Genomic DNA, 53,959 nt, shown 5'->3' on the forward strand with positions numbered 1-53,959 from the left:
GAACAGCATCTCGTGGACATGCCAGCTCAGCCCGACAGGTCCGCCGCTGAGAAAAGCGTAAAGCCAGAGCGGTGCGGCGATAGCCGACCACAAGGCCGAAAACAGATAGAAGGGGCGCAGACCAATGCTGAAGATGGCGGGCCCGCGATGGGCGCGGATGGCAGCGGCGGTGTTCATAGGGACTCCGGGACGACGATGCGACCTGTGAATAGAGGACCCGGGCGTAGACCTGATTGACGGACCGGATGCTGCGACCTGCACTTCGTCAAGTCGATGGATCAGTCTTTTCAGCACAGGCAATGAGCGTCTTCTGAGACTCGGCCGAACGCTCGAGAAGCTCGCGCCAGACCGGAATTGCGATCGCTTCGTCCAGCCCGCAACGCCGTGCTGCCGACTGGACGCGGGTAAGGATGGCGGCGATCCGGACAGGATCCCGGGCACTGTCCGGCCCCGTCTTGAGTGTGGCGATGACCGCGACCTGGCGCTGGCGGGCTGCGACCAACCGCACCAGGGCGGAATCGATCCGGTCTATTCTGGCCCGCCGGGCCTCCAGTTCGGTCGTGTTCATGCCGCGACACCCCCACGCCCCCAGCGAGCGCCGGCCATGCCGTGTAGATAGCCGCTGACCAGGGGTCCGGGCGGGCCAAGAGGCTCGATTTTCAACGCAAGTTCCTCTGCCATGATCCGCCCGGTAGAGAATTCGAGGAACAGGTTGGAGACTGCGATCATGTCCAGACTGTGCGGCGATAGTCGCAGGACCGAGACGCCGGCTTGCTTGAGCGCTTCAAGCTCAACATCAACCAGCTGACATCCGTGCGACAGGGTTTGCAGTCCGTTGATGGCCAGAAAATCCTGACTCTCGATGGTCGCGACATCCATTCCGTCAGGATGGCGATCGCAGACATAGCGGCAGGCGTCCCGGTGCAGGCCCTCCATCCGAGCCTGGGCGCAGCGGCTCGACAGGGCCAGCGGCAGGCGACCGAAGGCGAAGAGCTCGAGTTCGAGCCCGGGACAGGCTTGCGCGATTCCGGCGATCGAGGTCAGGGGGAGTTCGATGTTGGCGCACAGACGCACACAGCCCATCCGCACCAGCTCCGCCGCCGCAGGGGCGCTGTAGACGTTCAGCAGCGGGCCGGCGACAAACGGGGCTGGTGCCCGGCTCCAGACCGCTGACATGTCCCCGGCCTCGATCAGATGGTCGGGGTCTGCGGAGAGCTCAGCCGCCAGCCGGCGCTCCCTCGGCGAGGAGGGGATAGCAAGGGTCGACCAGATCACGGTCTTGCCCGCCGCCTCCAGCCGATCTGCTGCGCGCGCCAGGACGTCCTGCAGCAGGGGCTGACGCTTTCCACACACCACCTCGCCGAGATAGACCGTCCCCACCGGTGCCTCGTCGGCGATCCGGGCATAGAAGGCTTCGACCTGTTCCGCCGGCCAGTTGAACAGCAGGGGTCCGATCGCCAGTTCCATCGAACCGCTCATCGCCAGCGTTTCCGATAGGCACCGGTGGTCTCCCGTGCGCCTTCAGCGAGGTCACCCAGCCGGGACTCATAGGGGGCCGGGGATTCCCCGCGCCCGATGGCGTCGATCGCCGCCCGAAAGGCGGCGGCGACGCGGGACACATAGGCGCGGCCTCTCTGTCGTCCCTCAATCTTGACGGCTGTGACGCCGGCCCCCGCAAGGCCCGCCAGCAGGCTCATGGCGTTCAGACTGACCGGATCCTCAAACAGATAGCCCGGCTCATCGGAGCCGCCGCCCCGGAATCGGCCCTTGCAGAGGGTCGGATAGCCGCCGACCTGGCCCGCTGGCAGCCGGTCAATGGCGAAGCCGGACAATCGCGTCGTGCGCTCGCCGTGGTCGTCGCTGAAACTCACCGCCTCGGGCGGCGAACACACCCCTGACAGGTTCGGCGATCTTCCCGAGGCATAAGAGGACAGGGCGCAGCGCCCCTCGGCCATCACGCATAGTCCGCCGTAGACGAAGGCTTCGGTCTCGACGGAAATTTCCGGTGTCAAACTCCTGATTTCCTCGACGCTGAGGACACGGGGCAGAACCACCCGTTTCACCCCGTATTCATGAGCGTAAAAGGCGATCGCTTCCGGCGTCCCCGCCGCAGCCTGCACCGACAGATGAAGCCGCGTGTCCGGATGGTTGGCGCGCAAATGAGACAGTACGGCGAGGTCCGCGGCGATCACCGCGTCCACACCGGCCGCAACAGCGGCGTCAGCTGAGGCCCGCCACACATCGGTGGCGTCGGCACGGGCAAAGGTATTCAGCGCCAGCAGGACCCGCGCGCCGCGCTCGTGTGCCCAGTCGGTCGCGACGCGTAGTTCCTCGGGGGAGAAGTTCAGACCCGGGAAATTTCGTGCATTGGTCTCGTCGCGGAAGCCGCAGTAGACGCTGTCCGCGCCAGCCTCGATCGCCGCTCTCAGCATGGCTGGCGAGCCAGCTGGGCACACTAATTCCAGCCCTGAAGCCGCACGTCTGTTCACGGGTAGGCCTCGACTGGGCGCCAGTGTCCGGCGATCGACAAGGCGGTCTGCAGCAGCGGATCCAGCTGGCGTGGCAAGCCCAGGATATCGGCCATCGTCAACTCCGATGCTTCGAGCGCATTGTGCAAAGCCAGGATGGCGACGGTATCGCCGTTGACGTCGATGCGGCGCTGGAAAAAGGCGCCGTCGGCATCTCGCCGACCGTCAAACAGGGACAACAGCGTCAGCAGCGGACCCCTTATGCAAGCCGACGTCTCGCCGGGATCTGCATTGGAGCGGACCACCCGGATGGACCCGGCGGTGCCGTCCGGCCGCATCTCAAAGGCGAAGGGCAAGCCGTCAGGCATAATGCGTATGGTAGCCCGACGGACTTCACCCAACCGATCGAACGCGTCAGGCTGACGACGCGCCACCCCCCGAAGGGAAGCCGTCAGCAGGACCTCCACAGGCCGCCGCGAGCGATACAGGAGTTCAGTCCACCCATGACTCGACGAAGAGCGACGCAGAGGTGCTATCCGCATCGGGAATAGCCGCAGTCGAGGCAGCTGTCGCAGCCTTCCTTGCGAACAAGACCCGGCGTGCCGCATCGCGGACAGGCCGTGGGAGCAGGCGCTGCAGCGGTCGCTGGGCCGGGGTCCTGTACAGGCGCGGCTTCAGGCGCAGAGGCGCCGTCACCGGCCGAGAGGTTCATGTGACGCTCGATCACCGCTCCAATGGCGGCCGGAAGGGACGGCGTATAGCGCCCCTCCATCCAGGCCCCGCCGCCCGGGTCGAAGACCGCCTTGAGTTCTTCTGCCACAAAGGAGACGTCGCCACCCCGCCGGAAAACAGCCGACACCATCCGGGTAAGGGCGACGGTCCAGGCATAGTGAGCCATGTTCTTGGAGTTGACGAAAATCTCCATCGGACGCCGCTCGCCTCCGGGCTCGTCGTTGGAGTCATTGATCGTCACATAGACGGCGTGCGCGTCCAGCGGCCAGCGCACCTTGTAGGTCGCACCCTCCAGCCGCGCAGGCCTCGGCGTCAACACAGGCCCGACCGGAACGGTCTCGTCTGACGGCGACGGCTCGACGCTCAGGACCGAGCCAGTGATGGCATTGGGCCGATAGGTCGTCAGACCCTTGCAGCCCAGACGATAGCCCTGCCGATAGACATCGGAGAAGGCGTCGAAGGTAATATCTTCGGGGCAGTTGATGGTCTTGGAGATGGAGCTGTCGATCTGGGCCTGGGCCGCCGCCTGCATCCGCAGATGATGCTCCGGGGTCAGGGTCTGAGCGGTGACAAAGGCGTCGCCCGGCGCGCTTTCCAGCGGAGCGCCCGCTCCCATGATCCGCTTCCAGAGCGTGAAGGCGTAGTCCTCCACGGCTTCCTCGCGCTTGCTGCCATCCGGCTGCAACACCTTGCGGGTGTAAGTGAAGGCGAACACGGGCTCGATTCCGGACGACACATTCCCCGCCAGGAGAGACGTCGTTCCCGTGGGAGCGATCGAGGTCAGGCAACCGTTGCGCAGGCCGTGCCGGGCAATCAGGTCGCGTGTCTCGGGATCCAGTCCCGCGAGGTTTGGCCGATCCAGCATAGCCGGATCATAGAGGGGGAAGGCGCCCTTCTCGGCTGCCAGCTCGGCCGAGGCGCGATAGGCCTCCCGCCGGATCAACCCCAGCCACTGTTCCGTCAGGGCCACGGCCCGGTCCTCGCCATAGCGGGCGCCGCAGAAGATCAGGGCGTCGGCGAGCCCCGTCACGCCAAGGCCGAGGCGGCGCTTGGCCCGGGCCTCTTCTTCCTGCGCCGGCAGGGGGAAGCGGGAGACGTCAATGACATTGTCCAGCATCCGCACCGCCGTGCGGGTGAGAGCCGCCAGCTCGACTTCATCCATGGCGGCGCCGGGATCGAACGGAGAAGAGACCAGACGGGCCAGATTGATGGACCCCAGCAGGCAGGCGCCGTAGGGGGGCAGCATCTGCTCGCCACAAGGATTGGAGGCCGAGATCACCTCGCAATGGGCAAGGTTGTTCGCCGCGTTGACGCGGTCGATGAAGATCACCCCCGGCTCGGCGGCGTCATAGGTGGCCTGCATCAGGCGGTTCCACAAATCTGCCGCCCGAACGGTGCGCCGCACCTCGCCACCGAACACCAGAGGCCAGTCCGCGTCGGCGTCCAGGGCGGTCATGAAGGCGTCGGTGACCAGCACAGAGAGGTTGAAGTTCCGGAACCGGACCGCATCCCGCTTGGCGTCGATGAAGGCCTCGATGTCCGGATGGTCAATCCGCAGGCAGCCCATCATCGCCCCGCGCCTTTGGCCGGCAGACATGATGGTGCGGCACATGGAATCCCAGACGTCCATGAAGCTGAGCGGGCCAGAGGCTTCCGCCCCCACGCCCTTTACCGGCGCACCGGACGGCCGCACCGTGGAGAAGTCCATGCCGACGCCGCCACCCTGCTGCATGGTCACCGCAGCCTCGCGCAGGTGCAGGAAGATGCCGTCGAGGTCATCGGGCACTGTGCCCATGACGAAGCAGTTGAACAGGGTGACGGCGCGGCCAGTGCCCGCCCCCGCGAGAATCCGTCCGGCGGGCAGGAAGCGGTAGTCTTCAAGCGCGTCCCGAAAACGGGCGCGCCAGCGACCGCGCAACTTTGCAGGTTCGGCTTCAGCGAGCGCGGTCGCGACCCGGTCCCACGTGGCCTCAACGGTCGCATCTCCGGCCCCGTCGTTCGGCCGGAAACGATATTTCTTGCTCCAGATCTCACCCGCCAGCGGACTATCGAACGCCATCTCTGCACCCCTTCAAAATTGGAGTTCAGATTCGCCGATTCCCTGCGGCACTTGGAAGGGCCGCAGGGGTGTCGCGCACCCGGACCGGCATCAATGCGAGGCTTGACTGACGTCAAGCATCGGGCCGCTGCGACGCCTTACGAAGACCCGATCATCACGCTCGCGCATGGGAGCGCGAAAGGAAGAGGACACTCTGGAACATGTCGCTTGAACATCTTTCCGTCGGCGAGATCGCTGTCATCCTGCCGGGAGCCACGACGGTCTTTCGGCGCTACAAGATCGACTTTTGTTGCAGAGGCGACGTCTTGCTCGCCAAGGAAGCGGAGAGCCGAGGCCTCGATCTGTCGGCGCTTGAGGCGGAGCTCCACGCTCTGGAAGCGCCGGGGGTCCACGCGCCCGCCGAGACGGCCGACCTGATCGCCCACATTGTTGAGCGCTATCACAAGGTGCACCGGCGCGAATTCCCCGAGATCATCGCTTTGGCCCGCCGCGTCGAGTCGGTTCACCGCGACAGGGCCGACTGCCCGCACGGGTTGGCCAACCTGCTTTCCGATATGTTCGATGATCTCGAAGACCATCAGCACAAGGAGGAGGCTGTCCTGTTTCCAGCCATGCTCAATGGCATTGGTCCGGCCCTGTGTGGCCCGATCTCCCGGATGATGCAGGACCACGATGACCTGGGGGCTTTGCTGGCTTTCATGGCGGAGCTGACCGACGACTTCGTCGTGCCGGACGGGGCGTGCGCTACCTGGCGTGCTCTGTATGCCGGGTGCAGCAAGCTGGATATGGACCTGCGCGAGCACGTCCACCTGGAGAACAATATCCTTTTCCAGCGCTTCCTCTGAGCGGGTTCAGAAGTCCAGAACGAGGGCGGTGTCCCCGGCGTCGAGAGCTGTAGCGCCGGGGCGCCGCCGGATCAGAACATCCGCAGTCGCCAAGGCCATCTGTGTCGCAGAGTCCTGGACAGACAATGGCGCGACACCGCCTCCGACCAGACGGCCGCGCTCAAAGGTCTCCCGATCTCCGCAGGGTTTCAGCGGCGCAGTCAGGGTCATGTCCCGCCAGCTCAGCAGCGCGCTCGGATCTCTCCCCGCCAGACCGGCGACCAGTGGCGCCATGAACAGACGGGCCGTCACCAGCGCTGAGGTGGGATTGCCAGGCAGACCCAGGACCAGCTTCCCGCCTGCCCGCCCGAACCAGACCGGCTTGCCCGGTTTGATGGCCACCTTGGAGAAGATCATTTCCAGTCCGAGCGGGGTGAACATCGAGCGGGCGTAGTCCTTCTCGCCGACGGACGCACCGCCCGTGACCACCACCAGATCGGCTTCGTCGAGCGCGCGGCGGGCAGCAGCCTCAAGGAGTTCAGGCGTATCGGTCAGGCGGCGGCGATCAACCACCTCACCCCCGCATTGCCGCGCAAGGGCGGCGACGCCGAACGAGACGCTCTCCGGAATGCTGCCGGGCGTCTCCAGAGCCTGCCCCGGTTCGGCCAGTTCATCCCCGGTGCCAAGGATGATTATGCGCGGGCGGCCTACCACCGGCAGCGTGGCGACGTCAGCGGCTGCAGCGGCGACCATGGCACGAAAACCGAGGGCCGTCCCCGCGCGGAGCAAGGTATCACCGGCCCTGAAGTCCGACCCCGATGCGCGGATGTGCTTGCCCGGTCCGGGCGTCACCTCGAACACGGCCATGTCTCCGTCGCGGCCGACAATCTCCTGGACCACGATCCTGTCGGCCCCATGGGGTACGGGTCCGCCGGTAAAGACCCGGGCGCAGGTTCCGCCAGGCAGGACCGGCACGTCGGCTCGCCCGGCGAAGGCAACGGTGGTGATTGGCAGTCGGGCCGGCAGGGTCCCAAGGTCGGCGTCGCGCACGGCGTAGCCGTCCATCGCTGAAACCGCTGCGCGCGGGGCGTCGCCGCGGGCCCGCAGATCGACGGCCAGTACCCGGTCGGCGGCGGCGTCCAGCGCCACCGTCTCGCAGGGGAGCGGGCGGGCCTCGGTCAGGACCAGAGCGACGGCGGAGTCGAAATCGATCACGACGCGGTCCAATCGCCCGATCGTCCGCCCGACTTGGACAACAGCCGGACCTGGCTGATGACCATACCCCGGTCAGCCGCCTTGAGCATGTCATAGAGGGTGAGGCAGGCGACGGAGACGGCGGTCAGGGCCTCCATCTCGACACCGGTCGACCCCGAGACACGCGCCTCCGCAGTAACGATGAAGCCGGGCAGGGCATCGTCGAGATCGATCTTCACCGAGACCTTGTCGAGGCCGAGCGGGTGGCACAACGGAATCAGATCCGCTGTGCGCTTGGCCCCCATGATCCCGGCCAGTTCGGCGGTCGTGACCACTGCACCCTTGGGTGCGTGGTCATCCTGGACCAGCGCAAGTGTGGCAGGCGCACAGATAACCCGGCCTTCAGCCACAGCCCGCCGTGCCGTCGGCGTCTTGTCGCCCACGTCGACCATGTGCACGCGCCCGCCGCTGTCCATATGGGTCAGGGCGCTCACGGGCAGATGCCCCGGAAACGCGGGATCTGGCCCACCAGGGAACAGGGCCGGAAGCGGCTGTCTAGCTCTTCCGCCAGCACCAGGTCCCAGGCGTCGCGGCACGCCCCGGTCGAACCGGGCACGCAGAAGATGAAGGTGTCCTCGGCCTGTCCCGCGAGCGCCCGTGATTGAAGGGTCGCCACGCCGACCGTGCCCAGGCTGGCGAGGTGGAAGACCACGGAAAAACCCTCAAGGTCACGTCGGAACAGCGGCTTCACGGCCTCAGGCGTCACGTCACGCGGTGAGAAGCCGGTACCGCCCGTGGTCAGGACGACGTCGACATCCGGGTCTTGGATCCAGATCTTGAGCTGGCTGCGGATGGCATCCACCTCATCGTGAACGATGGCCTTGCCCTTCAGCACGTGGCCCGCCGTGGTCAGGCGCTCGACCAGGGTGCCGCCCGAGGTGTCAGTCGTTTCATCGCGGGTGTCCGAGATGGTCAGCACCGCGATGTTGAGCGGGTGAAACGGCAGCGTCTCATCAATTCTTCCGGCCATCAGGGGGTCTCGTCCTTCCAGCGCGCCAGGGCGGCGCGATCTTCGTCAACGGGTTCGATCCAGCGTGTGCCGGAAGGGCCGGTCTCGCGTTTCCAGAATGCGGCCTCGGTCTTGAGCCTGTCCATCAGATAGTCCGCCGCCGCGAAGGCTTCGCGACGGTGGGCAGCGGCGGCCGCGACGAACACGATAGTCTCGCCGGGGACGATCTCGCCGCATCGATGGACCACGACCAGATCCGTAACCGGAAAGCGCGCTGCGGCGGCTTCGGCGATATCCTGCATCGACCGCTCGGTCATGCCCGGATACCAGTCGAGCGTAAGGGTTTCGACGATCGAGCCGTCCTTGCCAGTGCCCCGGGCAAGGCCGGTGAACGTGACCACGGCACCGTCGCCCGTGCGGCCGGCGAGAAAGGCCTCAAGCTCCGCAGGGGCGGACAGGGGCGTGCTGATGAGCCTGACGTCGAGGGCCAACTCAGCCCCCCGAAAACAGGGAAAAGAACGCGATCTCCTGACCCGGGCGGGCGAGGGAGTCCTCACTGACCACAACCATGTCGACCGAGGCGCGGACGTCGGGGCGCAGCAGGGCGTCTGCCGCGACCTCGTCGCGCTCGGCCAGCAGGTTGCGGATCTCACGAACCGTAAGGCCCTCGCTCGGCAGGTCGAAGCTCCCTTCAGGGCCCAGACGTTCGCCGACCCGGCCGAAGAACAGGATAGGGGTCATGGTCGTCTCCATTTCAGGCTGCCTTTGCTTCGTCGGGGCCAGCCAGGGCTCGGCGCAACTCCTCAATGAAGCGAGGCAGCAGGTCGTGCCGCACCGAGGAGTCAGACCAATAGGGGTTCATGAAGACGCAGCGGATCACCAGCATCCCGGCATCACCCTCGGATCGGTCATTATAGCCGCCATGGCCGCTGAGCAGATTGGCGATGAGTGCGGCGTTGTCGGCACCAAGTGTCGTCTTGGACACGGCGAAATGCGGAGATCTCTGGAAATGATCAAAGACAGCCTGGGTACGGACGTTGGAATGGCTCAGCGCCTCGCCGGCTCGAGCCAGCGAGAAGCAGGCGATATTGCTGTCGGCGGGCAGGAAACACGCTTCCGGGACAGCTTCCCGTACGGCGGCTTCGAAAGCCTGGCGGGTCTCAACCGTAGTGACCATCAGAGCCCCGAGGCCGTCCGCGCCTAAGCCGAGGGTTTCCGCCGTCAGCCAGGTCGCCGCGGCGCCTGCCGCCGACCGCGACCCTTCCAGAGTGGACGACCACTTTCCGTCGCCCAGTTCCGGCCGGTCCAGATAGGGAGCGTCAAAGGCGGAGACGGCGTAATGTTCGGCGTCCGGCGTCAGGAAGGCTCCGCAGGCATAGGGCACATAGCCCAGCTTGTGCGGGTCGATGGTGATCGAATCCGAACGTCCCATGGCCCGCAGTGCGGCGGCCGTCTCCGGGGCCAGGGTTGCTTCTGACGGGCCGTCCAGCATGGCCCGGAGAAAGCCGCCATAGGCCGCATCGACGTGGCGCCAGATGCGCCAACCCCGCTCCGCCCGCCACAGGTCCAACCGGTCATAGAGGCGATCGAGGGGATCAATGGCCCCTGTCTCGGTGGCCCCGGCCACGGCGACAGCCATAAGGATCGGTCTTCCATCAGCCTGGGCGCGCTCCACCTGACGTTCGAAATTGGCGAGGTCCAGGTGACCGCCCTTGTCCAGGGCCACGCTCCAGATCGCTTCTCCGCCGAGGCCGAACACGTTGGCGGACTTGCTCCAGGAATAGTGCCGGTTTCCGGGAACAAGCATTATCGGTCCTCGGTAATCCCGTCCTGACGCCCGACTGATCCGACGCCAGACATCGCCCGGATTGGACGCCGCCGCGCTACAGGACTTCAGGACATCGTCCGGGACGCCGTAAAGAGTCTGCAGGTGGCGGAACTGGTTCCAGCCCATATGGGCCGCCGCGAAGGGGTCCAGGGGTGCACCGTCGGTTTCGGAAATATGCAGCGCCAGTGCCAGCCAATGATCCAGTCTGTAGCGCGCGCGCCAGACGGCCTCGAAGTTGGCGACCGTCCCACCGGAGGTGAAATGCCCCTGGGCTTGCGCGGGATCATAGCCCAGCATGCCGGCCAGGGCGGCGATGGCCTCGGTCTCGATCACGCTGCCGACGCGACTGGCGTCGCGCGAACTGTTGTTGGGATTGTGCAGCATGGCCGCGAACCAGCCCAGCAGACCCGGCAGGGACAGATCAGCCTTCATGTGGGCGATGTAGCGGGGAGAAAAGGTCGGGGTCTCCGCCGTCAGGGCATCGCAGAGTGTCAGCAGCCGCCGTCCGAGCCGATCGCCCTCGTGCAAAGGAGCACCGGAAACGGGCGCCGCGTCATTGGAAGCGCTATCCTCGAAGCGACCGGAACGCCAGCGGAACCAGTGGTCGAGGGTCGCGTCGATCTCGTTGCGTAGACGGCGCTCACCTTCCGATCGCGCTCCTGGAAAATAGGAACTTACGAGCTCGCGCGACGGATCAGCGGTCATCGGAACGTGGGTTGCCTCTCTGCCCGGGCCGGGCTGGTCCGCTGGATTTACAACCTCCGTTGTCAAAACGAATTGGCATCCATCAAGTGCCCGGACGACCCCCATCAAAGACCCGGGGCGCCCTCAGCGCCGACCACGTCTCGTGGCGGCCTGCACATGCAATCATCCCGGCTCAGGCGATCTCAAGGAAGTCGCCGTCGGGTCCATAGGCCGCGAAGCCGCCAATGCGGCCGTCGCGCACGGCCTGGACCATGGTCTCCAGGGCGAGGTCGATTCGGGCCTTGTCAGGCGGACGTCCGGCTTGTCCGGACAGGCTCGCGGCGAACACGACGCTCCAGGGCGGGCCGGCCTCTTCAGCCTCCGAGACGAGCGCCTTGAAGTCCGGCAGGTCGCGCGGGGCCTTGTCGACGCACATCAGTGGCCCGAGCGCGCCTCCCTTTCCTGATCGAAAGCGTGCCTCCTGCTCCGGCGTGGCCCTGTCGGGCAGTTCGGCACCGGCAAAGACGAATAGCAGGCGCTGCGGTTCCGGCTCGGCGGCGGCGGCGGCGAGGAGTTGCTGGAAGTGCTCATTGGGGTTCATCGGACAGACGTTACGACAATCAGGTCGTTCGTGTCTCGCAGGCTCGAAGCTTTCATGAGTTACCTTTGCGGTCGCGGGGGTCCGTCGCCCGGGCAGCGATGCGGTGACCCCCGGTCGTCACAGAAGGATTGTCGGCCGATCGTCAGGGACGATCCACCACAGCCACGAAGCGATCCAGAGGCCCCGCTGATCCCGGGAACGACATCGGTCAGCGACCCGAGCATGGCTTGCTCTGGTCAACCTGGAGAAGCCCGTAGCACGCTGAGTACGACGGAGGGGACTGGTAGCGACTTGCCTTGAAGGTGGTCAGCGGCTCCTCTCAGGCCTTCCAGCGCCTCGGGCCAGAGCTTCTCTCGCTCCGCTGCCTCGAAGTTCATCTCCAGGGAGCATGCGAGTTCATGGGCGAGAATGATGATGAGGTCGGTGGTCATTGTGGTTCCTCTGAACGAAAGTGAGCGGAGAGCAGGGCCCCTTGCGACACGGCCCGGTTTGCGGTGTCGCCGTCGGCGCCCTATTGGGTGAGCAAGGCGTGTGGCGCGCACGGAATCGCCGTTCGCATCCTTCAGCCAGTAAGCCATCTTGCTGTGGGTCTGGTGTGGGTGCGAATTCGGCGAGTTCCAAAAACTGACTTTTAAACAATGCGCTGTGGATTAGGATTCAGAATGTCGAATGATCGTATGCCCCGCCGCGGCGTCCTGCTGATCGTGGCCAGCCCGTCGGGCGCGGGCAAGACCTCGCTGTGCCGGCGGTTGATGGCCGATCACGGGGGGCTGGAGCTGTCGGTCAGCATGACGACGCGGCCGATCCGTCCGGGCGAACAGGCGGGGCGGGACTATCACTTTGTCGACGAGGCCGAGTTTCAGCGCCTGATCGAGGCCGATGCCTTCCTTGAATGGGCCAATGTGCACGGCAATCTGTACGGCTCACCCCGCGCGCCGGTCGATCGGGCCTTGGCCGAGGGCCGCGACGTGCTGTTCGACATCGACTGGCAGGGCGCGCGCGAAGTGGCCCGCCGCTGTCCCGAGGACGCGGTGCGGGTCTTCATCCTGCCGCCCAGCCTTGAGGAGCTGCGCCGTCGTCTGGTGACCCGCTCGCAGGATGCGGAAGAGGTCATCGACCGCCGCATCCGCAACGCCAAGGGTGAGATCGAGCACGCCACCGAGTTCGACTATGTGTTCGTCAACGACGACTTCGACCGCTCCTATGCGGAGCTGGCCCACATCTATCATGCGGAGCGGTCGCGCCGGTTTCGCAACGTCTGGGTCAGCGGCTATCAGCAGGCTTTGCTGAACGAGAAGGTCTGACGCCTCAGGCCGGCAGGTCCGGATTGGTGTTGATCATCCAGGGAATGCCGAAACGGTCGATGAGGCTGCCGAAGCCCGGCGACCAGAACGACTCCCCGAAGGGCATCACAACCTTGCCCCCCTCGGACAGGGCGTCGAACCAGCGACGGGCCTCGGCGACGTCATGGGTGTGCAGGGTAACGTCGAAGCCGTTCTTCGGCTTGTCGATGCCGGGAGCCCACTGGACATCCATATCGGCGCCCATGATGGCCTGATCCCCGATTTGCAGCCAGCCATGCATCAGCCAGTCTTTCATATGCTCCGGCACTCCCATGTCGGGCGGCCCGTCGCCGTAGGGCATGGCGGCGGTGATCTCTCCGCCGAGAACCCTGGCGTAGAATTCGAAGGCCTCGCGGCATTGGCCGCGGAAGCTGAGGCTGGTCACGATTTTCATGGTGGTGTCCTTCCGTTTTAATCCCTGTGGGCGGCCAGCCAGGCCTCAAGCCGGTCGGTCGTGCTGGTCCAGCCGTGGCGATGGCCGGTCAGGCTCTGTTCGGACTTCAGGCCCGCGTGGGTGAGGTCCATATGGGTTTTGCCGTCGTCGGTGTCGCTGAACACCACGGTGACAAGGGTGTCGGCGGGCGGGCCGTCCTCGTGGCTCTCGTCCCATTTGAAGGTGAAGACGAGGCGTTCGTTCTCGACGATCTCGAGATAGATGCCGCCCTGCCAGAGCTCCTCGCCCGTTTCGACCGAGCGCAGGCATTTGCGCCACTCGCCCCCCACGCGGAAATCCTGGGTGGCGCTGATGGCCGGCCATTCGACCGGGCCCATCCATTGAACGGCCATCTCGGGGCGGGTCCAGGCCATCCAGACCAGCGGGCGGGGCGCGTCGAACACCCGCGTCATATGCAGGGTGGGGCGGGTCGCAAGATCGTCGGTCACGGCCATGTCAGAAGGTCTTCACCAGCTCGGCCAGCTGGTCAGCGCACTGACCCCAGCCGTCGTGGAAGCCCATTTCCTCGTGCTGCTTTTTCGTGGCCTCGTTCCAGTGATGGGCGGTGGCCGTGTATTTTGTGCGACCGTCGGGCAGGGGCTCCAGCTCGATGCGGCTGACCATGAAGGGCTGGCCGGCGGGCTTCCAGTCGGGCGTCAGGCCGTCGGTCGAGACGATGCGCCGGTTGGGGATGACCTCGAGGAAGACGCCAGAGTTCGGGAATTCCTGACCGTCGGGTGAGCGCATGGTGAACTGTGTCAGGCCGCCGGGGCGGGGGTCACAGACCGCGTCGGTGATGGTCCAGGGTTTGGGGGCCAGCCATTGTTTGATCAGTTCAGGCTCGGTCCAGGCGCGGAAGATCTTTTCGGGAGGGGCGTCGATGATGCGCTCCAGCACGAGATCGAAGCTGTGGGCGGCGCCGTCGGTGTCGCACGGGTTGTCAGTTTCGTTGGCCATCGTCTTTGCCTTTCTGCAGATTTCTCAGATAGCTATCGAGACGATCGAACGAGGCGTCCCAGTAGCGGCGATAGTGTTCCAGCCAGTCGGCCACGCCCTTCAGCGCCATGGGTTCCAGCTTGGCCGGGCGCCACTGGGCCTCACGGCTGCGGCTGATGAGACCGGCCTTTTCCAGAACCTTCAGATGTTTCGACACGGCCGGCAGGCTCATGTCGAAGGGCTCAGCCAGTTCGTTGACGCTGGCCTCGCCCTCACACAGCCGCGCCAGAATGGCCCGACGGGTCGGGTCGGCGAGTGCGGCAAACTTGGCGCTGAGAGGGTCGGGGGTCATGGCGGCTTTCGTATGTAACTGGCAGGTTAAGTAGCGGGTGATGGGGCGATAGTCAACCGACGGGTTAAATGAGCTGCGGCGAAGAAAATTCCGCGCGAGACAGGCGACCCGCATTGAGGGATGCTCGGGCTGTCCGTAGTCTGGAGCCCACCATGAAAGCCCTTCTTCTCCTTCTCGCGGCCGTGACGCTCATGTCCGGTCCGGCGCGAGCCCAGGACCGGGATCCCGGCGCGGTCATCGACGCCCTGCACCAGGCCGCGCGCGAGGCGGATGGCGCGACCTATTTCGCCCTGTTCACGCCGGATGCCCGCTTCATCGGCACGGATGCGACCGAGCGCTGGACCGTGGCGGAGTTCGAAGCCTATGCCACGCCCTATTTCAGCCGGGGGCAGGGGTGGGACTATCAGGTCGTCAGCCGCGAGTTGTCGATCCTGCCGCTCGACTGCCGCTGCGTCGCCGTCTTCGATGAGGTGCTGGAGAATGCCAGCTATGGCACTGTGCGGGGCTCGGGCGTGCTGCGGTTGACCGATGACGGCTGGAAGATCGAGCAATATGTCCTCAGCTTTGCCGTGCCCAATGACGTTGCGCGCGATGTTGTCGCCGTGATCCGCGCCGGGGAAGCCGCTCGGCCCTGATGGAGTTCGAGGACGACGCCTTTGTGCTCTCGGCCCGTCCGCATGGCGATACGGGCGTGGTGGCTGACCTGCTGACCGAACATCACGGACGGCGGCTGACCTATGTCGCGGGCGGGGCCTCGCGGCGCATGAAGCCCTTTCTGCAGCCGGGGTCGCGAGTGCGGGCCGCGTTTCGCTCGCGCGACGACAGCCAGCTGGGTTCGGCCCGGCTGGAGCCGCGCGGCGAGGATATCAGCCGGCTGTTCGATTCACCGCTGGCCCTGGCGGGGTTGGCCGCTGCCACCGCTGTGGTGCAGGGCGCGCTGCCCGAGCGAGAGCCGGAGCCCGGCATCTTTGCGGCGATGGAGGCGCTGATGTCGGCCTTCGCCCATGATGCGGTCTGGCCGGCGGTGTTCATTCGCTTCGAACTGGGCCTGCTGGCCAGTCTGGGCTTTGGCCTCAATCTGGATGTGTGCGCGGTGTCGGGGTCGACGGACGATCTGGCCTGGGTCAGCCCGCGCACGGGCCGGGCGGTCAGCCGGACCGAGGGCGCGCCCTATGCTGAGCGGCTGCTGGGCCTGCCGCCCTTTCTGCTGGGCAACCAGGCGGCGGTCGTTGAGGGGGATGTCGGTCTGGGTCTGGCCCTGACCGGCCATTTCCTCGAGGCCTGGGTGTTCCATCCGCGTGACAGGCCGCTGCCGCCCGCGCGGGACTGGATGGTCGAGCGCTTGCAACGATCCGGCTTGTTGTAGGCGCGGTTGCGGGACTAGGGTCGCGCCGAAAGAAATCGGGGAAGTCACACCATGAGTATTCGTCGTCTCGCAGGCATGGGCGCGGCCCTGTCGTTGCTTCTGGCCGGAGGGCTGGCGGCCCCGGTGCTGGCCCAGTCGTCCGAGGATGCGCAGGTCGCGCGCCGGATGGAGGCCCATGTGACCTTCCTGGCCGAATGATGCGCTGGAGGGCCGGGACACCGGCTCGCGCGGCTATGAGCTGGCGGCCCTCTACGTCGAGAGCCATTTCTTCGCGCTGGGCCTGACGCCGGCGGGCAATGCCGAGCGCACCAGCTGGCGCCAGCCGGTCAATTTCGCCGAGATCAGCCTGTCGGCCGGCCAGATGAGCTGGACCGGACCGAACGGCACCGCCCACAACTGGGATCACGGCGACGGCGTCGCCCTGATCCCGTCGCAGGTCGGTGAGGTGGCGCTGGATACCGGCTTCGTCTTCGTCGGCTATGGTCTGGATGTGCCCAGCCACGGTCTGGACGACTACGACGGGCTGGATGTCGAGGGCAAGGTCGTGCTGGCCCTCTATGGCATGCCCGAGGGCCTGCCCAGCGAACTGGCGGCCCACCTGGGGTCGGCCAAGGCAACGACGGCCTTTGAGCACGGCGCGGTCGGCTACATCATGATCCACTCGGCCGATACGCGGAATATCCCGTGGTCGGCGCTGATGGGGTATTTCGGGGAGCCCCAGACCCGCTGGGCGACCGCCGACGGAGTGCCGCAGAGCGATGCGCCGGGCATCAAGGTCGAGGGCTTCCTGTCGCAGCCGACGACGGCCATGCTGTTCGAAGCCGCCGGTCAGAACCTGACGGCCATTCAGGACGCGGCCGCTGCGGGGGCCTCGCCCAAGGGGTTTGAAATCCCGGGCGCGGCCAGCGTCAGCCTGACGGCCGAGGCTCGCTATTTCGAGAGCCCCAATGTGGTGGCCATCCTGCCCGGATCCGATCCGTCGGTCGCCGATGAAGTCGTGGTGGTCATGGGTCATCTCGATCACGTGGGCATTTCGGACGACGAGAGCGCCGAGGACCGCATCTCGAACGGGGCCATGGACAATGCCACAGGCATCGCCACCCTGATCGAGGTGGCCCGCGCGCTGTCGCTGTCGGATGAGCGCCCGCGCCGGTCGGTCATGTTCCTGGCGGTGACGGGTGAGGAACTGGGCCTGCTGGGCTCCAGCCGCTTTGCTGCCGATCCGACCGTGCCGCTGGAAGACATCGTCGGCGTGGTCAATCTGGACATGCCGATCCTGACCTATGACTTCGTCGATGTGGTCGCGTTCGGCGCCGATCACTCGACGCTGGGCGCCATCGTCGCCGAGGCGACGGCCGAGGTCGGGGTGGCGACGGTGCCCGACTACATGCCGGAAGAGAACCTGTTCGTGCGCTCGGACCACTATGAGTTCGTCAAGGCGGGCGTGCCGTCGGTGTTCCTGGCGACCGGACCGGGCGGCGAGGGGCGTGAGGCGACCGCAGCCTTCCTCGCGGACAACTATCACCAGGTCAGCGATGAGGTGGACCTGCCGTTCGACTGGAACGCCGCGGCCCGGTTCGTGCGGGTGAACACCTCGATCGCCCGGACCATCGCCGACGGCGAGGAGCGCCCCATGTGGTATGAAGGCGACGAGTTCGGTGACCTGTTCGACGCCGACGGCCCGCGCGCTACCCGCCCCTGAGCCGGGCGGACACCCGTCCGCACCGATTTGGGCCTAGACTGATCGAAGCGGCGGGCGATTCGTCCGCCGTTTCCCATTCGTATTGATACCATGACCTTGCACACCCCTCCGCCGGACGGCGGCCGTATCGTTGATGAGCCGATGGGAGACGCCCTGTCGCGTCGCTATCTGGCCTATGCGCTGTCGACCATCACCAACCGCGCGTTGCCCGATGTGCGGGACGGCTTCAAGCCCGTGCACCGGCGCATCCTGTACGCGATGCATCAGATGCGGCTGAACCCGCAGGCGGCGGCGCGCAAATGCGCCAAGGTCGTGGGCGACGTCATGGGCGGCTATCACCCGCACGGGGACGCCTCGATCTATGACGCCCTGGTGCGCATGGCCCAGGCCTTTGCCCAGCGCTATCCGCTGGTCGACGGGCAGGGGAATTTCGGCAATATCGACGGCGATAACGCGGCGGCCATGCGCTACACCGAGTGCAAGCTGACGCCGGCGGCAGTGCTGCTGATGGAGGGGATCGACCAGAATGCGGTCGACTTTCGCCCCACCTATGACGATCAGGATCAGGAGCCCGTGGTCCTGCCGGCGGGCTTTCCGAACCTGCTGGCCAATGGCTCGTCGGGCATTGCCGTGGGGATGGCGACCTCCATCCCGCCTCACAATGTCGGCGAGCTGATCGAGACCTGTCTGATCCTGCTGGAGGACCCCGAGGCCTCGACCGAGACCCTGATGCAGCATATGCCGGGGCCGGATTTCCCGACCGGGGGCGTGCTGGTCGAGGGCAAGGCCTCGCTGCTGGAGACCTATGAGACCGGACGTGGGGGCCTCCGCCTGCGCGCCCGCTGGGAAGTCGAGCATCTGGAGCGTGGCACTTGGCGCATCGTGGTCACCGAGATCCCGTATCAGGTGCAGAAGGGCCGGCTGATCGAGACCCTGGCCGATCTCATCGACCAGAAGAAGGCGCCGCTGCTGGGCGATGTGCGCGATGAGTCGGCCGAAGACATCCGGCTGGTGCTGGACCCGCGTGCCCGCACCGTCGAGCCCGAGGTGCTGATGGAAAGCCTGTTCCGGCTGTCTGACCTCGAGGTCCGTGTGCCGGTCAACATCAATGTGCTGGATGCCACGGGCACGCCGGGGGTGATGGGGCTGAAGGCATGTCTGCAGGCGTTCCTGGATCACCGGCGCGAGGTGCTGATCCGTCGCTCGAACTGGCGTGCAGAACGCATTGAAAAGCGACTGCATCTGTTGGAAGGGCTACGGATTGTCTTCCTCAATATCGATGAGGTCATCCGCATTGTCCGCGAGGAGGAACAGCCCAAGGCAGCGCTGATCGCGCGGCTGAACCTGACCGAGGTGCAGGCGGACTTTGTGCTGGATACCCGGCTGCGGCAACTGGCGCGGCTGGAAGAGCTGGCCATCGAGACCGAATACAAGGAATTGGCCGAGGAACTGGCCGGGCTGCGGGCCCTGATGGATTCGCCGTCGCGGCAGTGGAAGCGCATCGGCAAGGATCTGGCCGAAGTGCGCAAGGCGCTGCCGTCGCCGCGCCGGACGATCTTTGGCGAGGCCCCGGAGGGTGGCGCCAGCGCGCCGATCGAAGCCTTCATCCCGCGTGAGGCCATCACGGTCGTCCTGTCCGAGCGGGGCTGGATCCGGGCGGCCAAGGGCAAGGTCGAGGACCCGTCCGAGCTGAAGTTCAAGGAGGGCGACAGCCTCGCCTTCCTGGTGCCGGCCTTTACGACCGACAAGCTGCTGGTGGCGGCGACCGACGGGCGCATTTTCACGATCGGGGCCGACAAGCTGGCGTCGGGACGCGGTCATGGCGAGCCGATCCGTCTGATGATCGATCTGGAGGAAGGCGTCGAGATCGTGGCCCTTTTCGCGTACCAGCCGGGGGCGAAGCTGATGGTGGCGTCAAAGGCCGGCTATGGCTTCATCGCGCCGGAAGATGAGTTGCTGGCCCAGAAGCGCGGCGGCAAACAGGTGCTGAACGGCGAGATGGCGGTCTGCCTGCGCGTCACCGGCGACCACGTCGCGGTAATCGGCGACAACATCAAGACGCTGGTCTTCCCGTTGTCGGAGCTGCCGGAGATGAGCCGCGGCAAGGGCGTGAAGTTCCAGTCCTATCGTCAAGGCGGCATGGCCGATGCCACGGTCTTTGCCGAAGAGACGGGGCCGGACTGGGTTGATGGCGGCGGGCGTCGCCGCAACTGGCCCGACTGGCGTGACTGGATCGGCAAACGCGCCGCCGTGGGGCGTCAGGGACCTCGCGGCCTGCGCAAATTCCGTTGAGGCTGCGGGGACCGGTCCGGAAATAAACTCGATTTCATTTGGGTGCGGGGGCCGGTTCGCGCGATAAGGGAGCTCGCAATCAAAGGAACCGGCCCATGATCACCTGGATCGTCATCGGCGTTATCGTCGTCCTCATCCTGTTCGTCGTTGTCGGCGGCTACAACAAGCTGGTGGCGCTGGATCAGCGCGCGGACCAGTCGTTCGCCGACATCGATGTGCAGCTGAAGCAGCGGCAGGACCTGATCCCCAATCTGGTCGAGACGGTGAAGGGCTATGCCACCCACGAGCGGGCCACGCTGGATGCCGTCACCCAGGCGCGAGCCGCTGCGGCGGGCGCGACCTCGGTCAATGACAAGGTCGAAGCCGAGAACATGCTGACCGCCACGCTCGGCCGACTGTTTGCCGTGTCCGAGGCCTATCCGGACCTGAAGGCCAACACCAATTTCCAGCAGCTGCAGACCGAGCTGTCGGACATCGAGAACAAGCTGGCCGCCGCCCGCCGGTTCTTCAACAATGCGGTGTCCGAGTTCAACGCCGTCCGCCGTCAGTTCCCGACCGTGCTGTTCGCCGGGCTCGTGGGCTTCGGGTCGGACAAGCCGTTTTTTGACGTTGGCGAGGGCGAGCGCGCGGCCATGACCGCCGCCCCGCCGTCGGTGCAGTTCTAGGATCCATGCAGGCCGTCGGGCTCCAGACCCATATCTGGGCGAACAACACCCGCTCGATCGTGTTGCTGGCCATGTTCCCGGTGCTGTTGGTGCTGGTTCTGTATGGCCTGCAGCTGGTGCTGATGGGGTTCGGGATCATACCCGGCAGCGGCGGCACCCTGGGTGACGACATGGCGCTGGCCGGGCGCATGCTGGGCTGGACGGTGCCGGCCGCCGCCGTGATGGCCGCGATCTGGTTCGCCATCGCCTATTTCGGCAGTCAGGCGATGATCGACGCCATGACCGGGGCCAAAAAGGTCGAGCGGCGGGACAATCCGGAACTCTATAATCTGCTCGAGAATCTGGCGATTTCCCGCGGCCTGCAGACCCCGACCCTGCGCATCATCGAGACGGATCAGCTGAATGCCTATGCCTCGGGCCTGCATGAGGGCCGCTATAGCGTGACTGTCACCCGGGGCCTGATCAACACCCTGACCCGTGACGAGGTCGAGGCGGTGCTGGCCCATGAGCTGACCCATGTGATCAACAAGGATGTGCGGACGATGGTGATCGCCTCCATCTTTGCCGGCATTCTGAGCGTCATGGCCGAGCTGGTCTTCCGGGGCCTGTTCTTTGCGCGCGGCGGGCGAGGCAACAAGAATGCCGGACCGCTGATCCTGATCGGAATTGCCATCGCCGCGATCGGCTTTGCCCTCGCCTTCGTCATCCGGATGATGCTGTCGCGCACGCGCGAGTTCGTGGCCGATGCGGGCGCGGTCGAGCTGACCAAGAACCCCGATTCGATGATCTCGGCGCTGCGCAAGATCGAGGGGCGCTCCACGCTGAAGGCGCCCGACGAGGTGCAAGGCATGTTCCTCGACAATCAGCCCGACAAGGCCGGGATCATGGGCCTGTTCGCCACCCATCCGCCGATCTCGAAGCGGATCGAGGCGCTGGTGAAGTTCGGTGGGGGACGCGATTCCGGGCCGTGGTCGCAGCAGACCTACGCCCCCTCAACCTCGGTGCCGAGCGCCGGCTAGGGCAGGTCGCGCCAGCCCTCGCGGGTCAGGGCCTGAAGCGGGCGCAGGCGGGCCTTGTAGTCCATTTTCGCTGAGCCCTGGATCCAGTAGCCCAGATAGACGAACGGCAGAGCCTGTTCGCGCGCCTGCACCAGGTGGTCGAGGATGGCGAACTGGCCGAGGCTGCGGCGCGCCAGCAGCGGATCAAAGAAGCTGTAGACCATCGACAGGCCGTCCGAGAGCATGTCGGTCAGCACGACACCGACCAGATCGCCCGGCCCGGCGCCGATGGCGGGCAGGCGGTATTCGATCAGATGGGTGCGCACGGCCGTGTCCTCAACCATGGCGACATAGTCGTCCCAGCCCATGTCGCTCATGCCGCCGCCAGCATGGCGCGCCAGTAGATATCGGCGCAGCAGATCGAACTGCTCCATGGTTGCCTCGGCCTCGACCTGATCGCGGGTCAGGTCGGCATTGCGCTGCAGGATGCGCTTTTGCGAGCGCGAGGCCGCAAAGCCGCAGACCGGCACCCGCACCGAGACACAGGCGTCGCATCCTTCGCAGGCCGGGCGATAGGCGATGTTCTGGCTGCGGCGGAAACCGGCCTGTGTCAGTTCGTCATTGACCCAGGCACCGTCGCTGAAGGGCAGATTGGCGAACACCTTGCGTTCGATCCGACCCGGCAGATAGGGGCAGGGCGCCATGGCTGTCAGATAGAAGCGCAGCTGGCGCTGGGGCACATGCCGGGTCATGGCCGCGCTCCGCATTCCCGGTCGCGGGGATGGCCTGCAATGTCTGTCAGACGCGCACCATGCATGGCGCGATGGGAGACCAGTCCGGGCCCCGGCGCAAGGCCCTTCGCCATCAAGGCGCGAAGGGCGGGGGCCGCTGTCACAGGCTGGTGTCGCTGGGCAGGACCGGCGCCTCGCGCAGCAGGATGATCGAGATGCGCCGGTTGCCCGCCAGACTGGGGTCGTCGGGATAGAGCGGGTCGGACCCCGCCTTGCCGTTCACCGAATAGATGCGGTCGACATCGACGCCGGCCCCTTCGAGGATCAGGCGGGCGGCGTCGGCGCGGCGGGCCGACAGGCTCCAGTCCGCAGGCGCGCTGGAGCGGTTCGAGCCGGCGACCGAACTGGTGTGACCGGTGATCGAGATGCGGTTGGGCAGGGCCGTGATGATCCGCGCCACGGCCCGCAGCAGGATCTGGGCGCGGGCGTTCGGGCGGGCCGAGTTTTCCTCGAACATCGAGCGGCCTTCCTGATCGACGATCTGGATGCGCAGGCCTTCAGGCGTCTGGTCGATGATCAGTTGTTTCGACAGTTCGGCCAGTTCGGGCATGGACTGCATGGCCTGACGCAGCGATTCCGCAGCGCTGGCAAAGTCGGAGGCCTCGCGGCGGGCAATCTCCTCGCGTAACTGGTCCTCGCTGGCGGCGGCCAGATTGCTGTTCTGGCCGGCCTGATCCGGGGCCTCGGGGGCCTCGGGCGCCATCTGGGTGATCACCGACATCGAGCCCGAGCTCTTGGGCCCGTCGTCGCCCAAAGACGTTCCGCCCAGAATGCCGCCGGAGCCCGAGGTGGTGGCCGAAATGCTGGCCGGAGCGAAATACTCGGCGATGCCCTTCTTCTGTTCAGGGTCGGTGGCGTTGACCAGCCACATCAGCAGGAAGAAGGCCATCATGGCCGTCACGAAGTCGGCGTAGGCGACCTTCCACGCCCCGCCGTGGTGGCCGTGTCCCGCAACCTTCTTGACCTTCTTGATGAGGATCGGACGATCGCTCAGGGACATGGGCGCCTCACTGGATTCGGGGCAGTCTTGGGCGATCAAGGTTAAGGCGACGTTTCCCGTGTCGCCCGGCTTGTATGCGCAAGCCCGGACGCTAAGGTCGCCGCGTGACCGACATTTCCCTTTCTGAACCTGACGGCGTCGACGCCCGTGCCTATCGCCGCGCCATGGGGGCCTTTGCCACCGGCGTCTGTGTCGTGACCGTCGACGGCCCCGAGGGCGCGGTCGGCATGACTGTGAACTCGGTGACCTCGGTGTCGCTGGAGCCGCGGCTGTTGCTGTGGTGTCTGGACGACAGCGCCGAGCGGGCCGGGGCGTTTCTGGATGGACGGCCCTTTTCGGTCCACGTGCTGGAGGCGGATGAAGCCGATTGGGCGGATCGATTCAGCCGGGGTGACTGTCGCCTGTCGGCCGAAGAAATCGATCGGGCCGAGACGGGGGCGCCGGTGCTCAGGGGCGCGCTGGCGCGGTTCGACTGTGTGCTGCACGAGCAAATCCCCATGGGGGATCATCAGATTCTGGTCGGACGGGTGACCCATTTCGAGGCCCGGGAGGGCGCCGGCCTGACCTTCTTCCGGGGCCGCTACGGACGCATCCAGGAGGGCGTGGAATGAAGATCGCATTTTCCGGACTGGGCGTGATGGGCGCGCCCATGGCCGGCCATCTGATCGCGGCGGGGCATATGGTCACGGGCCATAACCGCAGTGCGGCCAAGGCCGAGGCCTGGGCGCAGAAGACCGGCGGGACGGCGGCGGCAACCGCAGCCGAGGCCGCGCGGGGCGTGGACCTGTTCATCCTGTGTGTCGGCAATGATGACGACGTGCGCGAGGTCGTGGGCGCGGCCCTGCCGGAGCTGGCCCCGGGTGCCGTGATCGTGGATCACACCACCACCTCGGCCAAGGTAGCGCGCGAGATGGCGGAGCGGGTGGCCGAGCGGGGCGTCGCCTTCCTCGACGCGCCGGTCTCGGGCGGCCAGGCCGGGGCCGAGGCGGGCAAGCTCAGCATCATGATCGGCGGCGATGCCGATGCGCTGGCCCGAGTCGAGCCGGTGCTGGCCGTTTACGCCAAGGCCATCAAGCACATGGGCCCGGCGGGCAGCGGTCAGCTGACCAAGATGGCGAACCAGATCGCCATCGCCGGTGTGGTCCAGGGGCTGGCCGAGGCGGTGCATTTCGCCCAGAGCGCCGGTCTCGACACCGATGCCGTCTATGAGGCCATTTCGCAGGGCGCGGCCCAGAGCTGGCAGATGGACAACCGCTGGAAGACCGCGGCGGCGGGCCAGTTCGACTTTGGCTTTGCGGTCGACTGGATGCGCAAGGATCTGGGGCTGGTGCTGGAGGAGGCCCGCGCCAACGGCAGCCATCTGGCCGTTACCGCCCTGGTCGACCAGTTCTATTCCGAGGTGCAGGCGATGGGCGGCACCCGCTGGGATACCTCAAGCCTTGCGGCCCGACTGCAGGCGCGCAAGCGCACCTAGACGAGGAATTTCACCTCACCCGAATGCATCTGTTTGACGGCGGCGACGACCTTGAGGGTGCCCGCCTCCAGTGCATCGGCCAGCGAGGCATCGGCCACGCGCAGCTTGTCGGCGACCCGCTGGGCGTTCAGCTCGACAGCGCGGACGGCCATGTCGGTCGCATCTGACCGGCGGGCTTCCAGCACGGCGGGAATGATCGGCACGATCATCTCTTCCAGCGAGGGATCCAGCGGCATGACCCCGTCGACGATGGCCTCGGCCGCCGCCACGGCGCCGCAGCCGGTGTGCCCCATGACCACCACCAACGGGCAGTTCAGGTGTTTGACCGCATAGACGATCGAGGCGAGGCCCCGGCGGTCCACCGTATTGCCTGCGACCCGAATGGAAAACAGTCTTCCAAATCCCTGATTAAACAGGATTGTCGGCGGCGTCCGACTGTCGGCGCATCCGACGATGGTGGCGATCGGGTTCTGGCCACCCTGCAGCGGCTCCAGATCGTCGACCTTGACGTAGCCGAGGTTGTTTTCGCCGCGCAGGAAGGCGTCGTTGCCGGCCTTCAGCTCGGCGAGGGCCTGATCGGGCGTGGGGCCAGCGTGGGCCGGGGCCTCGGGTTCAGGCGTCGGCGCCTCTCTCTCAAGAACCGCCACTCCGGGACGCACGGGTTTTTTGCCCAAGCCAAACAGACCCATGATGTCCCCCCGTTGAACTGATCAGGCTGGTTAACAGCGTTCGGCGTAAATCCGGTGACAGTGCGCGTCTGTCAAGCGGTCAGCGGTTCAGCCATTCAGCGACGCGCGGCGCGAAATAGGTCAGCACCCCGGAACAGCCCGCACGCTTGAACGCGCCGAGGCTTTCGAGGATAGCGCGCTCCTCGTCCAGCCAGCCGGCGTCGATGGCGCCCTGCATCATAGCGTACTCACCGGACACCTGATAGGCGAATACCGGGACGGAGAAGGTGTCGCGAACTCGCTGGATTATATCGAGATACAGGGATCCCGGCTTGACCATGACGGCATCGGCGCCCTCGGCCAGGTCCATGGCCACCTCGCGCAGGGCCTCGTCGGAATTGGCAGGGTCCATCTGATAGGTGCGCTTGTCGCCGATCAGGGCGCGGGCCGAACCGACCGCGTCGCGATAGGGTCCGTAGAAGGCTGAAGCGTATTTGGCGGCATAGGACAAGATCATAACATCCTGATATTCGTTGGCTTCTAGAGCCTCGCGGATGGCCTGCACTCGCCCGTCCATCATGTCGGAGGGGGCGACGACATCGGCCCCGGCATGCGCGTGGATGAAGGCCTGTTCCGCCAGCCGCTCCAGCGAACCGTCATTGACGATCCGGCCGTCCTCGACGATGCCGTCGTGGCCGTGGTCGGTGTAGCAGTCCAGCGCAACATCGGTGATGACGCCGATCTCGGGCACGGCCGACTTGATGGCGCGGATGGTCTCGGGGACCAGGCCGTCGGGATTGGTGGCCTCGGTGCCGACCGCATCCTTCAGCTGGTTGTCGATATTGGGAAACAGGGCAACGGCGGGGATTCCCAGATCGCGGGCCTGGCGCGCGGCCTCGACGGCGGCCGCTGTCGACAGCCGGTCGACGCCGGGCAGGGTGGCCACCGGCACCCGGTCGGCCTTGCCGTCGTGCAGGATCAGCGGCCAGACCAGATCGGCCGGGGTCAGGGTGGTCTCGGCGACCAGACGTCGCACCCAGGGCTGGCTGCGCAGGCGGCGACCGCGGGTCAGGGGGAAGCTGGCGGGAAAGACGAGCTTGGACATGGGGCCTCATAGCCTTTGCCGGGCGGGGGGAGAAGCCATCCGGGCGGCCCGAGGGGGTTCAGTTTGCCGTTCCATGGTCTAGAAGGCCGCAACGACAGATGAGAGGACCCCCATGGATTTCGCCCTGACCGAAGACCAGCGCGCCATTCAGGACGCCGCCCGCGCCTTTGCTGAGGCCGAGCTGGCGCCACACAGCGCCGAATGGGACGAGACCAAACATTTCCCGGTCGACGTCATGCGCCAGGCCGCCGAGATGGGATTCTGCGGGATCTACACCGGCGAGGAGCACGGCGGCATGGCCCTGGGCCGGGTCGAATCGGCGGTGATCTTCGAGGAGCTGTCGCGCGGCGATGTTTCGACCGCCGCCTTCATCTCGATCCACAATATGGCGACCTGGATGATCGACAGCGTCGGCTCGGCCGAACTGCGCGCCCGCTATGTGCCGGCGCTGGTGACCATGGAGAAGATCGCCAGCTACTGCCTGACCGAGCCGGGTTCGGGCTCGGATGCGGCGGCGCTGCGCACCACGGCGGTGCGCGACGGCGACCACTGGGTGCTGAACGGCTCCAAGGCCTTCATCTCGGGCGCGGGCACCAGCGACGTCTATGTGGTGATGGCGCGGACGGGGGTGGACGGACCCAAGGGCATTTCGACCTTCGTCGTCGACAAGGACGCGCCGGGCCTCAGCTTCGGTGGGCAGGAGCGCAAGATGGGCTGGAACAGCCAGCCGACCGCCATCGTCCAGTTCGATGATTGCCGCGTGCCGGCCGAAAACCTGATGGGTCAGGAAGGGCATGGCTTCCGCTATGCCATGATGGGTCTGGACGGCGGGCGGTTGAACATCGCCGCCTGTTCGCTGGGCGGGGCGCGTCTGGCGCTGGAGACGGCGCAGGACTACGTCGCCAGCCGCAAGCAGTTCGGCAAGCCGATCGGCGACTTCCAGAACACCCAGTTCAAGCTGGCGGACATGGCGACCCAACTGGAGGCCGCGCGCCTGATGGTGCTGCGCGGCGCCTGGGCCATCGACACAAACCACCCGGAAAAGACCAAATGGTGCGCCATGGCCAAACGGCTGGCCACCGACGCCTGTTTCCAGATCGCCGACGAGGCGCTGCAGCTGCACGGCGGCTATGGCTATCTGAAGGACTATCCGCTGGAGCGCATCGTCCGCGACCTGCGGGTGCACCGCATCCTTGAGGGCACCAATGAGATCATGCGCGTGATCACCGCGCGGGAGATGATGCGGCAGTGAGCGATATCATGACCGACGAACCTGAAATCCTCGCGCGTATCCAGTCCGGTCTGGGCCGGATAACGTTGAACCGGCCGAAGGCCATCCATGCGCTGAACAAGTGCATGTGCGACGCCATGATCGCGGCGCTGCTGGCATGGAAGGACGATCCGGCGGTCAAGTCCGTGCTGATCGACCATGCGGGCGAGCGCGGCTTCTGTGCCGGGGGCGATATCCGCATGATCGCCGAAAGCGGGGCGGGGGATGCGTCGGAGGCCAAGGCCTTCTTCCATGCGGAATATCGGCTGAACCACCTGCTGTTCGAATATCCCAAGCCGGTGACGGCGCTGGTGGACGGCATCGTCATGGGCGGCGGCGTGGGCATTTCCGAGCCGGCCGAGGTGCGGATCGCGACCGAGCGCACGACCTATGCCATGCCGGAAACGGGCATCGGCCTGTTCCCCGATGTCGGGGGCGGCTGGTTCCTGCCGCGTCTGCCGGGCTTTGTCGGGACCTGGCTGGCCCTGACCGGAGCGCGGCTGAAGGCGGCGGACACGGTGTTTCTGGGCATTCACAGCCACTATCTGCCCGCCGATGCGGTCGAGGCCTTCCGGTCCATTCTGGCCGCCGATCCGGCCCATCCGGCGGACGTCGCCGATGGGCTGGAGGATGATGCGGGCGAGGCCCCGATCGAGGCCCACCTGCCGGCGATCGACCGGCTGTTCGGCTTTGATACGCTGGAAGAGATCTTCGCGGCGCTGGAGGCCGACGGCTCGGAGTGGGCGAGCGCCCAGCTGGCGACGCTGAAGACCAAGTCCCCCCAGTCGATGAAGGTCACCCTGCGCCAGCTGCGCACGGGAGCGACGCTGGACAGCTTTGCCGACAATATGGCCATGGAATACCGGCTGGGTGGCCGGGTGGTGCGCACCCATGACTTTCAGGAAGGCGTGCGCGCCGTGATCGTCGACAAGGACAATGCGCCGAAATGGTCGCCCGCCAGCATCGAGGGCGTGACCGACGAGACGCTGGACGCCCTGTTTGCGCCGCTGTCGGCCGATGAGGAATGGACGCCCTTGCCGCAACTGGCGTAAGCCTGTGCCAGAGTTTTCGAATGGACGGGGAGGATGGCCATGCGCCGTCAACTGGGACTGATCACTGCTGCGGCTGTGGGGCTGATGGCCTCGGGCTGTATCATCGTCGCCAATGACGGCGGGGGGCGGACGGTCATCACCTCGACCTCTCCGAACTCGGCCCGGGCCGATACCCGGGTGGCCATGGCGCTGTCAGACTCGCGGCGTCCCGAAGAGGACCGCGCCCGCGACTCGCTGCGGATGCCGCTGCAGGTCATGGTTTTTTCCGAGATCAGCCCCGGTGACCACGTGGCCGACATCCGGCCGGAGGAGGGCTATTACACCCGCCTGTTCGCCCCGGCCGTGGGTGACGAGGGCCGGGTCTATGCCTTTGTGCCGACGCGTACGGCCGAGCGTGAAAAGCCCTATGCCGACGCCTTGGCCGAGACCTATGGCAATGTCGTGCCGGTCGTCGGCCTGCTGGACGAGATGCGCTTCGACACCCCGCTCGACGTCGTGTTCATGAGCCAAGAATATCACGACTTCCACATTCCGGCCTTTGGCGTGGACGTCGCCCGGATGAACCGCGCCGTCTATGACGCGCTGAAGCCCGGCGGCCTCTATGTGGTGATCGACCACTCGGGCCGCGCCGGAACGGGCAACACCGAAGTGCAGAGCCTGCACCGGATCGAGGGCGACTTCCTGAAGGCCGAGGTCGAGGCCGCGGGCTTTGTCTTTGAAGGCGCCAGCCAGGCCCTGGCCAACCCGGACGATGACCGCACCGTCAGCGTGTTCGACGAATCGATCCGCGGCCAGACCGACCAGTTCGTCTATCGCTTCCGCAAGCCGGGCTGACCGCCGTTCGATAAGCGGTTAAGCTCGCCCTCGCGCCATGCATAGCGCGGGAGGAACGATGATGCGGAAAATCACCCTGCTGGCCGCCTGCGCGGCTTTGGCCCTGTCGGCCTGTGGCTCGATGGGCATGTTCGGACCATCCGACGCGACGCGCGTGGCGGTGATCGAGGCTGCGCTGGTCGGGCCGCCGCGCACCGATGAGGACCGTGCCCGCGATGCCAGCCGCATGACGGCGGAAACCCTGGCCTTTGCCCGGGTCGAACCGGGTGACCGGGTCATCGACCTGATGATCGGTGGCGGCTTCTTCACCCGGGCGTTTGCCGCGGCGGTCGGCCCCGAGGGCCATGTGACGGCCTGGCAGCCGGATGAGTTTGTCGCCTTCAGTGCGGACTATGGCGTGGCGTTGACGGCGGCCGACGCCCTGCCAAACGTGACCGGGGCGGGCTCGGCGATCAACGCCCCGGATTGGCCGGGCGGCGCGGACGTGATCTTCACCGCCCAGAACTATCACGATCTGCATCTCGATGCCTTCCCCGACGGGACGGCGGAGCGGGTCAATGCTGCGGCCTACGCGGCGCTGAAGCCCGGCGGCTACTATGTGATCATAGACCATGCGGCGGTGACGGGTGCCGATGCCTCGGTCGCCGACACGCTGCACCGGATCGACCGGGACCAGGTGGTGCGCGAGGTCACCGCAGCCGGTTTTGTCCTGGACGGGGAGTCGGATGGGCTGATGCGACCGGCGGACCCGTTGACGGCCAATGTCTTCGACCCGTCCATCCGCGGGAACACCAGCCAGTTCATGCTGCGCTTCCGGAAGCCCGACTAAGGTCACACTGGCCTTGCGAGGCCTGAGCGGCTAACCCTCCGCGCAAGAAACGCGACCAGAGGGAGACGCCGACATGACCGAGACCATCGCCTTCATCGGACTGGGAAACATGGGCGGGGGCATGGCCGCCAACCAGGCCAAGGCGGGCCGCAAGGTCCTGGCGTTCGACCTGTCCGAAGCGGCGATGGCGCGCGCGGTGGAAGCCGGCTGCGAGGCCGCCGGCTCGGTCGTGGAGGCGGTCAAGGACGCCGACATCGTCATCACCATGCTGCCCGCGGGGCCGCATGTGCTGAAGGTCTATTCCGAACAGATCATCGGGGCCGCGCCGTCGAGCGCCGTGTTGCTGGACTGTTCGACCATCGACGTCGACACGGCGCGCAAGGTCGCAGGTCTGGCGAAGGAGGCCGGCTATGCCTTTGCCGATGCGCCGGTCTCGGGCGGGACCATGGCGGCGGATGCCGGGACCCTGGCCTTCATGGTCGGCTGTGACGAGGGCGATTTTGCCCGGATTGAGCCGGCGCTGGAGCCGATGAGCCGCGCCACCTTCCGGGCCGGCGACCACGGGGCAGGGCAGGCGGCCAAGATCTGCAACAACATGATCCTCGGCATCACCATGCTGGGCACATGCGAGGCCATCGGTCTGGCCGAAAAACTGGGTCTGGACCCGGTCAAGATGTTCGACATCGTCTCCAAATCCTCGGGTCAGAGCTGGTCGACGACGACCTACTACCCCTGGCCCGGGCCGGTGCCGACGGCGCCGTCGAACCGCAAATATGACGGCGGGTTTGCCACGGCCATGATGCTCAAGGATCTGAAGCTGGCGCAGGATGCGGCGGCCAAGGCCGGGGCCTCGACCCCGCTGGGCGCCCAGACCGAAGCCCTGTTCCAGATGTTCGATCGGCTGGGCTATGGCGGGCGGGATTTCTCGGCCATCCTGCAACTGCTGCGCGGCAAGCTGGACGAGCTGCCGAAGGGCTGACGGCCGAGATTGAGAACCGTTATCAATTAAGGGTTTGCGGCCAATTCGCCGCAGTCTGAACATGGACTTTCAGCCGTCCGGAGCGCAAAAGAACCGCGTCCGGAATGCATAAGCGAAAGACCGCCGATCTTGTTCGATTATAAGGCCGCCTTTGGAAACGCCGTGGACCAGGTCCGGGCCGAGGGGCGCTATCGCGTCTTCGCCGACCTGAAGCGTGTGCGTGGCCAGTTTCCGCGCGCGGTCTGGCGTCGGGATGACGGCACCGAGCAGGACGTCGTGGTCTGGTGCTCGAACGATTATCTGGGCATGGGCCAGCACCCCGAGGTGCTGACCGCCATGCAGGCCGAGATCGATTCGGTCGGCGCCGGGGCCGGGGGCACGCGCAACATCTCGGGCACGACCCGTTCGGCGGTCGATCTCGAGGCCGAGCTGGCCGCCTGGCACCACAAGGAAGCGGCACTGCTGTTCACCTCGGGCTATGTGGCCAATGAGGCGACCCTGACGACCCTTCAACGGATCATGCCGGGGCTGATCATCTTCTCCGACAGCCTGAACCATGCCTCGATGATTGCGGGCATCCGCAACGGCGGCTGTGAGCGGCACATCTATCAGCACAATGATCTGGAGCATCTGGAGGCCCTGCTGGCGGCGGCGCCGCCCGATGCGCCCAAGCTGATCGCGTTCGAGAGCGTCTATTCCATGGACGGCGACATCGCCGACCTGGCCGGCACCCTTGCGCTGGCCAGGAAATATGGCGCCCTGACCTATCTGGACGAGGTCCATGCCGTGGGCCTGTATGGCGACACCGGCGCGGGCATCGCCGAGCGCGACGGCGTGCTGGACCAGATCGACATCATCGAATGCACCCTCGGCAAGGCCATCGGCGTGATGGGGGGCTATATCGCCGCCGACGCCCTGATCATCGATGCCGTGCGCAGCTGGGCCGCGGGCTTCATCTTCACCACCAGCCTGCCGCCGGCCCTGACCGCGGGGGCACTGGCCTCGGTGCGTCACCTGAAGGCCCACCCGGAACTGCGCGCGGCGCATCAGGCCCGGGCCCAGGCGCTGAAGGAGCGGTTCCTGGCCGCCGGCATCCCGGTGATGCCGTCCGAGAGCCACATCGTGCCGGTGCATGTGGGCAATCCGGTACACTGCAAGATGATCTCGGACATGCTGCTGGAAGAGCACGGCATCTATGTCCAGCCGATCAACTATCCGACCGTGCCCAAGGGCACCGAGCGCCTGCGCTTCACGCCCTCGCCGAACCACGACGACGGCATGATGGACGCGCTGGTCACGGCGATGGACAAGCTGTGGACCCACTGCAACGTGGCGCGCCTCCCTGCCGTCGCCTGACGACCGGTCTGTCCCCGGCGAGGTGATCGTCGAGTTTGTCCGCAACGGTGCGTATCTGAAATGTTCGGTCGTGCATGTGGCGTCCGGCGTCGAGGTCTCGGCCGTGGGACCGGTCGCTGAGCGCCACGGGCTTGAGCGGATTGCGCTGGCCAAGCTGAAACGGGCGCTGGCGGCGCGCTGACCACAAGATGTTGTGGTCGCCCCGTGTGAGGCCTAGATAGGTTCATCATCGAATTCGGGGACTGCCGTGACTGCTCATACCCATGACGCCTTCTTCTCGCGCACACTGGCCGAGGCCGATCCGGACATCTTCGGCGGCATCCAGGGCGAGCTGGCCCGGCAGAAGGAACAGATCGAGCTGATCGCGTCGGAAAACATCGTCTCGAAGGCGGTGCTGGAGGCGCAGGGGTCGGTCCTGACCAACAAATATGCCGAGGGCTATCCGGGCCGTCGCTATTACGGCGGCTGCGAGTACGTCGATGTGACCGAGAACCTGGCGCGGGAGCGGGCCAAGGCGTTGTTCGGCTGTGCCTTTGCCAACGTCCAGCCGCACTCGGGCGCGCAGGCCAATCAGGCGGTGTTCATGAGCCTGCTGCAGCCGGGCGATACCTTCCTCGGCATGGATCTGGCGGCGGGCGGGCACCTGACCCACGGGTCACCGGCCAACCAGTCGGGCAAGTGGTTCCGGCCCGTGACCTATACGGTGCGCCAGGACGACCACCTGATCGACTATGACAATGTGGCCGAGATGGCCGAGCGCGAAAAGCCGAAGCTGATCATCGCCGGGGCCAGTGCCTACAGCCGCCACATCGACTTTGCGCGGTTCCGTGAGATCGCCGACAGCGTCGGGGCGTATCTGATGGTCGACATGGCCCATTACGCCGGCCTGATCGCGGGCGGCGTCTATCCCGACCCGCTGCCGCACGCCCATGTGGTGACGACCACGACGCACAAGACGCTGCGCGGGCCGCGCGGCGGCATGGTGCTGTCGAACGACATCGATCTGGGCAAGAAGATCAACTCGGCCGTCTTCCCCGGCCTGCAGGGTGGACCGCTGGAGCATGTGATCGCGGCCAAGGCCGTGGCCTTTGGGGAGGCGCTGAAGCCGGAGTTCAAGACCTATGCCCAGCAGGTGGTCGACAATGCCCGGGCACTGGCGGCCGTGCTGGTCGAGCGCGGCGCTGCCATCGTGTCGGGCGGCACCGACAGCCATCTGATGCTGGTCGACCTGCGGCCCAAGGGCGTGACGGGCAAGGCGACCGAGGCGGCGCTGGAGCACGCCCTGATGACCTGCAACAAGAATGGCGTGCCGTTCGATACGGCGCCCTTCACGGTGACGTCGGGTGTTCGTCTGGGGACTCCTGCGGGCACGACGCGCGGCTTTGGCGTGGGCGAGTTCCAGCAGGTCGGTCACTGGATCGCCGATGTCATCGACAGCATGAAGGGCGGCGACGAGGCCGATCCCGAGGTCTCGCGTCGCGTGGCGGGAGAGGTGCGCGAGCTCACGCGTCGCTTCTCCATTTACGGATAACCGTCTGATGAAATGTCCCTTCTGCGGTCACGCTGATACCCAGGTGAAGGACAGCCGGCCGTCCGATGACGGGGCGGCGATCCGCAGACGTCGGTCCTGCCCGCAGTGCAGCGGCCGGTTCACGACGTTCGAACGGGTGCAGTTGCGCGAGCTGGTGATCCTGAAGCGGAACGGGCGCCGCACGCCGTTCGACCGCGACAAGCTGGAGCGGTCGCTGGGGATTGCGCTGCGCAAGCGGCCGGTCCAACCCGACCAGATCGAGCAGATGGTCAGCCGGATCGTGCGCCAGCTGGAGAGCCTCGGCGAGACGGAGATCCCGTCCAGCGTGGTCGGCGACTTCATCATGAAGGCGCTGAAGGGGCTCGATGAGGTGGCCTATGTCCGCTATGCCTCTGTTTACAAAGACTTCCGGCACACGGGCGACTTCGCCCGCTTCCTCGGCGACGAGGGCTATAATGACGACAAGCCGGGTGGCGACGGCGCGCCGGAATGACCGGGCGCCCGACCGTGACGCTGAAGCTGGCCACCTCGCTGGATGGCCGTATCGCCATGGCGTCGGGCGAGTCGCAGTGGATCACGGGCGAGGCGGCAAGGCTTGAAGGGCACCGGCTGAGAGCCTGTCATGACGCGGTTCTGGTGGGCATTGGCACCGTGCTGGCGGACGACCCGGCGCTGACGGTTCGGCTACCCGACTATAGCGGGCCCCAGCCCCTGCGCGTGGTGTTGGACAGCCGGTTGCGAACGCCCGCGACGGCACAGGTCGCAGAGGGTAACAGCCTGATCCTGACCACGGTTGAACCGCGCCCCATCGGTCAGGCCGAAGTGGTAGAGGTTGTCGAGTTGGACGGCCGCGCGAACCTCCATGCCGTCCTCGACACCCTGTATGCGCGCGGCATTCGTTCGGTGCTGATCGAAGGCGGAGGGGAGGTGGCGGCCTCTTTCCTGCGTGAAAACCTGGTCGACCGGCTGGAATGGTTTCGCGCGCCGATCCTGCTGGGCAGCGAGGGACGGCCCTGTGTCGCCGCCCTGTCGCTTGCAAAGCTGGCGGATGCCCCCAAGTTTCGGCGCAAGGCCGTCCAGGTCGTCGGTGACGATCTGTGGGAGCGGCTTGAAAGGATCTGAATGTTCACCGGCATCGTCACAGATGTGGGTCGGGTGCGCCGCATCCAGGCCACCGCGCGCGATCACCGCTATGAGATCGAGACCGGCTTCGACACGGCCACGATCGAACTCGGCGCCTCGATCAGCCATGCGGGCTGCTGCCTGACGGTCACCGAAAAGGGGTCCGGCTGGTTCGCAGTGGAGGTCTCGGGCGAGACCCTGTCGAAGACGACGCTGGGGGACTGGGCCGAGGGCACGCGCATCAATCTGGAGCGGGCCGCGAAGCTGGGCGACGAACTGGGCGGCCATATCGTCTCGGGCCACGTCGATGGCCTGGGCACGGTCCAGTCAATCACCCCTGAGGGCGGTTCGCACCGGCTGGTGATCGAGGCACCAGCGCCGCTGCATCGCTATATCGCCGCCAAGGGGTCGATCACGGTCGATGGCGTGTCGCTGACGGTGAACGAGGTCGAGGGTCAGTCCTTTGGCCTGAATATTATTCCCCACACCTGGGATCACACGACGCTGGGCGGGCTTCAGGTCGGAAATTCCGTCAATCTGGAGATCGACATGCTGGCGCGTTACCTTGCCAGGTGGCAGGAGACGCAATGATGCAAACCGCGCACCAGACCGACACCCCGATCAGCCCCATCGAGGACATCATCGAGGACGCCCGCAACGGGCGGCCCTATATCCTTGTGGATGCCGAGGATCGTGAAAACGAGGGCGATGTCATCATCCCGGCCCAGTTCGCCACGCCCGACCAGATCAACTTCATGGCCAAGCACGCGCGCGGCCTGATCTGTCTGGCCATCACCGCGGACCGGGCGCGGCAGCTGCGCCTGCCGCCGATGGCCGCCGAGAACCGCGAGAGCATGGGCACGGCCTTCACCGTCTCGATCGAGGCGAAGGAGGGCGTGACGACCGGCATTTCGGCCGCCGACCGGGCCCGCACGGTTCAGATCGCGGTGGATCCGAACCGGGGCGCGGACGATCTGGTCTCGCCGGGCCATGTGTTTCCGCTGGTGGCGCGTGATGGCGGGGTTCTGGTGCGCACCGGCCATACGGAGGCCGCGGTCGACATCAGCCGCATGGCCGGGCTGACGCCCGCCGGGGTGATCTGCGAGATCATGAATGACGACGGCACAATGGCCCGCATGCCGGATCTGGTCGCCTTTTCCCAGCTGCACGGCATCAAGATCGGCACGATCGCCGACCTGATCGCCTATCGCCGCCGCACCGAAACCTTTGTTGAGCGGGTACTGGACACCGATTTCGACAGCATCCACGGCGGCCCGTTCCGCATGGTCCTGTACCGCAACACGATCGAGGGCGTGGAACACGTCGCCCTGGTCAGCGGAAAGGTCGATCCGTCGAAGCCGACCCTGGTGCGCATGCATCAGGTGGACTTTGCTGCGGATCTGCTGGGCCATGTCGAGGGCCGTCAGGACTATGTGCCCAAGGCGATGAAGACCATTAGTGACCATGGCGGAGCCGGCGTGGTCGTCTTCCTGCGCGATCCGGAACTGCATGGTCTGGCCGAACGGCTGATGGGCGCCCCCCGGCCCCAGGCCGTGGACCGGTCGATCCGGAACTATGGCGTGGGGGCACAGATCCTGAAGGACCTCGGCGTGCGCGACATGATTGTGATGAGCTCGACCCGCCCCAATCCGACCGCGCTGGAGGGCTATGGCCTGCGCATTGTCGGCTGGCGTGACATGGATGGAGAACCGGTGGCGTGAAGGATCCCGATCGTATTCTGATCGTCGAGGCGCGGTTCTATGACGAACTGGCCGATGCCCTGCTGGACGGCGCGGCGGACGCGCTGAAGGCCCAGGGCGTGCAGTATGATGTCGTCACCGTGCTCGGTGCGCTTGAGGTGCCGGGCGCGATTGCTGCGGCCGAGGAGGCGGGGCGTTACCCGACCGCGCCGCGCTATGACGGCTATGTGGCGCTGGGCTGTGTGATCCGGGGTGAGACCTATCATTTCGAGATCGTTTCGGACCAGTCGGCGGCCGGCCTGATGAACCTGAGCATCAAGGGCCTGTCGATTGGCAACGGCATTCTGACCACCGAAGACGAGGATCAGGCCTGGGCCCGGGCCCGCCGTAGTGAAGGCGACAAGGGGGGCGGTGCCGCCCGTGCGTGTCTGGAGATGATTGCCCTGAAGAAGCGGTTGCGCGTAGGACTGAACCGGTGACCGAACCGAACAGCCTCAAATCCATCCTCGACCTTCTGGACGAGAAGTCCGGGGACACGCTGACGTCGCGTCAGCGCCGCGCGCGCACGGTTGCGCGGTTGGCCGCCGTGCAGGCCCTCTATCAGATGGAGCTGGCCGGAGAGGGCGTCGACACCGTCATTGAGGAGTTTTCGCGCCACCGCTTCGACGGGGACATCGAAGGACAGATGCTGGCCGAGGCCGATGAGGCCTGGTTCGCCGATGTCGTGCGCGGCGTCGTGACCGAGCAGAAGGCCGTCGATGCCGCCATTCGTGCGCGTCTGGCCTCGAACTGGAAGATCGAACGGCTGGACGCCACCCTGCGTGCGCTGCTGCGCTCCGGGGCGTGGGAGCTGATGCGCAAGCCCGAGGTCGCCCTCGAAATCGTCATCGATGAATATGTGGAGCTGGCCAAGGCCTTCTTCGACGATGCCGAGGCCAAGTTCGTCAATGCTGCCCTGGACGGGGTGGCGCGCGACACGCGGTCCTGATGCCGGCGGTCGACGTCGCCGACGAGTTTGAGACCATCCGCCGATTGCTTGCGCCGCTGGCCCACCCCGAATGGGGCCGGGGGCTGGCCGATGATGTGGCCCTGATCCCTTCACGCAAGGGGCATGATCTGGTGGTGACCAAGGACGCCCTGGTCGAGGGGGTGCATTTCCTCGCCACCGATCCGCTGGATACGGTCGCCCAGAAGCTGCTGCGCGTGAACCTGTCGGATCTGGCCGCCAAGGGCGCCGAGCCGTTCGGCTATCTGCTGGCGTGCCACTGGTCCGAGCGTTGCGGCTGGCCGGAGCGCAAGGCCTTCGTCGAGGGATTGGCCCGGGATCAAGTGGAGTTTGGCGTGGCCCTGCTGGGCGGAGACACGGTCTCGACGCCGGGACCGGCCTCGTTCTCGATCACCCTGATGGGCTGGGCGGCGAAAGGCCGGATTGTCGGTCGGGCCGGGGCCCAGCCCGGAGATCTGGTGTTTGTCACGGGCACGGTCGGCGAGGGCTGGCTGGGCCTGCGAGCTGCGCGGGAGCTTTTGCATCTTGAGCCTGCGCGGCTTGCGGCGCTGGTGGAGCACTATCGCCGGCCTCTGCCGCGCACAGCCTTTGCGACTGCGATCCTTGAGCATGCCAGCGCGGCGCTGGACGTGTCGGACGGCCTGATCGGTGATCTGGGGCATCTGGCGCGGGCGAGCGGGGTCGGGCTGGAAATGCAGCTTGAGAGCCTACCCCTGTCGCTGGCGGCCCAGGCCTGGTTCGACGGTCGGGCCGATGCGGTCCAGGCCCTGTCGCAGCTGGCCACCGGAGGCGACGACTATGAGATCGCCTTTACCGCGCGGCCCGGCCACGAATCGGCCCTGCGACGTGAGGCCGAGCGGCTCCACCTGCGCCTGACTCGCATCGGTGAGGTCAGGGCCGGCGACGGCGTTCACGCCCGCTATCTGGGCGAGCCCGTGCCGATCGAACAGGCCGGCTGGGTGCATCGCTAGCGCGGCAACGGAATTCTAACCTGCGCCGGTTATGCAAAGGTATGGATCGCAGACATCTTCTTTCGCTTATAGGCGCCGGGCTGGGTATGGGCGTCGCCGGACCGGCGCTGGCCGGGGGCGACGAAAAGCCCGCCGCCGCTGTCGTCAACCTGCAGGGCGTGGGCCTGCCGGTGATCTCGGGCGGGCGGATTCGCAACTATGTGTTCGTCAGCATCCGGCTGCATCTGTCGGCATCGGCCGTGATGGAGACCGTCCGGGCCAAGGATGCGCACTTTCGCGATGCGCTGGTCAAGGCGGCCCACCGGACGCCCTTTACGCTTGCTGATGACTGGTCACAGCTGGACACGGCGGCCCTGTCGCGCAGCCTGATGGCGTCAGCGACGCGTATCGCCGGGCAGGGTAAGGTCGCCCGGGTCGAGGTCCTGCATCAGGCACCCCGCCGACGTACGGGCATTCCCACCGGCTGATCAGCGTTCTGCTGTTGCGATTCGTCCGGGCATTTGGCACGTTTCCGCCGCAATCCCGAAGGACGCAAGCTCGCGTCCATCGCGCACGGGGGGACCGGAAGGCGGACAGAGGCGAAAAGCCCGCCGCGCCAAGGGTCCGGGCGCCTTGCATGAACAGGGTACGGAAACGCCATGACAAACTATCTGTGGCTGGTCATCGCCGCAGGCGCGCTGGGGATCCTTTACGGACTCGTCCAGACCGCCGCGCTGATGAAGGCCTCAACCGGCAATGACAAGATGCGCGAGATCGCGGCCGCGATCCAGGAAGGGGCCTCGGCCTATCTGAAGCGCCAGTACACCACCATCGGCCTGGTCGGGATCGTGATCCTGATCGCTGCCTATTTTCTGATCGGCGAATGGGCCGCCATCGGCTTTGTGATCGGCGCCGTACTTTCGGGCGCGGCAGGCTATGCCGGGATGCTGATCTCGGTGCGGGCCAATGTGCGCACGGCCCAGGCCGCCTCGGAAAGCCTGTCCAAGGGTCTGGATCTGGCGTTCCGCTCGGGCGCCATCACCGGCCTGTTCGTGGCGGGCGGCGCCCTGATCGGGGTCGCGGGCTATTATGCGATCATGACCGAGATGATGGGTCTGGAGCGGACCGGTCGTGAAGTGATCGACGGTCTGGTGGCGCTGGGCTTTGGCGCCTCGCTGATCTCGATCTTTGCCCGTCTGGGCGGCGGCATCTTCACCAAGGGTGCGGACGTCGGCGGCGACATGGTCGGCAAGGTCGAGGCCGGCATCCCCGAGGATGACCCCCGCAACGCCGCGACCATCGCCGACAATGTGGGCGACAACGTCGGCGACTGCGCCGGTATGGCGGCCGACCTGTTCGAGACCTATGCGGTGACCACGGTCGCCACCATGGTGCTGGCGGCGATCTTCTTCCGCGACCAGCCGTATGTCGATGTGATGATGCTGCTGCCGCTGGCGATCTGCGGCGTCTGTATCGTGACCTCGATCATCGGCAGCTTCTTCGTCCGTCTGGGCAAGTCCAACAACATCATGGGGGCCCTGTACCAGGGGCTGATCGTGACCGGCGTGCTGTCGGTCGCGGCGCTGTGGTTCGTGGTCGACCAGATGGTCGGTGGACCGGTGACGGCGCTGGGCGGTCAGGCAGGCGAGCGGATCATCGAGCCCATGAACCTGTTCTGGGCCGGTCTGGTCGGTCTGGCGGTCACGGCCGCCATCGTGGTGATCACCGAATACTATACGGGGTCGAACTTCCGTCCCGTGCGGTCGGTGGCCAATGCCTCGGTCTCGGGTCACGGCACCAATGTCATCCAGGGTCTGGCGGTCTCGCTGGAGTCCACGGCCCTGCCGGCGCTGACGATCATCGTGGGTATCGTCACCAGCTATCAGCTGGCGGGCCTGTTCGGCATCGCCATTGCCACCACCACCATGCTGGGTGTGGCGGGGATGATCGTGGCGCTGGACGCCTTCGGTCCGGTCACCGACAACGCCGGAGGCATTGCCGAGATGGCGGGTCTGCCGGCCGAGGTGCGCACCTCGACCGACGCGCTCGACGCTGTCGGCAACACCACCAAGGCCGTGACCAAGGGCTATGCCATCGGTTCGGCGGGCCTCGGCGCGCTGGTTCTGTTTGCCGCCTACACCTCTGACCTCGACTATTTCTCGGCCAATCCGGAGCTCTATCCGTTCTTTGCCGGGATGGGCGAGATCAACTTCGGCCTGACCAATCCCTATGTCGTGGTTGGCCTGCTGTTCGGGGGGCTGCTGCCCTTCCTGTTCGGTGGCATGTCGATGATGGCGGTCGGACGCGCGGCCGAGTCGGTCGTGGCCGAGGTGCGCCGCCAGTTCCGCGAGAACCCGGGCATCATGACCTATGAGACCAAGCCCGAATACGGCAAGGCGGTCGACATCCTGACCAAGGCCGCGATCCGGGAAATGATCGTCCCGTCCCTGCTGCCGGTGCTGTCGCCGATCGTGCTGTTCGTCGGCATCCTGGCGATCTCGGACAAGGCCACGGCCTTTGCCGCGCTGGGCGCCATGCTGATGGGGGTGATCGTCACGGGTCTGTTCGTGGCCATCTCGATGACCTCGGGCGGCGGCGCCTGGGACAACGCCAAGAAGGTGATCGAGGAGGGCTTCACCGACTCGAACGGCGTGCTGCACGGCAAGGGATCCGAGGCCCACAAGGCTGCGGTGACCGGCGATACGGTTGGCGATCCCTACAAGGATACGTCCGGCCCGGCCGTGAACCCGATGATCAAGATCACGAACATCGTGGCCCTGCTGCTGCTGGCCGTGCTGGCCAGCGGGAATATCGGCTGATCAAGGCCACCCATGCCTGAAACTGAAAACGCCCCGGAGAGCAATCTCCGGGGCGTTGTTCTGTGTGGGAATATGAAAGGTCAGTCCGGGCGGCGCTGGCCGGGGACGTCCTCGTCGGTGCGGGGCAGCTGGCCGCGGCCGACGTTGCCGAGCAGCTGTTCGATGATGGTCAGCTCGCGACCGCGGGTCGGGGTCTCGTTGCGGTTCATGGCGACTTCCTGACCGTCTTCGAGGCCGAGGGTACGCACGCCCGCGACATTGCCGGCGCCGTCGAAGGTGATCTCGGTCACATTGCGTTGCGCGATGAAGGCCCGGTTGAAGGTGTATTTCCGCGTTGTCTGGCTGATGTAGTACCAGACGCTGTCGTCCTCGAAGACCGAAGTGGCCGACGGCGAGCCCAGCTGGGCCAGCACGGTTTCCTTGGTATCTGTGCCGACCGCGATGTCGGCGGGCTTCACGTCGATGGCCTGAAAGCCATGCACACCTACGACCGGGGCACAGGCGACAAGCCCGGCGGACAGGACGAGAGCGGCGACGAGGGACTTGGAACGGTTCATGGACAGCGCCTGCGACAATACAAGGTCTTTGACCTAGACCCTGCTGCGTCCTAGTTCAACGTCGCGGCGGAAAAGGGGCCGTATGATCATGCTGAAAAATCTTCTGGGGCTCAAGGAAAAGGCCACGCCGGGGCGTGACGCCTATGGGCTGGCGGTCTCCCGGGCCCGTGCGCGCGAATTCTACGTCGACCACGGCGTCGATGACCGGATCGACGCGCGATTCGAACTTTATACCCTGCACGTCCTGCTGCTGGTGCTGCGGCTACGCGACGAGGACACGCCGGGTGCGCGCGATGCGGCGCAGGACCTGTTCGACACCTATGTCTCGGCGCTGGATAACGCCCTGCGCGAACTGGGCGTCGGCGACGTCGCTGTCTCAAAAAAGATGCGCAAGCTGGGCGAGGCCCTGTATGGGCGCATGCAGGCCTATGAGACGCCGCTTCGCGCGAACTATGCCGCAGGCCTGACCGAGGCGCTGGACCGCAATGTCTATGCGGGCGCCGGGGCAGGGCATGCGCCCTGGCTGGCCGCCTATGCGCTGGAAAGCCGGGCCCGTCTGGCAGCCCAGCCGGTCGAATCCTGTTTGAAGGCCCCCGACTGGGCCGGAGTGTCCGCATGAGTGCCCAGCCGCCCGTCCTGCTCGAGGCCGTCCGCATCAACCAGATCGGCGAGAAGCGGACCTTCAGCCTGGCCCCCGATGCCGAGGCCCGCCGGACCATCGCCAGGTGGCTGAAGATCCTCGACCTGCCCCGGTTCGAGGCCGAGCTGACGCTGGTGCCCTCGCGCGCGGGCTGGCACCTGTCGGGGCGCCTGACGGCCGAGGCCGTCCAGGCCTGTGGCCTGACGCTGGAGCCGGTCGAGGAGCAGATCGACGAGACCTTTGGCCTGGATCTGGTCGAGGCCGATGAGGACGCCGCCAGCCCCGAGGTCGAGGTAAGTCTGGAGGAGGATGCGCCCGATCTGGTCACCGACGGGCGGATCGACCTGAGTCGCCATGTGCTGGAACATCTGTCGCTGGCGCTTAACCCGTTTCCGCGCAAGCCGGGGGCCGTGTTCGAGGCCCCGGAGGAAACAGCCGAGATCTCGCCCTTTGCCGTGCTGAAGGGCCATGTGAAGCCGCGCACCGATAGCGACGACTGACTCGGCAGAACGGTTGCATCCGGCGGGCCGGGCGCTATCGTCCGGCACCCGAGCCGACCGGCCCCCAGGAGTTTTTCTGCTTGTCGAAGACCCTCGTCATTTCGCTGGACGCCATGGGCGGCGACCACGGCCCCTCCGTGGTTGTGGGCGGCGTTGCGGACTATCTGAAAGCCCATCCCGATTCGGACCTCCGGTTTCTGGTTCATGGCGATGCGGCTGCCATCGAGGCCCAGGTCCGGGCGCATCGCCTGCCAGCAGACCGGATCGACGTCCGCCACACCGACAAGGTCGTGGCCATGGACGAAAAGCCGGCCCAGGCCCTGCGGCGGGGCAAGGGCTCGAGCCTGTGGAACGCCATCGAGTCGGTGAAGTCCGGCGAGGCCGCCGCCATCGTCTCGGCCGGCAACACCGGCGCCCTGATGGCGATCTCCAAGCTGCAGCTGCGCATGGCTGCGCCGGGACTGGAGCGGCCCGCGATCGTCGCCAGCTGGCCGACCCTGCGCGGTATCACGGCGGTGCTGGACGTCGGCGCCAATATCGACTGTGACGCGGCCCAGCTGATCGAGTTCGCCATCATGGGTGAAGCCTTCCAGACGGCGGTCCACGGCACGAAACGCCCGACCATCGGCCTGCTGAATGTTGGCTCGGAAGACATGAAGGGCCACGAACAGGTGCGCGAGGCCCACCGCCTGCTGCGCAGCGGGGCGTTTGATCTGGACTATCACGGCTTTGTCGAGGGCGATGACATCGCCAAGGGCACGGTCGATGTGATCGTCACCGACGGCTTTACCGGCAATGTCGCGCTGAAGACGGCCGAGGGCACGGCGCGCTTCATCTCGGCCCTGCTGAAGGAAGCGCTGATGTCGGGTCTGCCGTCGCGGTTCGGGGCCATGATGGCTCTGCCGGCGCTGAAGAAGATGCGCAACCGCATCGACCCCAATGCCATCAACGGCGGGCCCCTGCTGGGCCTGAACGGCATCGTCGTCAAAAGCCATGGCGGGGCCAGCGCCTATGGGTTCGGCAATGCCATCCGCGTGGCTGGCGACCTGGCCCGCAGTGATTATATGACCAAGGTCAGCGCCAATCTGAAGCGCATGACGACCGTCCTCGAGGAGGACGATGCCGGATCGGCGTCCGGGACCGGTGTGGAGACTGCCCAGTGACTGTTGTTCGTAGCGCCGTGACCGGCGTCGGTGCCTATCTGCCGGAAAAGGTCGTGACCAATGCCGATCTGGCGAAATTCGTCGATACCTCTGACGAATGGATCGTCGAGCGGACCGGCATTCGCCAACGCCATCAGGCGGCGCCCGACCAGCCGACCAGCGATCTGGCCGTTGAGGCGGCGCGCAAGGCCTTGGCCGAGGCCGGCAGGACGCCTGCCGATGTCGATCTGATCATCGTCGCCACTACCACGCCGGACATGACCTTTCCGGCCACAGCCTCGATCGTGCAGCGCAAGCTGGGCGTGCCGGTCTGTGTGGCGTTCGACATCCAGGCGGTGTGCTCGGGCTTTGTCTATGCGCTGAGCGTGGCCGACGGCTTTGTCGCGCGCGGCACCTCGAAATGCGCCCTGGTCATCGGCGCCGAGGAGATGACCCGGCTGATGGACTGGGAGGACCGCACCACCTGCGTCCTGTTCGGCGATGGCGCCGGCGCCGTGGTGCTGGAACCGGTCGAGGGGCAGGGGACGCCGGCGGATCGCGGCATTCTGGGCTCGGCCCTGCGCTGCGACGGCACCAAGACCGACCTGCTCTACGTCGACGGCGGCCCGGCCACGACCGGTCAGGTCGGCCATCTGCGCATGCTGGGCAATCAGGTGTTCCGCCACGCGGTTGTAAACATTGCCGAAGCCATCACGGCGGCGGCAAAGGCGGCCGGTATCGAGATCGCCGATGTCGACTGGTTCGTGCCTCACCAGGCCAATCAGCGCATCATCAAGGGGGTCGGCGACCGCCTGGGTCTGGACGAGACCAAAGTCATCTCGACCGTGGCCATGCACGCCAATACCTCGGCCGCCTCGATCCCTCTGGCCCTCGATTCGGCCATCCGTGACGGGCGGATCAAGCGGGGAGATCTGGTGCTGCTGGAGGCCATGGGTGGTGGTTTGACGTGGGGCGCCTGCGCACTTCGCCTGTAAAACGAATTTACGCCTTTCCATTTCAACGCCTTTCAGCCTTTATTGGCGATTGGAACTTCAGAGAGGGGAGGGACGCTTGGACGACCATCACACGCTGACCCGGGCCGATCTGTGCGACGCCGTGCACGAAGCGCTGGGCCTGTCGCGCAATGAATGCGCGACGCTGGTCGAACGGACCCTCGGTCTGATCGTCGAATCGCTGGAACGCGGCGAGACCGTAAAACTGTCCGGGTTCGGCGTCTTTCAGGTCCGCGAAAAGCGCGCCCGCATGGGCCGCAATCCCAAGACCGGCGTACCCGCCGCCATCAATCCGCGCCGGGTGATCAGCTTCCGGGCCTCGCAGATCATGAAAAGCCGCGTCCACGGCGCCGCTGGCTGAACGGAGGGCCGCGCGTGGCCAAAAGCCCCGAAGCCTTTCGCAGTATTTCCGAAGCCGCCACCGAGGTCGGCGTCCCCCAGCATGTGCTGCGCTTCTGGGAGACCAAGTTCGCCTTCGTGTCGCCCGTCAAGCGCGCCGGCGGACGGCGTTTCTATCGCCCCGAGGACATCGACATCCTGAAGGGCGTGCGGCGCCTGCTGCACGAAGAGGGCCTGACGCTCAAGGGCGTCGCCCGCCTGCACAAGGCCCAGGGCATCAAGCGCATCCTGGGCCAGGAAGAGGCCGGACCCGCGCCTGAGAGCCCCGTGCCGGACATGCCAACGCGCGCTCCGACCCCGCCCGCGGCGACCGGCCTGTCCTCCGACCAGCGCCAGCGTCTGGCCGAGGTCCTGCGCGACATTGAGGCCGCGCAAAGCCGGCTGGAAGCCGCCCTCAGCCGCTGACAGCTTTATTGTACCGTCCAGCCCCGATTTGGGTTTACGACGCAACGGCTCCCCGTCTATAGGGAGCGCCTTCGGAGCGTGGCGCAGCCTGGTAGCGCACTTGACTGGGGGTCAAGGGGTCGCAGGTTCGAATCCTGTCGCTCCGACCATCTTCCGCAATGAAGACGGTTGGTTGAAGGGGTCGCTCTCGGGCGGCCCCTTTGCAATTGGGGCGGTTGTCGCCCGAGCTCGTGCTGATGCAGAGGCCTAGTGGCCCCCGGATGAGCGGATCGAGGTAATCAGGCGCCGCACTAAGGTGTCATCGTCCGCCCCTTTCCATCGATTGATGAAGCGACAGACGATCTGTACATTGTCGGGGGTGTAGTGACCGGTGCTATCGATCCGATCCAGTGACGCGAGCATCTGTTTGTCGCTGCCCTCCCCGACATAGCCCAGCGGCAAGCCTGTGAGAGCGCAGCGGTCTTCCTGCTCTCCCATGAGGCGAAGGATAAGGGCCTCGCAATCTTCACGGCCAAGCGTTGTGGTCTTCTCCTTCACCCTTCGCTCGACGACCTGTCCATTTGCGTTCGCGACCGTATTGAGCATCGTACTAGCCATCTCAGCGGCCGACTTCTCCTTTGGAGAAAAGATGCGTCCGGGGTTGCGCTTAGCTTCGGCAGATTTTTCTGCGAAGATCGGAGCGTTGTGCCAGGAATCTAGAGGCTCTCCGGATATGAGCGCGCGAGCGTAATCCGCGTAACCACGATCATTGCCAAGTCGTTGGAACGTGGCTTCGGTTGCGAGAAAGTCTCTAGCTTTAGGGTGAAGCGCGGACCACCTAAGTGGCCTGCCATGAGCGTCCGTGTTTGACCAAGCCTGACAAGGCTTCTCAAGCACCCATACCTCAGGCCCATTACGCAAAACGTTGTCAGACGGCTGAAGCGTTTCCGAAAGGGGGCCTTCGAGCGAAATAGTCCACCAGATTTCGTCCTTCTGACGGCTAATCCAGAGGTCGCCAACGCTGTCCCTTAGCTCATTGATGAGATTGTACCACCGGCCAGCGGTCTGGCGCGTTGGCCTCACACCTAAAACAGTGACTGTTTCCGTTATCGCCTTTTCGATGAAGGCGTTGCGATCTCCGGCCCTCCACTGATCATGGACAACAACGTCGTTAAATGTTGCCAAGGTGCTTTTCGCCAGACACTGAGGCCATAGGCTGTTCCCTTGGCCAAAATTCGCGATGTAGACGTCAGTGCTCAAGCCGGTCCCCAAAATATGAACGGTAACCCGCTCACCATCGACCGGGCGAGTTACCAGATTATCACTGCGGAGCTATCGGACCCGCTGCAAGGGATCTTGGGAATTAGCACCCTTCTCTAGACTATGCCTTTGTAGACGCCAGTCTTCACCGCAACTGGCTGTCCTTGCTGCCGCGGCGGTTGATGGCGGAGTGGCGGATGGTGGCGTCGCGGCCGGACTGGCACTGGACGCAGGTGGTGACGCCGGGCAGGGCGAGGCGGCGACGCTCGGGGATGACCTCGCCGCATTCGACACACTCTTGCGTGCCCGGGCCGCTCGGCAGGCGGGCGCGGGCCGACGACACCCCGTCGCCGACGGTGTCCTCGATCTGATCCAGAACCGCGCCGTCGCGTGTCCAGCCGCCTGCCATCGTGTCGTCACTCCATCCGGTTTGTTCCGTATGGATATGGAAAGCCGGCAGGAATTTTAAAGTTCCCGAAGGACGCGCGTCAGCGGGGCGGCGGCTCCTGCTCGGCCCATTTCAGCAGGGGGAACAGGGGGATGCCCCAGGCGATGCCGGCGATCGGATAGAAGATCAGGTCGGTCCAGAAGGAGCGCGGCAGCAGGGCGTGGATGGCCAGCACGGCCCAGATGTAGAAGGCCAGAAAGGCGAGGATGCCGATCATGGCCACCAGACGCCGGATGCGAACGGGCATCAGCGGGTATTCCGGAACAGGAAGTGGGCGCCGAGGGCCAGCGCCGCGCCGACGACCGACCAGGCGACCCACGGCCACTGATCCATGGTCGCGACGCCGAACACGCGCACGGCCAGAAAGCCGCCGCACAGGGCGCCGGTGAAGGCCACCAGCAGCGGCGCGGCCAGGCCCCGCCGTCCGGTCACGGCGTCAAACCCGAAGGCGAGGGCCGCTGTCAGGATGACGGCCACGACGATGTCCAGATTGCCCATATCCGTCTCCGATTCAGTGCGACGGCATGACCGTCAGAAGCGACTCGATCTTGCCGTCATCGACAGGCATATCGCCTGTATCGAGGTCGGGTCCATCGGCCTTTCACTGTAGTGTACCCGTGGCGAGCTTTGAATGAACCGATTTGGTCAGCCCGAGCGTAGCGTTTCCGTGGCCGTGTGGCTGTTTCTGGTGGCGGCACTGGTGTTCGCCATGGTCGTGGTCGGGGGCATTACCCGCCTGACCGGATCGGGTCTGTCGATCACCGAATGGAAGCCCCTGATGGGCGCCATCCCGCCGATGAATGCGGCCGACTGGCAGGAGGCCTTCGACAAATACAAGGCCATCCCCCAGTACCAGCTGGTCAATGCGGGCATGAGCATGGCCGAGTTTCAGGGCATTTTCTGGTGGGAATGGATCCACCGGCAGCTGGGCCGGGGGATCGGGCTGGCCTTTGGCCTGCCGTTTCTGGTGTTTCTGGCCGCGCGGTCGATCCCGTTCCTGCGGCGCGTGGGCGTGCCGGCGTTGCCGGACCGGCTGGTGTGGCGGTGCCTGATCCTGCTGGTCATGGGCGGGATGCAGGGCGCGGTCGGCTGGTGGATGGTGTCGTCCGGGCTTGAGGCCCGCGTCGATGTGGCGCCCGAGCGCCTGGCCTTTCACCTCGGTCTGGCCCTGCTGATCTTCTCGGCCCTGGTCTGGACCGGGCTGGAGGCGCTGAACGGGCCGGAGCGGTCCGAGTCTCCGTCCGGCTGGACCATCGGCGCCAGCCTGCTGCTGGGGCTGGTGTTTGTGCAGTGCCTGCTGGGGGCGCTGGTCGCGGGGGGCAAGGCGGGGCTGGTCTATACCGACTGGCCGCTGATGAACGGCGCCTTGCTGGCGCCGGTCGACTGGGGGCAGGGGGCGCTGGCCTTCCTGCACGATCAGGCCCTGACCCAGTTCAATCACCGGATGACCGCCTATGCCCTGATGCTGGCCGTGGTCGTGTATGCGGTCCAGGCTTGGCGGTGGAGACTGGCCGAAGGGGCGGGGGCCTCGGCCTATGTCGTGCTGGCAGCCGTGATGATGCAGGCGGGGCTGGGCATCGCCACCCTGATGCAGGCCGTGCCCGTCTGGCTGGGCGTGCTGCACCAAGCCGGGGCCGCCGTAGTGCTGGCGGCCGCGACGGTCAATCTGTGGCTGGTGATGCGGTCGCGGCCCCGGCGGTTTATCGCCGGACCGAGGTCCATGGGCCTCTGATCGCCAGGGTCATGCCCGGGTACATGATGTTGACGAACAGCACCTGGCCGTCCGGCGAGAAGCAGGCGCCGGCGAACTCAGCGTTTCCGGTGAAGACGTTCCGGGCAATGGTGTAGAGCTTGCCGTCCGGGGTGACGCCCTTGATATGATTGCGGGTGGTGCTGGAATAGTTGTCCTCGCACAGGATCAGGTCGCCCCACGGCGCGATGGTCAGATTGTCGGCCATATTGACCATCTTCTCGTCGGTGCTCTCGACGAACAGCTGCAGCCGGTCGGGCCCGCCATCGACGTTCGGCTGCAGGCGCATGACCTGACCCCGCCGGATCGGTCCGCCCGAGGTCGCGGTCATGTAGAGCTCGTCCTTGCCCCACCACAGGCCCTCACCCCGGGCGACCAGGGCCGCGCCCGCCGCATGGCCGCGCTGGCGCAGATCGTCCTTCGGCGACTCGACGTCCTCCATGTCGATCCAGTCGATCTCCAGCCAGTCGCCGACGTTCCATGACCGGCTGTCCTGGTTGCGGGTATCGGCACCGCCCTGACCCCGGATCACCATGGCCTGCAGCTTGCCGCCCTCGGCCAGCCTGTCCGCGACATTGGGGATGAAGCGGTAAAACAGGCCGTCGTTCATGTCCTCGGTCAGATAGACAATGCCGGTGCGCGGATCGATGCAGACCGCCTCGTGATCGAACCGGCCCATGGCCTTGAGCGGCACGGGCTCGACCAGCCCCTCGGCCGTCGCCGGGACCTCGAAGACAAAGCCGTGCGGCTTCGTGACGTCATCCGTTTCGGGGAGTTCGACGTTCTCCTCGCAGGTCAGCCAGCTGCCCCACGGCGTGATGCCGCCGCAGCAGTTGGTCGAGGTGCCGATCAGCGAAAGGTATTCGCGGACCGTCTGGCGGCGCTCCAGATCGTACACCAGCGTCGTGGTGCCGCCGGGCAGGGGGCGCCCGTCCTTGTAGGTGTCATAGGCCCGCGACGCGTCCACGCCGTTGATGCGCTCCTGGTGCAGGCCGCCGGGCCCGAGATTGCGGTGCAGGGCGCTGGAGCCCTTCAGTTCATGATTTCGGACCAGCGCCACGCGTCCGCCACCGAGGTCGAAACAGCCCATGCCATCCGGCTGGCCGGGCACAAACAGCCCGTCATCCATGGTGTCGCCGCTCTGGGAGATGACCTGATAGGTGAACCCCTCTGGCAGATCCATAAGCCCGGCGGGGTCCGTCTTCAGCGGACCATAGCCCTCGACCTCATTGATATAGGTCTCTTCAGACTGCGCATGGGCGAAACGGGCGAGGCCGGAGAAGGCCAGGCCGGCAGCACCGGCGGTCAGCAGCTGTCGACGGATCAGGGACATGGGGCTCTCCTTGTGCCCCGTGTATGCCGCCTCAACATGCCCGGATCATCACCATTCGATGACGATTGCGGGACGGATCGTCACAGGTCCAGATCGGCCTGTGCAAAGCGGGCGTTCTGCTGGATGAAGTCGAAGCGCGGCTCGGCCTTCTTGCCCATCAGCCGCTCGACCAGATCAGCGATTTCGTCCTCGGACTCGGGCAGGGTAACGCGCGCCAGGGTCCGCTTCTTCGGATCCATGGTGGTTTCCTTGAGCTGGGACGCCATCATTTCGCCGAGGCCCTTGAAGCGACCGATCTCGGTCTTGCGGCCCTTGAAGGTGGTGGCCAGCAACTCGTCGCGGTGGGCGTCGTCGCGGGCGTATTCCGACAGGCTGCCCGCCTGGATGCGGTACAGCGGCGGCAGGGCCATGAACAGCCGGCCCTCGCGCACGACTTCGGGCATGACGCGGTAGAAATAGGTGATCAGCAGGGCCGCGATGTGGGCGCCGTCGACGTCGGCGTCGGTCATGATGATGACCCGCTCATAGCGGAGATCGCTCAGGTTGAAGCGGTTGCCCGGCTGTACCCCGAGGGCCAGCGCCAGATCCGACAGCTCGATATTGGCGCGCAGCTTGTCCGCTGTGGCCGAGGCCACGTTCAGGATCTTGCCCCGCAGCGGCAGGATGGCCTGGGTCGCCCGGTCGCGTGCCTGTTTGGCCGAGCCTCCGGCCGAGTCGCCCTCGACGATGAACAGTTCGGTGCCCTCCGCCGCCTGACGGGTGCAGTCGGCCAGCTTTCCGGGCAGGCGCAGCTTGCGGGTGGCGGCGGCGCGCTGGACTTCCTTGTCCTTGCGGCGCTTCAGCCGGTCCTCGGCCCGGTCGATGACAAAGCCCAGCAGGGCGTTGGCCTGTTTCGGGCTTTCGGTCAGCCAGTGGTCAAACGGATCGCGCAGCAGGGCCTCGACCAGCCGCTGCCCCTCGGGCGACGACAGCCGGTCCTTGGTCTGGCCCTGGAATTCGGGATTGCGGATGAAGACCGAGATCAGGGCACCGGCATTGGCGATGACATCCTCGGCGGTGATAATGGCGGCGCGCTTCTCGTTGGACAGCTCGCCATAGGCCTTGAGGCCCTTGACCAGAGCGGCGCGGAAGCCCGCCTCATGGGTGCCGCCATCGGGCGTGGCGACGGTGTTGCAATAGGACTGGACGAAGCCGTCGGCCTCGCCAAAGCCGATCGGGCTCCAGGTCACGGCCCATTCGACGGCCCCGGCCTCGCCCTTGCGCTCGACCCGGCCGCTGAAGGTCGGGGTGACGGTCTCAAGCTCGCCGATCCGCTCGACCAGGGCATCGGCCAGACCATTGGGGAAGTGGAAGACCGCCGTCTCGGGCGTCGCATCGACGATCCGTTCGGACGCGCAGGTCCAGCGGATTTCCACGCCCCGGAACAGATAGGCCTTGGACCGCGTCATGCGGAACAGGCGCGCGGGCTTGAACGCCACGCCGGTGCCGAAGATTTCGGCGTCTGGCCGGAAGCGGATCAGGGTGCCGCGCTTCTTGGACGGCTGACGCTTTTCGAGGCCGCCCTGCGGCAGGCCGCGTGAGAAGCTCTGGTGCCACTCAAAGCCGTCGCGCCAGACGGTGACCTCCAGCTGGTCCGACAGGGCGTTGACGACGGACACGCCCACGCCGTGCAGGCCGCCCGAGGTCTCATAGGCCTTGCCCGAGAATTTGCCGCCGGAGTGCAGCACGGTCATGACGACTTCGAGCGCCGACTTGCCGGGGTGTTTCGGGTGGGGGTCGACCGGGATGCCGCGGCCGTCGTCCTGCACCGACAGAAAGCCCTCGGCGTCCAGCTCGACCTTGATCAGCTTGGCATGGCGGGCCACGGCCTCGTCCATGGCGTTGTCCAGCACTTCGGCGAACAGGTGGTGGAGCGCCCGCTCATCCGTCCCGCCGATATACATACCGGGGCGTTTGCGGACAGGCTCCAGCCCCTCCAGCACCTCAATCGAGGAGGCGGAATAGCCGGTCGTGCCCGCAGGAGCCGCCACCGGCTCTGACGCCTTGATCGCCGCGACAGGTGCAGCAACCGGGCGCACGGGCTCGGCCGCCGGCTTCTCGGGCTCGGGCTCGGGCAGGTCGAACAGGGACGGCGAGGAGGTGGGAGGCATGACCTCAGTTTGGAACGATTCGAGGGGAGGTGAGGTAGGCCCCTCTACGGCGTCGGGCAAGCGGAACCGTGGCAGTGTGGCGTCGGGGCATCGGATCGGGCGTCAGCGCCCGGGCCGTCAGGGCCAGGAACAGCGCCCACGGCAGGTTGGCGTGGCTGAGCAGTACGCTTTCCGACGCGCTCAACAGCGCAAACACCAGCAGATAGGCCAGTGAGAATCCGCCTTCGCGAAAGCCCTGCCCCCCCAGCCGGACGACGAGGGCAAACAGGGTAATGGCCATCACCGTGCCGACCAGGACGGCGCCGGGCCAGCCGACCTGCACCAGCAGGTCGATCCAGCCATTGTGGGCCGACGGCACCAGCCAGCCGGTTTCAAGCCGCACATAGTGGGCAGGCACCGACTCCTTGCCCC

General features: G+C 66.1%; 65 protein-coding genes and 1 tRNA gene (2 of these 66 cut by a window edge). 36 read left to right on the top strand and 30 right to left on the bottom strand.

Going from position 1 to position 53,959, the window contains the following annotated elements:
* From B4K74_RS03740 to B4K74_RS03765, 6 genes are all read right to left on the bottom strand, one after another.
* Positions 1-177, bottom strand: partial view of an NnrS family protein gene (locus tag B4K74_RS03740; RefSeq protein ID WP_286691811.1) — the 5' end (the start) only. 1,008 nt of this gene lie to the left of the window's left edge; 177 of the gene's 1,185 nt are visible here — the first part of the coding sequence; the start codon lies at positions 175-177; its stop codon lies off the left edge, out of view.
* Between the two features lie 88 nt (positions 178-265).
* A complete protein-coding gene (locus B4K74_RS03745; protein WP_123286439.1) occupies positions 266-568 on the bottom strand; it encodes a chorismate mutase in 303 nt (100 codons plus the stop codon).
* The gene (gene ubiV / locus B4K74_RS03750) at positions 565-1,479 is read right to left on the bottom strand and encodes a ubiquinone anaerobic biosynthesis protein UbiV (RefSeq protein WP_286691812.1); all 915 of its coding nucleotides are present in this window, start codon (positions 1,477-1,479) and stop codon (positions 565-567) included. The genes B4K74_RS03745 and ubiV overlap by 4 nt, the downstream gene beginning before the upstream one ends.
* Complete coding sequence (ubiU, locus tag B4K74_RS03755; RefSeq protein WP_286691813.1) at positions 1,476-2,432, bottom strand: ubiquinone anaerobic biosynthesis protein UbiU; 957 nt, start codon at positions 2,430-2,432, stop codon at positions 1,476-1,478. Before ubiU ends, ubiV begins: the two co-directional genes overlap by 4 nt.
* Before the next feature lie 53 nt (positions 2,433-2,485).
* Positions 2,486-3,076, bottom strand: coding sequence for a ubiquinone anaerobic biosynthesis accessory factor UbiT (gene ubiT, locus B4K74_RS03760; RefSeq protein ID WP_123286442.1), 591 nt, complete (start codon positions 3,074-3,076; stop codon positions 2,486-2,488).
* Positions 3,001-5,259 carry an adenosylcobalamin-dependent ribonucleoside-diphosphate reductase gene (locus B4K74_RS03765; RefSeq protein ID WP_286691814.1) on the bottom strand — a complete coding sequence of 753 codons (2,259 nt, stop codon included), beginning with the start codon at positions 5,257-5,259 and terminating at the stop codon, positions 3,001-3,003. Before B4K74_RS03765 ends, ubiT begins: the two co-directional genes overlap by 76 nt.
* A gap of 200 nt (positions 5,260-5,459) precedes the next feature.
* Here B4K74_RS03765 and ric point away from each other — a divergent pair, with 200 nt between their 5' ends.
* The gene (gene ric / locus B4K74_RS03770; protein ID WP_286691815.1) at positions 5,460-6,104 is read left to right on the top strand and encodes an iron-sulfur cluster repair di-iron protein; all 645 of its coding nucleotides are present in this window, start codon (positions 5,460-5,462) and stop codon (positions 6,102-6,104) included.
* 6 nt (positions 6,105-6,110) lie between these two features.
* Here ric and B4K74_RS03775 read toward each other — a convergent pair whose 3' ends face one another.
* From B4K74_RS03775 to B4K74_RS03810, 8 genes are all read right to left on the bottom strand, one after another.
* Positions 6,111-7,298, bottom strand: coding sequence for a molybdopterin molybdotransferase MoeA (locus tag B4K74_RS03775; protein ID WP_286691816.1), 1,188 nt, complete (start codon positions 7,296-7,298; stop codon positions 6,111-6,113).
* Entirely contained in the window at positions 7,295-7,771 is a 477-nt protein-coding gene (moaC, locus tag B4K74_RS03780) for a cyclic pyranopterin monophosphate synthase MoaC (RefSeq protein WP_286691817.1), read from the bottom strand. Before moaC ends, B4K74_RS03775 begins: the two co-directional genes overlap by 4 nt.
* Positions 7,768-8,307: a molybdenum cofactor biosynthesis protein B gene (gene moaB / locus B4K74_RS03785; protein WP_286691818.1), complete on the bottom strand. Its 540-nt coding sequence runs from the start codon at positions 8,305-8,307 to the stop codon at positions 7,768-7,770. The genes moaC and moaB overlap by 4 nt, the downstream gene beginning before the upstream one ends.
* Positions 8,307-8,777, bottom strand: a complete 471-nt coding sequence (locus B4K74_RS03790; protein WP_286691819.1) for a molybdenum cofactor biosynthesis protein MoaE — start codon at positions 8,775-8,777, stop codon at positions 8,307-8,309. The genes moaB and B4K74_RS03790 overlap by 1 nt, the downstream gene beginning before the upstream one ends.
* Position 8,778: 1 nt before the next feature.
* Positions 8,779-9,027 carry a MoaD/ThiS family protein gene (locus B4K74_RS03795; protein ID WP_164461817.1) on the bottom strand — a complete coding sequence of 83 codons (249 nt, stop codon included), beginning with the start codon at positions 9,025-9,027 and terminating at the stop codon, positions 8,779-8,781.
* Positions 9,028-9,040: 13 nt separating this feature from the next.
* Positions 9,041-10,819 (bottom strand): pyridoxal phosphate-dependent decarboxylase family protein, encoded by a 1,779-nt coding sequence (locus tag B4K74_RS03800; protein ID WP_286691820.1) that lies wholly within the window; start codon positions 10,817-10,819, stop codon positions 9,041-9,043.
* Positions 10,820-10,991: 172 nt separating this feature from the next.
* A complete protein-coding gene (locus B4K74_RS03805; protein WP_123286450.1) occupies positions 10,992-11,399 on the bottom strand; it encodes a ribonucleotide reductase subunit alpha in 408 nt (135 codons plus the stop codon).
* Positions 11,400-11,635: 236 nt separating this feature from the next.
* Positions 11,636-11,830 (bottom strand): hypothetical protein, encoded by a 195-nt coding sequence (locus tag B4K74_RS03810; protein ID WP_123286451.1) that lies wholly within the window; start codon positions 11,828-11,830, stop codon positions 11,636-11,638.
* Positions 11,831-12,061: 231 nt separating this feature from the next.
* On the opposite strand from B4K74_RS03810, the gene gmk reads away from it, so the two are divergent.
* Positions 12,062-12,703, top strand: coding sequence for a guanylate kinase (gene gmk, locus B4K74_RS03815; protein ID WP_123286452.1), 642 nt, complete (start codon positions 12,062-12,064; stop codon positions 12,701-12,703).
* 4 nt (positions 12,704-12,707) lie between these two features.
* Here gmk and B4K74_RS03820 read toward each other — a convergent pair whose 3' ends face one another.
* Genes B4K74_RS03820 through B4K74_RS03835 form a run of 4 tightly spaced genes read right to left on the bottom strand, consistent with a single transcriptional unit; the run spans position 12,708 to position 14,463 of the window.
* Positions 12,708-13,136, bottom strand: coding sequence for a VOC family protein (locus B4K74_RS03820; protein ID WP_123286453.1), 429 nt, complete (start codon positions 13,134-13,136; stop codon positions 12,708-12,710).
* Positions 13,137-13,153: 17 nt separating this feature from the next.
* Positions 13,154-13,624, bottom strand: coding sequence for an SRPBCC family protein (locus B4K74_RS03825; protein WP_414630924.1), 471 nt, complete (start codon positions 13,622-13,624; stop codon positions 13,154-13,156).
* Positions 13,625-13,631: 7 nt separating this feature from the next.
* Positions 13,632-14,132: an SRPBCC family protein gene (locus B4K74_RS03830; RefSeq protein WP_286691822.1), complete on the bottom strand. Its 501-nt coding sequence runs from the start codon at positions 14,130-14,132 to the stop codon at positions 13,632-13,634.
* Positions 14,116-14,463, bottom strand: coding sequence for an ArsR/SmtB family transcription factor (locus tag B4K74_RS03835; RefSeq protein ID WP_123286456.1), 348 nt, complete (start codon positions 14,461-14,463; stop codon positions 14,116-14,118). Before B4K74_RS03835 ends, B4K74_RS03830 begins: the two co-directional genes overlap by 17 nt.
* Before the next feature lie 152 nt (positions 14,464-14,615).
* Between B4K74_RS03835 and B4K74_RS03840 the strand changes: the two genes are divergently transcribed.
* From B4K74_RS03840 to B4K74_RS03870, 7 genes are all read left to right on the top strand, one after another.
* Positions 14,616-15,098: a nuclear transport factor 2 family protein gene (locus B4K74_RS03840; RefSeq protein WP_286691823.1), complete on the top strand. Its 483-nt coding sequence runs from the start codon at positions 14,616-14,618 to the stop codon at positions 15,096-15,098.
* Complete coding sequence (gene recO, locus B4K74_RS03845; RefSeq protein ID WP_123286457.1) at positions 15,098-15,829, top strand: DNA repair protein RecO; 732 nt, start codon at positions 15,098-15,100, stop codon at positions 15,827-15,829. Before B4K74_RS03840 ends, recO begins: the two co-directional genes overlap by 1 nt.
* A 51-nt stretch (positions 15,830-15,880) precedes the next feature.
* Positions 15,881-16,027: a hypothetical protein gene (locus B4K74_RS03850; RefSeq protein WP_286691824.1), complete on the top strand. Its 147-nt coding sequence runs from the start codon at positions 15,881-15,883 to the stop codon at positions 16,025-16,027.
* 163 nt (positions 16,028-16,190) lie between these two features.
* Positions 16,191-17,531: a M20/M25/M40 family metallo-hydrolase gene (locus tag B4K74_RS03855; RefSeq protein WP_286691825.1), complete on the top strand. Its 1,341-nt coding sequence runs from the start codon at positions 16,191-16,193 to the stop codon at positions 17,529-17,531.
* A 90-nt stretch (positions 17,532-17,621) separates the two neighbouring features.
* A complete protein-coding gene (parC, locus tag B4K74_RS03860) occupies positions 17,622-19,823 on the top strand; it encodes a DNA topoisomerase IV subunit A (RefSeq protein ID WP_286691826.1) in 2,202 nt (733 codons plus the stop codon).
* A 95-nt stretch (positions 19,824-19,918) separates the two neighbouring features.
* Positions 19,919-20,488: a LemA family protein gene (locus B4K74_RS03865; protein ID WP_123286460.1), complete on the top strand. Its 570-nt coding sequence runs from the start codon at positions 19,919-19,921 to the stop codon at positions 20,486-20,488.
* Positions 20,489-20,493: 5 nt separating this feature from the next.
* Positions 20,494-21,507, top strand: a complete 1,014-nt coding sequence (locus B4K74_RS03870; RefSeq protein WP_286691827.1) for a M48 family metallopeptidase — start codon at positions 20,494-20,496, stop codon at positions 21,505-21,507.
* Here B4K74_RS03870 and B4K74_RS03875 read toward each other — a convergent pair.
* Both B4K74_RS03875 and B4K74_RS03880 read right to left on the bottom strand, forming a co-directional pair.
* The gene (locus B4K74_RS03875) at positions 21,504-22,238 is read right to left on the bottom strand and encodes an arginyltransferase (RefSeq protein ID WP_286691828.1); all 735 of its coding nucleotides are present in this window, start codon (positions 22,236-22,238) and stop codon (positions 21,504-21,506) included. The genes B4K74_RS03870 and B4K74_RS03875 overlap by 4 nt on opposite strands.
* 139 nt (positions 22,239-22,377) lie before the next feature.
* A complete protein-coding gene (locus B4K74_RS03880; RefSeq protein ID WP_286691829.1) occupies positions 22,378-23,277 on the bottom strand; it encodes a flagellar motor protein MotB in 900 nt (299 codons plus the stop codon).
* Between the two features lie 104 nt (positions 23,278-23,381).
* Between B4K74_RS03880 and B4K74_RS03885 the strand changes: the two genes are divergently transcribed.
* On the top strand, positions 23,382-23,888 hold the full coding sequence (locus tag B4K74_RS03885; RefSeq protein ID WP_286691830.1) for a flavin reductase family protein: 507 nt from the start codon (positions 23,382-23,384) through the stop codon (positions 23,886-23,888).
* The gene (locus B4K74_RS03890) at positions 23,885-24,751 is read left to right on the top strand and encodes an NAD(P)-dependent oxidoreductase (protein WP_286691831.1); all 867 of its coding nucleotides are present in this window, start codon (positions 23,885-23,887) and stop codon (positions 24,749-24,751) included. Before B4K74_RS03885 ends, B4K74_RS03890 begins: the two co-directional genes overlap by 4 nt.
* Here the strand turns inward: B4K74_RS03890 and B4K74_RS03895 are convergent.
* Together B4K74_RS03895 and hemB are read right to left on the bottom strand one after the other, a co-directional pair.
* Complete coding sequence (locus B4K74_RS03895) at positions 24,748-25,440, bottom strand: carbonic anhydrase (RefSeq protein WP_286691832.1); 693 nt, start codon at positions 25,438-25,440, stop codon at positions 24,748-24,750. The genes B4K74_RS03890 and B4K74_RS03895 overlap by 4 nt on opposite strands.
* A gap of 79 nt (positions 25,441-25,519) precedes the next feature.
* Entirely contained in the window at positions 25,520-26,524 is a 1,005-nt protein-coding gene (hemB, locus tag B4K74_RS03900; RefSeq protein ID WP_286691833.1) for a porphobilinogen synthase, read from the bottom strand.
* A gap of 112 nt (positions 26,525-26,636) precedes the next feature.
* On the opposite strand from hemB, the gene B4K74_RS03905 reads away from it, so the two are divergent.
* The 17 genes from B4K74_RS03905 (at position 26,637) to B4K74_RS03985 (ending at position 41,972) form a co-directional block, all read left to right on the top strand.
* A complete protein-coding gene (locus B4K74_RS03905; RefSeq protein WP_286691834.1) occupies positions 26,637-27,776 on the top strand; it encodes an isobutyryl-CoA dehydrogenase in 1,140 nt (379 codons plus the stop codon).
* A gap of 8 nt (positions 27,777-27,784) precedes the next feature.
* Positions 27,785-28,846, top strand: a complete 1,062-nt coding sequence (locus tag B4K74_RS03910) for an enoyl-CoA hydratase/isomerase family protein (protein WP_286691835.1) — start codon at positions 27,785-27,787, stop codon at positions 28,844-28,846.
* A gap of 39 nt (positions 28,847-28,885) precedes the next feature.
* The gene (locus tag B4K74_RS03915; RefSeq protein WP_286691836.1) at positions 28,886-29,680 is read left to right on the top strand and encodes a class I SAM-dependent methyltransferase; all 795 of its coding nucleotides are present in this window, start codon (positions 28,886-28,888) and stop codon (positions 29,678-29,680) included.
* 58 nt (positions 29,681-29,738) lie between these two features.
* The gene (locus B4K74_RS03920; RefSeq protein ID WP_286691837.1) at positions 29,739-30,509 is read left to right on the top strand and encodes a class I SAM-dependent methyltransferase; all 771 of its coding nucleotides are present in this window, start codon (positions 29,739-29,741) and stop codon (positions 30,507-30,509) included.
* Between the two features lie 73 nt (positions 30,510-30,582).
* A complete protein-coding gene (mmsB, locus tag B4K74_RS03925; RefSeq protein ID WP_286691838.1) occupies positions 30,583-31,488 on the top strand; it encodes a 3-hydroxyisobutyrate dehydrogenase in 906 nt (301 codons plus the stop codon).
* Between the two features lie 129 nt (positions 31,489-31,617).
* Positions 31,618-32,844 (top strand): 5-aminolevulinate synthase, encoded by a 1,227-nt coding sequence (gene hemA, locus B4K74_RS03930; RefSeq protein WP_286691839.1) that lies wholly within the window; start codon positions 31,618-31,620, stop codon positions 32,842-32,844.
* Between the two features lie 22 nt (positions 32,845-32,866).
* On the top strand, positions 32,867-33,025 hold the full coding sequence (locus B4K74_RS03935; RefSeq protein ID WP_286691840.1) for a DUF6898 family protein: 159 nt from the start codon (positions 32,867-32,869) through the stop codon (positions 33,023-33,025).
* 66 nt (positions 33,026-33,091) lie between these two features.
* Positions 33,092-34,375, top strand: a complete 1,284-nt coding sequence (gene glyA, locus B4K74_RS03940) for a serine hydroxymethyltransferase (RefSeq protein WP_286691841.1) — start codon at positions 33,092-33,094, stop codon at positions 34,373-34,375.
* Positions 34,376-34,382: 7 nt separating this feature from the next.
* Entirely contained in the window at positions 34,383-34,868 is a 486-nt protein-coding gene (nrdR, locus tag B4K74_RS03945) for a transcriptional regulator NrdR (RefSeq protein ID WP_123286476.1), read from the top strand.
* Entirely contained in the window at positions 34,865-35,497 is a 633-nt protein-coding gene (ribD, locus tag B4K74_RS03950; RefSeq protein WP_286691842.1) for a bifunctional diaminohydroxyphosphoribosylaminopyrimidine deaminase/5-amino-6-(5-phosphoribosylamino)uracil reductase RibD, read from the top strand. Before nrdR ends, ribD begins: the two co-directional genes overlap by 4 nt.
* Positions 35,498-36,088: a riboflavin synthase gene (locus B4K74_RS03955; protein WP_286691843.1), complete on the top strand. Its 591-nt coding sequence runs from the start codon at positions 35,498-35,500 to the stop codon at positions 36,086-36,088.
* On the top strand, positions 36,088-37,218 hold the full coding sequence (gene ribB, locus B4K74_RS03960) for a 3,4-dihydroxy-2-butanone-4-phosphate synthase (RefSeq protein WP_414630925.1): 1,131 nt from the start codon (positions 36,088-36,090) through the stop codon (positions 37,216-37,218). The genes B4K74_RS03955 and ribB overlap by 1 nt, the downstream gene beginning before the upstream one ends.
* Positions 37,215-37,676 (top strand): 6,7-dimethyl-8-ribityllumazine synthase, encoded by a 462-nt coding sequence (gene ribH, locus B4K74_RS03965; protein ID WP_286691845.1) that lies wholly within the window; start codon positions 37,215-37,217, stop codon positions 37,674-37,676. Before ribB ends, ribH begins: the two co-directional genes overlap by 4 nt.
* Positions 37,673-38,185, top strand: coding sequence for a transcription antitermination factor NusB (gene nusB / locus B4K74_RS03970; RefSeq protein WP_123286481.1), 513 nt, complete (start codon positions 37,673-37,675; stop codon positions 38,183-38,185). Before ribH ends, nusB begins: the two co-directional genes overlap by 4 nt.
* Positions 38,185-39,174 carry a thiamine-phosphate kinase gene (gene thiL, locus B4K74_RS03975; RefSeq protein WP_286691846.1) on the top strand — a complete coding sequence of 330 codons (990 nt, stop codon included), beginning with the start codon at positions 38,185-38,187 and terminating at the stop codon, positions 39,172-39,174. Before nusB ends, thiL begins: the two co-directional genes overlap by 1 nt.
* 41 nt (positions 39,175-39,215) lie before the next feature.
* Positions 39,216-39,641, top strand: coding sequence for a hypothetical protein (locus B4K74_RS03980; protein WP_286691847.1), 426 nt, complete (start codon positions 39,216-39,218; stop codon positions 39,639-39,641).
* Positions 39,642-39,812: 171 nt separating this feature from the next.
* Entirely contained in the window at positions 39,813-41,972 is a 2,160-nt protein-coding gene (locus tag B4K74_RS03985; RefSeq protein WP_286691848.1) for a sodium-translocating pyrophosphatase, read from the top strand.
* 80 nt (positions 41,973-42,052) lie between these two features.
* Here the strand turns inward: B4K74_RS03985 and B4K74_RS03990 are convergent, their stop codons facing one another.
* Positions 42,053-42,529, bottom strand: coding sequence for an outer membrane protein assembly factor BamE (locus tag B4K74_RS03990; RefSeq protein ID WP_286691849.1), 477 nt, complete (start codon positions 42,527-42,529; stop codon positions 42,053-42,055).
* Positions 42,530-42,617: 88 nt separating this feature from the next.
* Here B4K74_RS03990 and B4K74_RS03995 point away from each other — a divergent pair, with 88 nt between their 5' ends.
* The 7 genes from B4K74_RS03995 (at position 42,618) to B4K74_RS04025 (ending at position 46,777) form a co-directional block, all read left to right on the top strand.
* Positions 42,618-43,148 carry a ubiquinol-cytochrome C chaperone family protein gene (locus B4K74_RS03995; protein ID WP_286691850.1) on the top strand — a complete coding sequence of 177 codons (531 nt, stop codon included), beginning with the start codon at positions 42,618-42,620 and terminating at the stop codon, positions 43,146-43,148.
* Complete coding sequence (locus B4K74_RS04000; RefSeq protein ID WP_123286486.1) at positions 43,145-43,669, top strand: YceD family protein; 525 nt, start codon at positions 43,145-43,147, stop codon at positions 43,667-43,669. The genes B4K74_RS03995 and B4K74_RS04000 overlap by 4 nt, the downstream gene beginning before the upstream one ends.
* An 80-nt stretch (positions 43,670-43,749) precedes the next feature.
* On the top strand, positions 43,750-44,832 hold the full coding sequence (gene plsX, locus B4K74_RS04005) for a phosphate acyltransferase PlsX (RefSeq protein ID WP_123286487.1): 1,083 nt from the start codon (positions 43,750-43,752) through the stop codon (positions 44,830-44,832).
* A complete protein-coding gene (locus tag B4K74_RS04010; protein WP_286691851.1) occupies positions 44,829-45,806 on the top strand; it encodes a beta-ketoacyl-ACP synthase III in 978 nt (325 codons plus the stop codon). Before plsX ends, B4K74_RS04010 begins: the two co-directional genes overlap by 4 nt.
* A 76-nt stretch (positions 45,807-45,882) precedes the next feature.
* Positions 45,883-46,185, top strand: coding sequence for an integration host factor subunit alpha (locus B4K74_RS04015; protein WP_123286489.1), 303 nt, complete (start codon positions 45,883-45,885; stop codon positions 46,183-46,185).
* Positions 46,186-46,199: 14 nt separating this feature from the next.
* The gene (locus B4K74_RS04020) at positions 46,200-46,628 is read left to right on the top strand and encodes a MerR family transcriptional regulator (RefSeq protein ID WP_286691852.1); all 429 of its coding nucleotides are present in this window, start codon (positions 46,200-46,202) and stop codon (positions 46,626-46,628) included.
* Positions 46,629-46,700: 72 nt separating this feature from the next.
* Positions 46,701-46,777 (top strand) — tRNA-Pro (locus B4K74_RS04025).
* Between the two features lie 97 nt (positions 46,778-46,874).
* On the opposite strand, the gene B4K74_RS04030 is transcribed toward B4K74_RS04025, so the two are convergent.
* The 4 genes from B4K74_RS04030 to B4K74_RS04045 all read right to left on the bottom strand — a co-directional run bounded on the left by B4K74_RS04030 (position 46,875) and on the right by B4K74_RS04045 (position 48,813).
* Positions 46,875-47,867, bottom strand: a complete 993-nt coding sequence (locus B4K74_RS04030) for a hypothetical protein (protein WP_286691853.1) — start codon at positions 47,865-47,867, stop codon at positions 46,875-46,877.
* A 145-nt stretch (positions 47,868-48,012) separates the two neighbouring features.
* Positions 48,013-48,276, bottom strand: coding sequence for a DksA/TraR family C4-type zinc finger protein (locus B4K74_RS04035; protein ID WP_286691854.1), 264 nt, complete (start codon positions 48,274-48,276; stop codon positions 48,013-48,015).
* 79 nt (positions 48,277-48,355) lie between these two features.
* Positions 48,356-48,562, bottom strand: a complete 207-nt coding sequence (locus tag B4K74_RS04040) for a DUF2842 domain-containing protein (protein WP_286691855.1) — start codon at positions 48,560-48,562, stop codon at positions 48,356-48,358.
* Positions 48,562-48,813 (bottom strand): transglycosylase, encoded by a 252-nt coding sequence (locus B4K74_RS04045; protein ID WP_286691856.1) that lies wholly within the window; start codon positions 48,811-48,813, stop codon positions 48,562-48,564. Before B4K74_RS04045 ends, B4K74_RS04040 begins: the two co-directional genes overlap by 1 nt.
* A gap of 133 nt (positions 48,814-48,946) precedes the next feature.
* Between B4K74_RS04045 and B4K74_RS04050 the strand changes: the two genes are divergently transcribed.
* Entirely contained in the window at positions 48,947-50,047 is a 1,101-nt protein-coding gene (locus tag B4K74_RS04050) for a COX15/CtaA family protein (protein WP_286691857.1), read from the top strand.
* Here the strand turns inward: B4K74_RS04050 and B4K74_RS04055 are convergent.
* The 3 genes from B4K74_RS04055 to B4K74_RS04065 all read right to left on the bottom strand — a co-directional run.
* Positions 50,016-51,398, bottom strand: coding sequence for an alkaline phosphatase PhoX (locus B4K74_RS04055; protein ID WP_286691858.1), 1,383 nt, complete (start codon positions 51,396-51,398; stop codon positions 50,016-50,018). The genes B4K74_RS04050 and B4K74_RS04055 overlap by 32 nt on opposite strands.
* 80 nt (positions 51,399-51,478) lie before the next feature.
* Positions 51,479-53,548: a DNA topoisomerase IV subunit B gene (gene parE / locus B4K74_RS04060; protein ID WP_286691859.1), complete on the bottom strand. Its 2,070-nt coding sequence runs from the start codon at positions 53,546-53,548 to the stop codon at positions 51,479-51,481.
* 4 nt (positions 53,549-53,552) lie between these two features.
* A protein-coding gene (locus tag B4K74_RS04065) for an O-antigen ligase family protein (protein WP_286691860.1) crosses the window boundary here: on the bottom strand, positions 53,553-53,959 show its 3' end. Its footprint extends 862 nt past the window's final position; only the last 407 of its 1,269 coding nucleotides appear in the window; the start codon falls outside the window, past its right edge; the stop codon is at positions 53,553-53,555.

This window comes from Brevundimonas sp. UBA2503, from assembly GCF_002341485.1.
Lineage (GTDB): Bacteria > Pseudomonadota > Alphaproteobacteria > Caulobacterales > Caulobacteraceae > Brevundimonas > Brevundimonas halotolerans.

Excerpts from the sequence above, each read along its gene's own strand:
- B4K74_RS03745 (WP_123286439.1), bottom strand. The coding sequence starts at position 568 with ATGAACACGACCGAACTGGAGGCCCGGCGGGCCAGAATAGACCGGATC.
- ubiV (WP_286691812.1), bottom strand. The coding sequence starts at position 1,479 with ATGAGCGGTTCGATGGAACTGGCGATCGGACCCCTGCTGTTCAACTGG.
- ubiU (WP_286691813.1), bottom strand. The coding sequence starts at position 2,432 with ATGCTGAGAGCGGCGATCGAGGCTGGCGCGGACAGCGTCTACTGCGGC.
- ubiT (WP_123286442.1), bottom strand. The coding sequence starts at position 3,076 with ATGCGGCACGCCGGGTCTTGTTCGCAAGGAAGGCTGCGACAGCTGCCT.
- B4K74_RS03765 (WP_286691814.1), bottom strand. The coding sequence starts at position 5,259 with ATGGCGTTCGATAGTCCGCTGGCGGGTGAGATCTGGAGCAAGAAATAT.
- ric (WP_286691815.1), top strand. The coding sequence starts at position 5,460 with ATGTCGCTTGAACATCTTTCCGTCGGCGAGATCGCTGTCATCCTGCCG.
- moaB (WP_286691818.1), bottom strand. The coding sequence starts at position 8,307 with ATGGCCGGAAGAATTGATGAGACGCTGCCGTTTCACCCGCTCAACATC.
- B4K74_RS03795 (WP_164461817.1), bottom strand. The coding sequence starts at position 9,027 with ATGACCCCTATCCTGTTCTTCGGCCGGGTCGGCGAACGTCTGGGCCCT.
- B4K74_RS03800 (WP_286691820.1), bottom strand. The coding sequence starts at position 10,819 with ATGACCGCTGATCCGTCGCGCGAGCTCGTAAGTTCCTATTTTCCAGGA.
- B4K74_RS03805 (WP_123286450.1), bottom strand. The coding sequence starts at position 11,399 with ATGAACCCCAATGAGCACTTCCAGCAACTCCTCGCCGCCGCCGCCGCC.
- B4K74_RS03810 (WP_123286451.1), bottom strand. The coding sequence starts at position 11,830 with ATGACCACCGACCTCATCATCATTCTCGCCCATGAACTCGCATGCTCC.
- gmk (WP_123286452.1), top strand. The coding sequence starts at position 12,062 with ATGTCGAATGATCGTATGCCCCGCCGCGGCGTCCTGCTGATCGTGGCC.
- B4K74_RS03820 (WP_123286453.1), bottom strand. The coding sequence starts at position 13,136 with ATGAAAATCGTGACCAGCCTCAGCTTCCGCGGCCAATGCCGCGAGGCC.
- B4K74_RS03830 (WP_286691822.1), bottom strand. The coding sequence starts at position 14,132 with ATGGCCAACGAAACTGACAACCCGTGCGACACCGACGGCGCCGCCCAC.
- B4K74_RS03835 (WP_123286456.1), bottom strand. The coding sequence starts at position 14,463 with ATGACCCCCGACCCTCTCAGCGCCAAGTTTGCCGCACTCGCCGACCCG.
- B4K74_RS03840 (WP_286691823.1), top strand. The coding sequence starts at position 14,616 with ATGAAAGCCCTTCTTCTCCTTCTCGCGGCCGTGACGCTCATGTCCGGT.
- recO (WP_123286457.1), top strand. The coding sequence starts at position 15,098 with ATGGAGTTCGAGGACGACGCCTTTGTGCTCTCGGCCCGTCCGCATGGC.
- B4K74_RS03850 (WP_286691824.1), top strand. The coding sequence starts at position 15,881 with ATGAGTATTCGTCGTCTCGCAGGCATGGGCGCGGCCCTGTCGTTGCTT.
- B4K74_RS03855 (WP_286691825.1), top strand. The coding sequence starts at position 16,191 with ATGAGCTGGACCGGACCGAACGGCACCGCCCACAACTGGGATCACGGC.
- parC (WP_286691826.1), top strand. The coding sequence starts at position 17,622 with ATGACCTTGCACACCCCTCCGCCGGACGGCGGCCGTATCGTTGATGAG.
- B4K74_RS03865 (WP_123286460.1), top strand. The coding sequence starts at position 19,919 with ATGATCACCTGGATCGTCATCGGCGTTATCGTCGTCCTCATCCTGTTC.
- B4K74_RS03870 (WP_286691827.1), top strand. The coding sequence starts at position 20,494 with ATGCAGGCCGTCGGGCTCCAGACCCATATCTGGGCGAACAACACCCGC.
- B4K74_RS03875 (WP_286691828.1), bottom strand. The coding sequence starts at position 22,238 with ATGACCCGGCATGTGCCCCAGCGCCAGCTGCGCTTCTATCTGACAGCC.
- B4K74_RS03880 (WP_286691829.1), bottom strand. The coding sequence starts at position 23,277 with ATGTCCCTGAGCGATCGTCCGATCCTCATCAAGAAGGTCAAGAAGGTT.
- B4K74_RS03890 (WP_286691831.1), top strand. The coding sequence starts at position 23,885 with ATGAAGATCGCATTTTCCGGACTGGGCGTGATGGGCGCGCCCATGGCC.
- B4K74_RS03895 (WP_286691832.1), bottom strand. The coding sequence starts at position 25,440 with ATGGGTCTGTTTGGCTTGGGCAAAAAACCCGTGCGTCCCGGAGTGGCG.
- hemB (WP_286691833.1), bottom strand. The coding sequence starts at position 26,524 with ATGTCCAAGCTCGTCTTTCCCGCCAGCTTCCCCCTGACCCGCGGTCGC.
- B4K74_RS03905 (WP_286691834.1), top strand. The coding sequence starts at position 26,637 with ATGGATTTCGCCCTGACCGAAGACCAGCGCGCCATTCAGGACGCCGCC.
- B4K74_RS03910 (WP_286691835.1), top strand. The coding sequence starts at position 27,785 with ATGACCGACGAACCTGAAATCCTCGCGCGTATCCAGTCCGGTCTGGGC.
- B4K74_RS03915 (WP_286691836.1), top strand. The coding sequence starts at position 28,886 with ATGCGCCGTCAACTGGGACTGATCACTGCTGCGGCTGTGGGGCTGATG.
- B4K74_RS03920 (WP_286691837.1), top strand. The coding sequence starts at position 29,739 with ATGATGCGGAAAATCACCCTGCTGGCCGCCTGCGCGGCTTTGGCCCTG.
- mmsB (WP_286691838.1), top strand. The coding sequence starts at position 30,583 with ATGACCGAGACCATCGCCTTCATCGGACTGGGAAACATGGGCGGGGGC.
- nrdR (WP_123286476.1), top strand. The coding sequence starts at position 34,383 with ATGAAATGTCCCTTCTGCGGTCACGCTGATACCCAGGTGAAGGACAGC.
- ribD (WP_286691842.1), top strand. The coding sequence starts at position 34,865 with ATGACCGGGCGCCCGACCGTGACGCTGAAGCTGGCCACCTCGCTGGAT.
- B4K74_RS03955 (WP_286691843.1), top strand. The coding sequence starts at position 35,498 with ATGTTCACCGGCATCGTCACAGATGTGGGTCGGGTGCGCCGCATCCAG.
- ribB (WP_414630925.1), top strand. The coding sequence starts at position 36,088 with ATGCAAACCGCGCACCAGACCGACACCCCGATCAGCCCCATCGAGGAC.
- thiL (WP_286691846.1), top strand. The coding sequence starts at position 38,185 with ATGCCGGCGGTCGACGTCGCCGACGAGTTTGAGACCATCCGCCGATTG.
- B4K74_RS03980 (WP_286691847.1), top strand. The coding sequence starts at position 39,216 with ATGGATCGCAGACATCTTCTTTCGCTTATAGGCGCCGGGCTGGGTATG.
- B4K74_RS03985 (WP_286691848.1), top strand. The coding sequence starts at position 39,813 with ATGACAAACTATCTGTGGCTGGTCATCGCCGCAGGCGCGCTGGGGATC.
- B4K74_RS03990 (WP_286691849.1), bottom strand. The coding sequence starts at position 42,529 with ATGAACCGTTCCAAGTCCCTCGTCGCCGCTCTCGTCCTGTCCGCCGGG.
- B4K74_RS03995 (WP_286691850.1), top strand. The coding sequence starts at position 42,618 with ATGCTGAAAAATCTTCTGGGGCTCAAGGAAAAGGCCACGCCGGGGCGT.
- B4K74_RS04000 (WP_123286486.1), top strand. The coding sequence starts at position 43,145 with ATGAGTGCCCAGCCGCCCGTCCTGCTCGAGGCCGTCCGCATCAACCAG.
- B4K74_RS04035 (WP_286691854.1), bottom strand. The coding sequence starts at position 48,276 with ATGGCAGGCGGCTGGACACGCGACGGCGCGGTTCTGGATCAGATCGAG.
- B4K74_RS04040 (WP_286691855.1), bottom strand. The coding sequence starts at position 48,562 with ATGCCCGTTCGCATCCGGCGTCTGGTGGCCATGATCGGCATCCTCGCC.
- B4K74_RS04045 (WP_286691856.1), bottom strand. The coding sequence starts at position 48,813 with ATGGGCAATCTGGACATCGTCGTGGCCGTCATCCTGACAGCGGCCCTC.
- B4K74_RS04050 (WP_286691857.1), top strand. The coding sequence starts at position 48,947 with ATGAACCGATTTGGTCAGCCCGAGCGTAGCGTTTCCGTGGCCGTGTGG.
- B4K74_RS04055 (WP_286691858.1), bottom strand. The coding sequence starts at position 51,398 with ATGTCCCTGATCCGTCGACAGCTGCTGACCGCCGGTGCTGCCGGCCTG.
- parE (WP_286691859.1), bottom strand. The coding sequence starts at position 53,548 with ATGCCTCCCACCTCCTCGCCGTCCCTGTTCGACCTGCCCGAGCCCGAG.